Raw genomic sequence first — 56165 nt, forward strand, 5'->3', positions numbered from 1 at the left:
CTCATTTGCAGAAACACATCGAGGGGCTCGATGAGCGTCGCATCAAGCTGGAACGCGATCTGATCGAAACCCAGACCGCGCTCTCACGAGCAGTTGCCGAAGACGAACGTGCGAAGGCTCAGCAAGATATGTTGTTGGAGCGCGCCCGCGTCGTAGGGCGCATCGGCGCCTTCCTCGACAATCTTAAACCTGACGAGGCCGAGGTCGACTTCGGCCCACTGATCGAAACCGCAAAACGCAAGGTCGAAACACTGGAGGCCGCAGTCAACGCGGACGATGTCGCGCAGAAACTCGACACCTATCTTAATATCATCAGCAAGCAGATGTCGCGCTACGCCGAGGATCTCGACCTCGAACACAGCGGCAGCGAGCTGCGCCTCGATCTCAAAAAGCTCACCGTCGTCGCTGACACCGAGGATGGCCCCATTCCGCTAAACCGGATGGGTAGCGGCGAGAACTGGGTCGGCTACCACGTACTTACCTATCTGGCGCTGCACTGGTGGTTCAGAAAGCGGGCCCGCCCGGTGCCCGGCATTCTGATCTTCGATCAACCGTCCCAGGCGCATTATCCAGCCGAACGCGATCAGGAAGGCCGGCTAGACCCGCTGGAAGATAAGGACCGTTATGCGGTTCAGGCCCTCTTTGGTCTCATGCATCGCGCTTGCAGAGAGATCGCTGGAGGCCTTCAGCTCATCGTGCTGGATCACGCGCACCTCACCGACAAATGGTTCGAGGACGCGATTGTAGAGGAGTGGAGACGTGGCCAGTTCCTTGTGCCGCCGAATTGGGATCGGAAGCGCTCTACGAGCTAGCTGATCGTCGCAGTTTACCCGCTCGCAGCGCTGACGCAACGAACTCGCGGCCAATCTGATCGCTAGGCCTGCTAGCGCACGGGCTGATCACCGAAGTTTAGGCGCTCCAGCGCAACGCGAACCTCAGCCGCCCGCGCATAGCCTTCTAGACCGGGGTAAATGCGCGCGTGCGTCAAACCCATGGCATCGAGTTCTGACATGGCGAAGCGGAAATCCCTCACTGGTACGCGGTACTGACGAAGCGTCACTTCACGTTCCCCAAAGGCCGCGACGTGATCCTCCAGTGTGTCGTAGGGAGCCCTCAGATATGTGAAGCGGCCGAACTGGTTGCGGATTCGCGGGTTCCACAATGCGGGAACCTTCACAATGGCGCAGCCGAGTTCCTCGCTCCATACGGCGTTCTCTGCATCCAGCACCCACACCGCCACGTATTTCTCGAGATTGATGCCTTGCCGTACGTGTCCGCTGAAAGCGAAGAACGCAGCAACGAAGGGACTTTCGCTCCAATCGAGCAGTCGTGTCGGAAGACCGTGATGCTGGGCGAGGCCTAACATCGCCAGTCGGTCGCCCCTGAGCTTGTCCGGCATATCTTCAAGCTCAGTCTCGGCCAGGAACTCCGTGAGTAGCCGTTCAGCCGTCTCGTTCTTGTTCGCGCGGTCGCCGCGATACCAGCGGTCAAAGCTCGTTCCGAGGACCCATTCGGCCGAACCTTGCCCGCGAAACAGGTAGCGTCCCTTCCTAAAGAGCCCACCGGGAAATTGGTCGGCGATGATTCTGCCCCTGAACTCTGCCCAGCTTTGGCAGTCGATCTGTTCGACGTTGCGCATCTCGTTCGCCTTGTAAGCTCACCCAAAGCAGCGCTTGGCAACGGGACGGTTCCCCAAAAGGCCAAGGTTGCGCGAGCAGCATATCCGGGTGTGAAACCCGGGCAAGAGCGGGCGGTCGTTGCATTGCGACGGGCAGTGCCAAACCAGTGAAGTAAGCTGGACGTCCATTGCTCTCAGCCGACAGTCCAGCGCGGTGACGAACTTCGCCACGCGTTCCTACCTGTTAGCCGGAAGAATGACCTGGATCAGCTCCCCGACCACACTGCCGAGCCCAGGCTGCGCGATATCGACGAGGCTCGTAATCGAACGCAACGTCGAGTAGGCGCGATCAACTGCCGTCTCTTAAGTCCGCGTGAACAAAGCTGCGCACCTGGGCGAGCGCCGCATGGCGTGACCGGCCTGCAGGGCATCGAAGAGAGGCCATGAGCGATGAAACGCCCTCTCTGACACTTTGAAGTATCGGGACAGCGCCGTTAGGCTCATGTAGCCCGCAACGACGACAGCGCTTCGAGAAAGCATGAGCACGCTAAAATCCACCGACAGTTTGCTGATCGAATCCATTCTGGAAATGGGCGGCGGTTACGTTCTGGACTTCAGCGACCGGACCTTCGGCGATTTCTTCCGGCGCGAGTTAAGGATCAACATCGACGACCCGACCTATTCGGAGCGTGGAGGCTCAAAGGCAAAGCGTCTACGGCTATTTTTCGAGAAGGCCGACGACAAGACTGTCGCTAGGGTCCTGACCGCCCTGTGGGAATACCGCGAGGCCCACCGCGAACATAAGCAAGCCGAGGAAACGGTCGCGAATGCCGCCTCACGCATGTCGGCAGTCATCGTGCGGCTAGGCGGGTCACCTTTGCCATCGGCTACACCGCAACCGCCGCCCCACCAGCAAACGTCGTCAGCGCCAACCGTTGATCCTAGCTATCTTGCCAAGTTCGAGCAGGATCTCTTGGCGCTGTCCAAACTCGCGCCGCATCCACGTGGCTTTGCCTTCGAGACATTCCTCAAAGACCTATTCGACGCCCATGGCCTCAAGGCCCGGCAGCCATTCCGGAATCGCGGGGAGCAGATCGACGGCAGTTTCCAACTTGGCGGGGAAACCTATCTCATCGAGGCCAAATGGGAGAACGCCATGACCGGGACTGGCGACCTCCACACCTTCAATGGCAAGGTTGCCGAGAAGGTCGCTTGGGCAAGAGGCTTGTTCATCAGCTACTGCGGTTTCTCGCCTGATGGTCTGTCCGCCTTCGGACGCGGCAAGCAGATCGTGTGCATGGATGGTCATGACCTGTCCGAGGCATTGCGTCGCCGCATTCCGCTTAGTGACGTGATCGACCGAAAGGTCCGCCGGGCTGTTGAAACAGGCGAATGCTTTGTTCGAGTGGGTGAGCTCTTTCCGTAATGGGGCAAAGTAAACGCTACAAAGCAAAGACCTGCGCGTATTGCGGAGCGCCGGGCAGCTCGACAACCAACGACCATGTCGTCGCGCGAGCATTCTTCTTGAAGGAAGATCAGGGCGACCTTCCGCAGGTCCCCGCCTGCGCATCGTGCAACAACGCGAAATCCAAGCTTGAGCTTTATGTCTCGACTGCCTTGATGATCGGCTCCAACCATGTTGAGGGAAACCGCTATCGGCGGGAACGGGTAAAGCCGAGGCTTGATAAGAACCAGCGTCTTCGGAACGAGCTTGGCATCGACGAGCCCCCTCAATGGGTCCGGGTCAATGGCATTTTGCAGCAGATGCATGTGGTCAAGATCGATCCGTCAAAGACGAAGCGGCTGATCGAGCTGATCGTGGCGGGGCTATACTTCCATCACTATGCCGAGCCACTTCTAAAGGAATGGACACCCGACGCGCAGATGTTCCATCCGGATCATGAGCTTAGGATGTGGGCGGCCATCGAGCCGTATTTCCCGGCGCAAACTGCCCGCGTGGGCGGAAACCTAGGTCGAGGAAGTTTCGTATACGCGGGCGTCCGGAGCCCAGCTCATCCCGGTTTCACCGCTTGGCAGATGTCCTGGCACGGCGGTATCGGCCTTCACGGCGAGAACACACCGGCAAACGGCGTCAGACATTGGTGGGCGGTGACGAGGCCGACCGCCGAGGCTGTCAGCCGAGCTAATCAGGGTGTGGCGGCTGACGTCGCGAACGGCGAAGCAGGAGCTTTATAGTCAGCTAAAACAGCGTCGATACGATCAAGGAGAGGATCGTAGCCTAACCAGCTGATGGTCCCGGCGTTTTTGGCCACCACCTTCCTTGCGAAGTCAGTCTTTTTGATATGCTTCGTGAGGTCGAGCTTCTCCTTGTCCTTGGGAAACACCTTCCCAGCCATCAGCTTCGGGAAATCGGCTCCCAGCAGTGTCTCGATACATGACTGGCCCCCACCAGCCGGCTCAGGCGTCTTAATGACATAGAGGTTGGCCGTCAGGTGATAAAACAGCGCAGTGGTCGTTTGGTCGATGACCTTCCCGAACTTCCCGTTCACCGCTCCCGTGAAGCTGCTCAATCCCGCATCGTTGTCCAGCAGAAGAATGACGGGATGGCTCAACGGCCTGTGGTCGTAGCGTTTGAGACGATCCTCGTAGCCCACCGCCAGATGCTTAAGAGGGTCGGTGCCGCCCATCTTAAGCATGTCCGCGACGTTGTTTTCATAATTGAAGAATCTGACTTTGTATTCGAAGCCGCGCTGCGTCACAGCACCGAGCGTTGGATGCTTGGCGACAAGTTTCCGTATCGCATTCCGCAGATACACCGGGTCTGTGTGCCCCTCGGTGACGATGAGCGGCTGCTCCAACGCCAGAAAGTAATCGTAGTAGTAAAAATCTTCGTGGGTACTCTGTCCGAAGATCGCCGGCACATCGGTCTTGTTGTTGCTTTTGTAGCGGTTCCGCGTCGGGTCTGTCGGCTTAATGTGCGACTTGCTTTTGACGTGGAAGACGTGCCCGAGGGCGCCGCGAATGGGCCGGAGACTCGTAGTAACTGCCTCAGGTCCCGCAGACGGTTTGTAGTAGGCTCCGGTCTTGAAGAGCGAGTGGCACATCGAGCGCACGCCGCGCCAGTAGGCTTGCGAGATATTGACCTTTTGGTTGACCGTCAGGCCGGTAACGAGCTGCCGCGACGGCGACACCTGCATCCGTGTCTTGGTTGGGTTGATCGCGAAATCCGACCCGACGATCTTGTCGATCAATGGCTGGCCAAGAACCCACGGGTCGTCGGGGGAAGTCCCTCCTGCTGCCAAAGCCGTGGGGAACACTTTGGCGTTCGTAGAAAACGTGATGTCGTCCGCATACCGCGAATAGGTTACTCGGTGCTGTTTGGCGAACCGGGCGAGCCGTTGATCGAGGATCCGCGTCACCAGATCGGAGATGATCGGTGAGCATGGACTGCCTTGCGGCAACGCACCTTGGTAGCAGGCGATCTGGGCCAGTATCGTTGCCCCCTCCGGTGTCAACGCGAAGTTCTGATCCTTAATGAAGAAACCGCGCACACGCGGAAACGTCAAAGTCGGGAAGAAATCCTGGAGATCTAGGTTAAGGACGAAGCGGCGGCGTTTATGAACGGACGCGTTCGTAACAATCGATTGCCCCTTGCGGAACGCATGCGACAAGGGTTTTCGCCCAGTCTGAACCTCCTCGTCACAGGCATAGAGGATGTTGGCTAGCGCGCGCTGGTAGATCTTCAGCTTCCCAATCGGCGCGTTGATCATGCGCTCGCCACCTGACTTTTTGGCGATTGGGAAGCTTCGATATTTCGAGGCTTCTGGCGTCCTGTGGAGGATGTTGATGAGCGTTCGGGTTGGGGTCGACAGCAGGGCCGCAAATTCGGTTAGCGTGGTTGCCGCCCTCAAATCCTCCAACTTGGACAAATTCACCGACCTCTCGTTGTGGGGCGGCTTACAGGCACTCCTATCCCCAGCGAGCCTAGCGTTTCGGCCCGAGCATAGCGTCCCATGAGGTATGGAGACGTTGTTTCATATGCCGCAATAAGGCGACAACAAATCTGGCCTGTAAGCCTTACTGCGACCGTAGCATTCCCGTTTCGCGCGTGTCCATCACCACTGCGCGGTCATCCTCTCCGCAGTCAGCGAGCCTAAACAGCCTTGACAGATCGCGTCGCCGGACACCCGATTGGTCTATGCAACTGCCATGGGATGAACACCTCCGCGAGATCGTCATTCCGGCATGGCAGGCCTATCTGAGTGCCGAGCATCGCCTGACCCAAGCGGTGCTCGCCAAGGATGAGGCCGCTACCGAACGTGCCCGTTTTGATGCTCTTCGGGAAGGCGGAGCGGCTTCCTTCTACTTGCATCATTTCGGCGAGGTCGTATTGAGAGCCCGTCCGCATTGGCTGCCGCGAGACGTGACAAAGCCTCCGCATATCATTAGCTGGTTGGCTCCGTTCTGCACGGCGCTCCGCACTGATCGTCAGTTGCCCGATGTCGAATTGCTTAGGGACGTGGCTGACTCTCTCAAGCATGCGATTCTCACGCGCAGGCTGGAGGAGCGACAGGTTGCCGCCAACGAGGCGGTGCTCGTCGCAGACACGGTCTACGGCGCAGGGCGCTTCGGGGAAGGCAAGTGGGGTGGCGTGCTGCAAGTCATCGTGCTGACCGAAACAGGTGGTCGTGCGTTGTCTGCTGTGCTCCAGAACGTGCTTGACGCCTGGAGGCGAGCAGCGGGCCTACAGGTTCCCGAGATAGGCGATGCGTGAAACGCTTCGCGGCGGAGGAAGCGAGCCGCATAGCAGGGCGCGCCCCGTTTGGCATCAGTCGAGAGAGTACGACTTGCGGGAGGCCTTGCGCCTGTAGACGTTGTGTCCGGCCTACGTCACCAAGCACCGCTAAAAGTCAAAGATTGATGTTAACTCGCCTCGTCATTCTGAACGTAGGGCTATAGCGTATGTGTAGTGCTCATTTTCATCGGCGGCGGCCCGCCACCCGTCGATGCTGCGCCATGGCGCGATATACCGCGAGATTAACACTCAACCACCGCCGATTTCTGCACGGACTTCTAACGTGAGTTCGGAAAGAGGTTGGCAACCCAGCAGTAGCAGAAACCGCCCTGATCTCAACGGCTGGAACGCCTTCCGGACGACCGGCGGGTTCCCGCGGTCCTATTTTAGGTGTTGGGTTTCTGGACGATTCCGGGCTGAGCGAAATCATCCGGGTTGAATGGAAATCAGTATAGCTGGCCGCCGAGAAGTCGTCCGGGCTCACCGGATAGGAGATGAAATCATCACCATACGGTCACGGATCGGCGATATCCAATCTTCGGCTATCGCGCAACGGTTGTGGTCGTGCAGCATATGGGCCTGAGTGGGCCTCCGCACCTGTCTGAAATGCGTGATCGAAGGGCGGCCCATGCGTATCGGCATCTGGCTATCTGGACTTCTGGTGAGCTGTGTCTTGGCCACGCCAGGGCAGGCTCGGCAATCGGAGGCGTACGCCTACGACGTCCACGGACGGGTGAATTCAGTCGCTCGCACGACAGGTTCGACGACGACCATTTATGACTTGGACGGCGCGGATAACCGAACCACCAGGGCGACGAGCAGCGGCTCCATGCCGGCTGGCTCCACGATGGAAGCAGACGGAGTGTCCCAGACTGGAGCGCCACCGGAGGTGATGACTGCGGTCGCACCCCCTGCGGTTGAGACGGCGCGCGTTGCGCTGTCATCCGTTTCGACAGAGCCGACGGCGAGTTTGCTTGAGGGCGGCATCATCGTGCCACCCGTCTTCTACAACACCGATGCGCGTGGTGTGGACCTGGTGTCGGGACGCTTCTACCACACCGAGCGTTTTGCCTCCGTCGGCGATCCGGCCCAGGGCGGCCTCGCCTGGGACATGACCTATATCCAACAGCCCGATGATTTCCGCTCTGGATGGCGCGATGGTTTCGTAGGAACCGTGAACCGGGACGGTGATCAGATCACCGTCAGCCTCGGCGCGTCCTCGGAGACCTTCACGGAATCCAGCTTAGGGTACAACTCAGACCAGCGCATCGGTTCCACCTTGTCGACCGACGGCTATTTCTGGACCTACACCCTGCGGGACGGAACCGTTGCCCGGTTCAACCGCGATTTGGCCAGCAGCTACGGCAACTGGGACGGAAATGAAGGCTTCATCCAGTTCCTGACCCGGCCGAACGGCGAGGTTCAGCAATACAGTTACACAAGCACCTATTTCTGCCGCCAAGCGGGCACGGGCTCGTGCCCCGAACCGACGGTGCGGGCCGTGCGGCTCCAGTCCGTGCAGAACAATCGCGGCTATCAGATCAGCCTTGAGTATGTCCGCAACGACGCCGTCAACTATTCCCAATGGGGGCAGTGGATACGGCTCAAGAAGGTCACCGCCTTTAACCGAACCGTTGATGCTTGCGAACCATCAGCGACGTCCTGCTCGTTCAGCCGGACCTGGCCCAGCGCGACATTCGACACGACCAATGTCAGCTTCCAGACGGCCACCAATGCGCTGAATCAGACCACGAGCTATAGCTACTATGCCAGTTTCCTTGGATCTGTGACGCGCGCCGGCGACACTGCGCCGAGCATCGCACTGACCTATTGGAGCCCGGACGGCCGGGTTCACACCCATTCCAACGGCATTGAGACCTATACCTACAATTTCTCGGATTCGAGCGGTACCCGGACCATCACTGTCGTTGATCCAGCCGGTCAGCCGTCTCTGGCGGTTTCAGACATGCCGACTGGAACACTGACATCGCTGACCGACCCGCTAAGTCGTACGCGCCAGTTTACTTACGACAGTTACGGCCGCATGCTGACGGCGATCCAGCCCGAGGGCAACTCGGTCGGCTATACCTACGACCTGCGCGGCAACATCCTCGAAACCCGTGCCCGCGCCAAGCCAGGGTCTGGAATTCCAGACATCGTGGCTTCCGCGACTTATCCTGATCTTTTCTGCACCAACACCGTGATCTGCAATCAGCCGGTCACCACGACGGATGAGAGAGGCAACGTCACCGACTATGCGTATGACGGCACGCATGGCGGCCTGACCGTGCTCACCAAACCAGCGCCTTCGTCGGGCGCGGCTAGGCCGCAGATCCGGGTTTCCTATACCTCGCTTTATGCTTGGTATCGGGGCGCGGGCGGAATTTTTGGCCAGGCGACGACACCGATCACCCTGCCGACCGCCGTGTCGCAATGCATGACGGGCACAAGTTGTGATGGCACGGCCAACGAAGCGCGCACGACCATCACCTACGGTGTGTCCGGCGTCTCAAATAATCTTCAGCCAACCCAATCCAGCCAAGGCTCGGGAGATGGGGCGCTTACGGCGACGACGACCATGGCGTACACGCCAAACGGCGATGTCCGGATGGTCGATGGGCCATTGCCGGGTTCCAGCGAGTCCGACGACGATGTGACGCTCTACTGGTACGACGCGATGCGGCGACTGTACCTTGTTCGAGAGCCGGTCACCTACATAAACGGCAACTCTAACTATCGGGCGCAGCGCTACACGCGCAACGCCAAAGGGGACGTAACCCTCTCCGAAACGGGCACGACGACGGACGAGGGCGAGTCCTTCAGCGCGATCCAGGGAACCACGACGACCTATGATCTCGCCGGACGAGTGACCTCCGGCAGCTTGGTCGCGGGCGGCGTGACCTATGCACTGACGCAGGCTAGCTATGATGTGGTCGGGAGACCGGCTTGCCAGACGGTTCGTATGAACCCCGCCACCTTCGGGACCTCGCCGACTTCGGCCTGTACATTGGCGAGCGCCGGGACGTTCGGTCCGGATCGCATTACCGCGTTCACCTATGACTCCGCCAATCAGTTGACCGTGCAGACCAGCGGCTACGGCACGACGTCGGCCATTTCTACGAGCACGACCTACACCGCCAACGGTCAGCCGCAAACGCAGACCGACGGGGCGAGCAATGTTTCGACGTTGATCTATGACGGCTTCGACCGTCTGCACCAGCTGCGCTATCCCAACGCCACTGGTGGCGGGTCTTCGACGACGGATTACGAAGAGTATGGCTATGATCCGGCCAGCAACGTCATCAGCCATCGCAATCGTGCGGGCGAGACGATCACAAGCGCTTACGACGCCTTGAATCGTCGCACCTCGCTTGGTGGCGCGGCCGTCGCGGATCGGACGTTCGGCTACGACAATCTCGATCGGATGACGGCGGCGGCCTATACAAGCCCTTCCGTATCCTCGTCCTGGGCATGGGATGCGCTGGGCCGCCTAGTGGGCGAAACCCAGTCGCCACCCAACAAGACCCTAACGTACCAGTATGATTTGGCGGGGCGGCGTACCCGGATCACATGGCCGGACAACCTCTATGTCCAGTACGACTGGGACTTCCTCAACAATCTGACCGCCATCCGTGAGAATGGCGCGACCTCCGGCGTCGGTGTTCTGGCGGCATACGGATACGACAGCTTGGGGCGTCGTACCTTCGCGGGGCGCGGGAACGGCGTCGGGAGCAGTTGGGGGTATGATGGCGCTTCGCGCTTGATCAGTCTCAGCCATGACCTCTCTGGCACGGCGAACGATTTGACGCTCGGATATGCCTACAATCCTGCCGGACAGATCGTCACCCGAACTTTGTCGAACCCAGCCTATGCCTATGCGCCTGGGGCCGGAACGGTCAGCTACTCCAACAACGGCAAGAACCAGGTCACCGCAGTGGGTGGTACCGGTGTCGGCTATGACAGCCGCCAGAACATCACATCCGCAACGGCCGGAACTTATGGCTACGACGCGCTAAACCAGCTCACCACGGCCAACAGTGCAGGCTTGGTGTATGATCCTACCGGACGCCTCAACCAGATATCGACCGGCTCCATCGCGACGCGTTTCCTATACGAAGGCCAACAGGTCGTCGGGGAATACGATGCGTCTGGCAGCATGCTGCGCCGCTATGTGCCGGGCTTCGGTGTGGATGACATCGCCACCGCCTATGAGGGAGCTGGAACGGCAGACCGCCGCTGGTTGCTCGCCGATGAACGCCAGTCCGTCGTTTCGATCGCCAATGGTTCTGCGGTGGGTATCGCGACCAATACCTATGACGAATACGGCGTCCCGGGCGCGGCTAACGCCGGGCGCTTCCAGTACACGGGACAAGTCTGGATCCCCGAGGCGCAACTCTATCACTACCGGGCGCGAGCCTACGCGCCCGGATTGGGGCGGTTCATGCAGCCCGATCCTGCGGGCTATGCGGCCGGACCGAACCTCTACGCCTATGTCGGGGCAGATCCGCTTAACCTGAGCGATCCGTCGGGGCTCGGTGCTGGTGACTGCGAATACGGCATCCTCTGTCCGGTAGATCTGGACGACCTCATCGTCATCGGAAGGCGGCTGTGGCGCAGTGACTTCGGAAGTCTGGGCGGTGGGACAGCAGGCTCGGGCGTGACCGTCGCGACTTTAGCTACCATTACGGTGACGGCCCCGCGTGAGAACACATGTACGGCGAACCGTGCGCGCCACGAAGCCGCTTTGGAGGAAGAACTGCAGCGATATCGCGCTGCTGGTTTCCGCGTCACTCGCAACGTCTCTTTTCGTGACCCGCAGCAGGGCAACATCCGAGTCGTCGCCGATGCGGCGGTCGGATTTGCGGGGTTGGCTGGTGCGCCTGGGCTAACGCCCCCCGCACACATTCTCATTGACGTGAAAACGGGTGGTGGTGGATTTACGCCTAACCAACGAGCGGTCTATCCAAGGTTCGGCAGCAACTACCGCCTCGTTCCTGTTGGGTTTAGAGCGGCGCAGGCTGGCTACATACCAGGATTGCCCATAAACGTTGGTCAAATCACTTTTGAAGTTCCGAGGTACGATGCCAATGGAAACCGTTGCAGCTGAAGTGGTCGAACCGCTGATGGCGAATGGATTTTCTCGAACAAAAAGTGGCGTGCTCCTAAGACATACCCAGCAACCCGACCTTGATCACTGGGCGCTCGCTACCAGAGATAACGGTGGGATATCTATGTCGATTGGAGCAATATCACCGAAGATAAACCGGTTTGCCTTCAAGATTTTCAGAGAAGCGGTCGGTCCGACGTTTAAACCTCAGTTTCCTGCCTATGCCGCTCCTCCGATCTTCATTCCGATATCCCACGATCTGAGGGGAGACGATCTTACGCGTGAAATTCAGCCGATCATCGACGATTTCACGGAGCGTTTTGGGGATTGGAAGCTGGACGATTGGTTTCGATTTGCTGTGGAAATAACACCATATGGGCATGCACAAACTATTATTGTACCGGCGTACCTTTATCTCAAAAATGACTGGGTGCAGCTAGAAAGCTATCTAGTTGGCGCGCGCGACATGCCCATTCTTGAGGAATTTCAATCCTATTTTCTTAAGATAGAAGAGCTCATGAATGCCCAATTATCGGATGGTGGGGCGTCCCTTTAGCTCAGTCGCCATGATTCCGATATTATGTTGATGTCAGCTTTTAGCCAATGCCCATGAACACAGAAGCAACATTGTGGATCGTGGACGCAGACCAACCCGATGTCATTGACGCGGCGAATATGGTCCACATTCCCGACATTGGCTTGATTTTTTCAGCGGTTGATCTCGATCAGACCAGGGCAGCAAACTGGTTTGCGGAGAATGGACTTTGCACCGTCGATGAATCTGGTGCGACTATCGTTCCGAAATTCCCGATGATATCCAAGTTGTTTTGGGTGATTGTTGATCCTGCGACGTTCGTCGGCGACGAAGTTGAGGAACTCAGTTTGGAATTGTTGCAAGCTCAGCAGGGTAATATCCTCTCATCAGATAAGGAACTGCTTGATAGAATAAGGCGATTGACTGAGCGGGCTGGCATGCAGTGTCGTTCGCTCACCGTGAGCCACACTTGACTGCGTTTCACATCGACTTTGGACCCGAGCTCCCACGAAGTTTGGCAGGCGAGACGCCACCAATCGAGATCGATTGGCCCAGCCTGTATGTCGTGGCGCGTGAGAAGGGCCTTGGTTCACACTATGTCACCCTCCGGGTCGGATCTTATGAGGCCCCGTCAGAAGACTTAGATGTTGTTGGCTTGTTCGGTGACCTTCTGGCCCTATCGTCCAGTGGTTCTCACGACGGCATCCATAACGTCATGTTTGGTGGATACACGATCATCGTCATCAAGCGCGATGGCCACAGGATTACCTTTCAGGATCGTATCCCGCAGAAGGGTGGTGCCGTTGGGCCAGAGCTTGGCACGGTGTCTGCGTCCGAGTTCGAGAGCGTGCTTTTAGGAGCTATCTCCTCAGTCTGGCATGTGCTGAACGGATAGGGCTATAGCGTAGGTGTAGTGCTCATTTCCATCGGTTGTGGCCCGCCATCGCCCCTGCGCCCCTTTTAGGGAAGGCCGGGACCGCGAAAATCCTCTGATTCACCACGACAAGACGGCCGGCCGCATGCCGCGTCCCGAGCCGACGGTAATCGGGCACGGCCAGAAGGCAAGGCTCCGCTGGCCGAAGACCAGCGGAGCTCCAAACTCTATTGAGCAAGGCCGGCTCGAACCAGCGCCGCCTGAACCTCTGCGCGGGCGGCCTCCATGTCGCGACGGAAGGCCTCCGAACGCTGCTCTGCCCCATAGATGACCATGCCGGACTGGATGCCGGCCTCCACGGCGCTGTAGCTGTGCGAGCCACAGATGTAGCGGCTCTCGGCGAACGCTCGGCCGCGCGCATAGAGGGCGTCGGCGCGTTGAGGCGCCAGTTCGGCCAGGATCATTCCCACATGGACGCCGTGCGCGGAATGGCCCGACGGATAGTCGGGATTGCCGGCCAGATGGTCGCTCTTGGCTTCACAGATCGGCTGGTCCGTGCCGATGTAGGGGCGCTTCGTCCCCCAATGGGTCTTGGCGTCGCCGACCACGGAGCGATCCTGGCCCGCGCGATCCAGCAGGGCGGTCAGGACCGGCGCCGCCTGGGGCGTCAGACGAACCCCCAGGGCCTCGGCGAAGTCGTCATAGACCTCGCCCGAGACATCGGACGTCGCCAGGGCCCACCGGTCCGTGCCCTGCAGGGCGCGTGTCTCCATGAAGACCCCGATGTCGGCCACGGCGCGGGGCGAACCGGGTTCGGGCGGCGGCGCGAGGACCTGGGTGAGATCGGGCCGCTCCTGGGGCGCAAGATATCCGCGCGGACTGGCGCCGTTCGTCAGTTCGACGGCCAGGCCGTCGCAACGCCGCGCGGTCCGCACCGGATTGCAGACGGCGGCGCTCGCGCCGGTCAGACGGACCTCATAGCCCGGAAACCGCGGATCGGCCCACATATAGTCGGTCGAGACATACTGGGCGCCGCTGGCGAAGGCGGCGCTGCGGCGGGTCACGTCGCCCGTGCGGGCTTCGGCCGTATCGGCGTCCGCGCGGGTGCGGACGATGAAGCCGGCGCGGACGGCGGCCTGTATCCGGGCCTGTTCGGCGACGGGGTCATTGATCGTCAGATAGGCGGCGGCGGGCGAAGTCTCGTCGGTGTTGACGAAGAAGACACGACCCTCCAGCGAACGCCGCGCGCCGCGATAGGCCGCGACCTTCTCGGGCCCTTCATCGAGGGCGAAGAAGACCTTGCCCCGCGCCGCGCCCAGCGCCGGCCAGCCGCCCGCCAGGACGGCGTCGCGCAAGGTTGGATGGCGGCCCTGCACCAGATCCGGCGTGATCAGCTGGTCGGCGGCGAAGACCGAGCGGACCTCGGCGTCCAGCGCGTCCCAGGCGGCGGCGTCGAAGTCCAAGGGCGTCACCCCGCCCGGCATGGAAGCGCCGCCCGTCTTGGCGTTCAGCATGATCAGGATGGGCGCATGGTCGGGATGAGCGCGCGACCAGTCCCGGATCTCGCTCAGACAGGCCACGAAGGTCAGACAACTGCTGCGGAAATCGACGTCCGGCATGTGCAGGGTCTTGAAGCCCGGTCTGGCCATGGCCTCGGCGAAGGCGGCGCTGGTCGGAGCGCTCTGGCCTGGTCGGCCCAGGGCCGACAGCGGGCGGGCGTAGCGTCCGCCTTGCGGATCGTTCAGCACGTCGATCTCGATCTGGCGCGCGCCAGCGTCCAGTTGCGCGCTCAAGGGGCGGTGGGAATAGTCCAGGGCCGCTGCGCCCGGTTGGACGGCGATCATCGCCTGAAGCTCGGCGGCGGGGATGGGAAGCTTGTAGCTGTTGTGGGTGCCCACGGCGGTTAGGTCGTTCATGCCCAGCCGACGATCCATCCAGGCGGCGGCGCAGGCGTCGCCGCCCGCCGCGCGAACATCGGCCGCTTCGAGATCACAGGCGGGCTGGGCGGCGGCGAGGGTGGAACTCGCCAGAAGGGCGGCCATCAGGTTGAACATCGGAGACTCCTTGGGTCGTGAAAGCGGGTGAGCGAGGCCTGTTGGGCGTCGCGCGCGTCCGGACAGACGAAGCCGTCCTGGATGTCATCAAAGGGACCAGCGCAGGCTGGCGGTGAAGCTGGGACCGACGCGGCCAAGCTGCAGCAGGCGACGCTGGTCGTATTCGTAGGCCAGGTCGGTCGTATCGGTCAGGTTTGAGGCCGCGACGACCAGTTGCGCGCCAGAACCGATGTCGAGTGAGGCCTGGGCGTCGAGATAGCCGGCGGCGCCGACGGTGAAGTCCGACACCCCTCCCCCCTGCATGTCCGCTTCGGAGCGGAAGGCCGACCGCCAGGACCATGAAAGCCCGGCCGTGAACGGTCCGTGTTCGAAGAAGGGATTTATCGAATAGGCTAGGCGTGAGACCCCGGCCAGGGTGCGGTCGCCCGGCCCCTGGGCGTCCGTAAGGGTTGCGCTGGCCCAGAGGCCGAAGCCCGAGGGAAGACGCCGATGGAGCCCGATCTCCAGCCCCCGGCTGACCGCGCGGCCCAGATTGGCCGGCCGCGACATCAACACTTCGGCCCGCACCAGCGGACCGGCGCGGGTCTCGAACACCAGGGTTTCGAGTGCTTCCACAATGCCGATGAAATCGTCGATCGTCTTATGGAAGGCCGCGACGCTGAGCGCGCCCCTTGTGAAGGTCCATTCAAACGAGGCGTCGAGATTGGTCGACATATAGGGGTCGAGATCGGGGTTTCCTCCGACCCCGGTGAAAAGCGATCCCGGCTGGGGGTCGTCGATCTCCGCCTGTCCTCGGTCATAGATGGCGGAAACCAGGGTGCTGGCGGGGGCCGTCGCCAGGCGCAGGTCCGCCAGCGACGGTCGGGTCATCGTGCGCGAAGCGGCCAGCCGCAGCCTGCGGCCCCGGTCGAGGTCGAAAGCGATGTTCAGACTGGGCAGAAATCGAAGATTGCCGCCGGCGTGGGACACGGGGCGGATCGCCGCGGCGCCGCTCCGATCCAAATTTAGAAACGCCCCGCGCACCGTCGTGCGTGTTGCAACTAGGCGCAGGCCCAGATTGCCGAAGAAGGGCGTCGCGTCAGCCTGACCCTCGAAATCGACGCGGCCGTAGGCGGCGCCCACCCGCTCGTCCACGTGGTAGGAATTCTGCAGGTCGGCGCCGGTGGGTCGCAAGTCCTCGGAGCGAACCCGAAGGCCATCGTATTCTCCGGGGATGAGGAAGGCGTTCTGGAAGGATTCGAAATCCGCGACGGCCCAGCGGCCGGGGTGAGCTTGAATCAGAGCGTCGAAGACACCTTCGTAGACCTGCAGCCCAAGAAAGGCGGGGGTCACCGACATGTCCTGACGCAGAGCGGCTTCCCGATCGCGTCGCTGATAGTCGCGCGACCTGTCGCTGAACTGACCACCAAAACTTGCATCCACCAGGCTGAGCGGCCCGATCCGCAAGTTGGCTGTTCGGCGGACGTCAAGGAGGGCCGTCAGATCCTCATCTACCGACTCGATCGCGCGGACGCCCAGCCGCTTGAAAGTGAAGGCGGAGGGATCGTCGAGATCGAAATCCGTATCGATGTTCGCGGCGGTGCGGCTCGACGCGCCGCCGCTAACATCAAAACCATAGGCGGGCAGGTCGCTTGAGCGGAAGGAAATCCGCTCAAGGGGCGTGTCGAGTCGGGAGCGGGCCTCGGAGAGGCTGACGCGAGGCTTCAGCGTCCATTCGCCCAGAATGATCGTGGCGACGCCTGACGCCACGACGTTCAGATGCGACTGTTCGGAAAATTCGGTGTTGTTGTCTATCGTGCCCGCCCGAACGGAACCCCCGGTGACCACGCCGTCCGTGACCATCGCCGTCGCATCCGTCGCCTCGAGCAATTCGCCCAGCCCATAAACGACCCGGTCCTCGCGGATGGCGTTGTCGAAGGTCGAAACCAGACTGTCGAACCGAAGATGGATCCTGGGGGACGGCCGCCATTCGCCGCCCAGGAAGGCGCTGCGTCGCAGCCGGTCTTCCTGTTCTACGGTGGTGCGGACGTCGCTGGGCGCCACGACCTCTTCACCGCCGATGGTCACCGGCAGATAGCGCTGAATCTGAAACCGGTCATAGACAACGGTGCGCCCCTCCTGCGACACGCCTCCCACCAATCCCCAGGTTCCGTCACCAGAAACGAAACGCCCTGCCACGGACAGATCGACCTCGGGCTCGCGCTTGCGCGCCTCGGTCGCCACCCCGCCGCGAAGGCTGAGGAAGGGGTCGCCGTCCAGGCCGCCGACGGTTTCTATGTCGATATTGGACCCGATCCCGCCCTCGATCAGATCCGGCGTCGCCGACTTGGTCAGCTGCGCGCCCGCCAGAAGATCGGCCGACAGCGCCCGAAAACGAAACTGCCGGCCGCTCTGCGTAGAGTTGCGGATATTCTCATTGAAGGCGACCGGGGCGCCGTTCAGGGTCACCGACTGAAATAACGGCCCCAGGCCTCGGACGCTGACGAACTGGCCTTCGCCCACCTCCCGCTCTATGGCGACCCCAGGCACGCGCTGCAAAGCCTCTGCGAGGTTGGCGGCCGGCAGCTCGCCGATCCGGGTCGAGGAGGCGCTGTCGGAGATGACGTCGGCGATCTGCTTTCGACGCAGCGATTCCTCGATCTGTTGCGACAGCCGGCCAATCACGGTGATCGAGTCCAATTCCGCGGGGACGTCCGGCGGGCTGCGGGTCATCGCGGGAGGCTCCATCCACACTCGAACGCCACGCGCGCCGATGAACCGATGTCTCAGGCCCGTGCCGTCAAGCATCTGAACCACGGCGGTTCGCCAGGACATTCGGCCCCGGACTGGTCGACTGCGCTGAAACTCGCCGACAGACGACAGGAAGGCCAGTTCGCAACCGGCGGAGACACAGAGCTGCACCAGCGCGCGCCGGGCGTCCTGGGCTGGAATGTCGAACGTCTGAAGCGCCGGCTGAGCATGCGCCGCCCCACCCCAACCGCCGATCGCCAGAACGGAGACGACGACCGCCGCGACAGCGCCTCGTCGCGCACCGAACGGCGTCGATGGTGCGAACGGTTTCAAGCGTGCCGTGCCTTGCGACAAGAGGGCGAACAATCGATCCCCGACCCATAGCGCCGCCTCATGACAGCTCTGCGATAGGCCTAGTCCGCGTGGATCAGCGCGCGTCCGTCGTCGGTGTATTCGATGGAGATCGGCAACAGATCGTCCAGGCGGTCGATCAGCGCCGCCTCTCCGGTCAAAGGCAGAACCGCCGTCACGCGCGTCTTCACCAGAGAAGCATCCGCGATGACCAGCGGCATATCCACATAGCGTCCCGCCTCCCCGATCACGACCGAGAGCGGGGCGTCATGGAAGACCAGCCTGCGCTCCCGCCATGCGGTGGCGGATTCGACATCGACCCGGCCTATGCTCACTCGGTCGAGATTCGGACTGAAGACGGCCTGCTGCCCCGGCGCCATGACCACCGCCCGCTGGAGCGCACGCGCCTTGCCGACATCGAGACGGCTGATGGCCACGCGCCCTTCAAGCAACGACACTTCGGCCCGGTCTCGCCTGAGAACCGTAGCGAACCGCGTGCCGGTCACGATCACGCGGCGATCCGCGACGGCGACCTGAAAAGGCCGATCTGGATTGTGCACGACGTCAAAATAGGCCGCGCCCTGCAGCAGTTCCACGCGTCGCGCATCCTGGCCGAACCGGACCTGTATGCTCGACCCCGAATCCAGCGTGACGCGAGATCCGTCTTCCAGCGCCACGTCTGTGATCCGCCCCGGAGCGCTGGCGTAAAGGCGGCCCCCTGCTTCTGTCGGAGAGTGCCGCAAGCCGGGAAGAACCAGGGCGGCGACCGCCAGGGCGGCGACGACAGAGCCGCCCAGCCCCCCGGCGATCAGGATGCGCCGGTGCGGATTTCGGGCCCTGCGTCCACGCAACCGCGCAAGGTCGTCGGCAAAGACGGGTTTCAACGGCTCCAGGCCGGCCAGTCGGACTTTCGCGGCCTCATACTGACGAAGATGGTCTTCGTCCGCCTCCAGCCATTCGAGGAAGGCCGCCTGATCGCGCGCACTGACAGCCGGTCGGCGCAGTCGCGCCAGCCAGGATTCGGCGGTTCGCGGCCGACGATCGAACAGGGATGTCAGGCGCTGAATCATGCGCGAACGAAACGCTCCGGGACGTGGCAGGGGGATAGTGCGCCAACGCTTTCAATACTCACAACGACAGCGGCGCCAGACACCTCAGTCATCTCGCGAAATCTTCAGCTGACGGAGCGCTTCGGCAATGTGTTTCTCGACCATGCTGACCGACACGCCCAACCGCGTCGCGATCTGGCGGTAGGTCATGTCGTCAAACCGGTGAAGCAGGAAGGCTTCTCGCGTGGATCTGGGCAAGGCGCGAATGACTGCAGCCGCAGCCGCCAGGTTCTCCCGCCCGATGACATGCTGGTCGGCGGCAGGCGCATCGCTGGCGACCGCGCGCGGACCGGCGTCCAGCGAATGAATGTCGTCTGTGCCCCGCACGCCCTTCCTGCCAGCGGCCTTCCACCGGTCCATCTGGAGATTGCGGGCGATCACGAACAACAGGGGGCGAGCATCGGCGCCGGACAGGTCGTGCCCGGCGCGATGGAAGCGAACCAAGGCCTCCTGCACCACGTCCTCCGCGTCCTCCGGCGACAAACCCTTGCGCTGGAGATACCCCATGAGGTCGCGGCGGAGTTCGGCGAAAAGACGATCAAGCGCCACGGCCACCTCCTCCCGACGTCCGGCCGGCTTCAAAAGCACGAAACGTCCCCTTCTCGCGAAGGGGACGTTGCGCAGGTCAGTCTCTGGCGGATCAAGAGGCTGACCTGTTAGCGATCAAATGATGTTCAGGTCCGGAAATGGATCAGAACTCCATCCGCAGGCCGAGATTGATGCGGCGACCCGACAACTCGTACATGGTCGGGAAGGACGGATCCATGGTGTAGCCCTTGGTGGCCTCGTCCGTGACGTTGATGCCTTCCAGGTTGATCTGGAGGCTCTCGGTCACATTGTAGCTGGCCGACAGATCAAGCTGGCCATAGCCCTCGCGCCAGATCGGATACATCTCGTAACCGATGGATTCGACGTACTTGTCCTTGTAGTTGTAGGACGCGCGCGCCTGGAACTTGGTGTTCTCGTAGAACAGGGTGACGTTGTAGGTATTGTCGGCCAGACCCGCCGGCGGGGTCGGGATGCCCAGGGTCGAGTTGCCGATCAGCGAGCTGTCCAGCACCGTATAGTTGGCGTTGATCCCGAAGCCTTCCAGCGGGGCGAAGAACTGGCCAAACGGCACCACCGCAACCAGTTCCACGCCGCTGACCTCATAGGAGCCAGGTTCGTTGATCGGCTGATAGACGTCGAACTCGTACACGCCGTCGATCGTGCCGTTGGCGTTGTACTTGGTCACGTTCGGCACCGTGCCCGTCAGGGCCTGGCGCACCACGCCTTCGATTTCCTTCCAGAAGTACGAGACCGCCAGCAGGCCGCCGTCGCCCAGATATTGTTCCAGGCCCACTTCCCACTGCTTGGCGTAGGTCGGCTTCAGGTTCGGGTTGCCGTCGGTGAAGCGGAACGAGTTCCAGCTGGCCGTGCGCTTGTAGGCCAGGTCGGTCAGGGCCGGCCGGATCAGGGTTTCGGACGCCGCAGCGCGGAAGATCAGGCTGTCCGTCAGATCAGCGGTGATGTTCAGGCTGGGCAACACCTTGTCGTAGCCGCCGTCGCTGGACACGGGCTCGGGGGTATAGCCGGTCGAGCCGTTCGGGTTCTGGATCTGGTGATAGCCCGACGAGGTGATGGAGGTGTCGATGTAGCGGGCGCCGCCGTTGATCGCGACCGGCACCGGCCCCAGGTCGAACGCGAGGTCGGCCATGGCGTAAGCGGCCAGAACCTCTTCCGTCACCTCATAGTAGTCGCCGACGTTGAACGGGGTGAAGAAGCCGTCGTAGCGGAAGGTGCGACGGGCGTAGTCGTTCGACACCTGGCTCCAGGTCAGGTCGCGGACGCTGTAATCACCACCGGGGACGAGGTCGCCGATCGGGGTCAACTCGCTGTCCGCCAGGGTGCGGGTGTTCAGCCAGGCGGTGCTGCCGGCCGAAGGCCCCTGGATGTTCAGCGAACCGTACTGACGCTCCTTGGACTTGTCCGTGTAGCGCGCGCCGACCTGCACGCTCTTCAGCGCCGGAAAGAAGCTGAAATCGAGATATTTGGTGAAGTCGACCTGGGCGGCGTACTTGTCGTCGTTGATCGCTTCGTAGGTCGTCTCATACGCCTCGAACAGGTAGCGCGACGGCGAGTTGTACATGTCAAAGCCGGCGGAGCTAGCGCTCGGAATGGTCTCGCCGCCCTCGGCCGTCCAGCGCGTCCGCGACGGCGCATAGGCGACGTGCTTCAGGTTGGAGTTGTCCAGGGTCTTTTCGGCGCCCGAATAGCCGGCGATGGCGTGCAGTTTCCAGCTGTCGCCGCTCCAGTTCAGCTCGGTTCCGAACTGCTGGTAGTCGGTATTGTTGATCCGCTCCTTGCTGAGGAACTCGTGCTGGGTGGCGGTGTAGGAAACGTCGCGCAGCACGACCATGCCGTAGTCGGCCAGGGTGGTGTCGTCGTACTCATGGATGGTTTCCAGGGTCGAACGGCTGGAGGCCGAATAGGCCGCCGCGTCATACTCGTCCTCGGTGGTCTCATAAGCGCCGACCATGGCGTCGAAGGCCAGGCTGAAGTTCGAGGACGGACGATACTGCAGCGCGACCGTGCCGCCCCACTGGTCCTGGGTGTTCAGATAGGCGCGGTCGCCGACCTTGTCCTGGAAGATGATGCGGTTGGTGACATTGGTGTCGGCGCGGTTCGGCACCGAGATGCCGGCGTCGCGCAGCAGAACCGCCGCCGCCTGCGTGCCCCGGGCGCCCGTGGACGTGGCCAGGAAGCGCGACATGGGACGGAAGTTGATGCCCGAGTTCGAGTCGGTGCGGTTGGTGCGGCGGGCCGTCGAGAAGGACACCAGCGCGCCGAAATCGCCCCAGGTGTCGCTGGCCAGGAAGGCGATCTTGGGATCGACCTCTTCTGAGATCGAGTTGTAGGCGCCCTCGACCGAACCGACGACCCGCCGGCCGGCGTAGTCGAACGGACGGGCGGTCGAGATATTGACCGAACCGGCGATGCCGCCCTCTTCGTCTGCAGCGCGCGGCGACTTCTGGACCGTCACCTGCTGGAGGATTTCCGAGGCGAAGATGTCGAATTCGACGTCGCGGCCGCCGCTGCCCGAGGCGGTGGCCAGGCCATTGATGCTGACGAAGGTGAACTCGGTGGGCAGGCCGCGCACATTGACGCGCTGGCCCAGGCCCTTGTTGCGTTCGATCGTCACGCCGGGGATGCGCTGCAGCGCCTCGGCCAGGTTCTGCTCGGGGAAGTTGGCGACGTCGGTGGCGACGATGGAGTCCGAGAAGCCAACCGTCTTGCGCTTGATGTCCACCGCCTCTTCGAGGCTGCGACGATAAGAGCCGGTGACGACGATCTCGTCCAGCGTGGCTTCGGCCTGGCTCGCCGCGGTAACGGCGGCCGGTTCGGCGGCCTGCGCCAAGGCGACGAACGGCGTTGCGGCGACCACGGCGAACGCCGTCGTGCCAAGGATTCGGTTTTTCATTTGAGTAGCCCCCAGTGAGTTCTAGGCGCTTCAACGACGGGCTCTCAGCCCCCCTCAATGTGTGACAGGGCTTTTCATTCAAACTTCACGGCGCTGTCTTGTTCGGCCGATTTCGGCACGAAAAACGGCCCGCAGGCGCATCCTGCGGGCCGTCGATCATGCGCCTCGGTTCGCCGGCTCAGCCGCCGTAGCTACGCCCGCCGCCGCCGAAACCGCCGCGCGATACGACCGTCGTGCGGCTCTGCACCCGGCTGGGCGCCTGGCGCGCCACGTCGCCATGCTCACGGGCGTTGGTGATGGTGCGGCCAGTGCGATAGTCGCGGTAGGTGTAGCCGCCGCCATAGCCGTTGGAATAGCGATTCTCGCGATCGCGATATAACGGCCCCCCGCCGCGATAGCCGCCGCCGTTCAACAGCTGGCCGACGACGAAACCGGCCAGCAGCGGCGTGAAGAAGGAGCCGTTGCCGCCCTGATTGTTCGGCTGGCACTGCGACGGCCCCCACTGGCCTTCGCACTCCTCGCGCGTGGCGTAGCGGGGCGCGGTCTTGGCCGCCTCTTCCTGGGCCTTGGCCAGGGCGGCGTCGCACTGGTCGTCGGGGATGTCGTTGGCGGTGCGGCATTCCTCCAGAGAGGCATAGGCCAAGGCAGGCACGGGCTCGGCCTGGGGCGCCGGAACGTCCGGGGCGCCGCAGGCGGCCAGCGAGAAGCTGGCGGTGGCCATCAGGCTGCTGACGTGCAGCACGCGTGACCGCTTCAGCCGCCGCATGGTGGTGGTTTGGGGCAGGTTCCCCGGGTCCTTCTGGAGATCGGTCATGGCGGTCACGACGTCATACAGGCGGCGTTGAGCAGGCCCACGCAGATGGAGATGGAGGCCAGATAGACGGCCGCCGCGATCTCGCCCGCCTCGATGCGAGCCACCAGATTGCGGAACGCCATACGGCTGATGGCCACGAAAACGACGATCTGGATGATGCCGGCCAGCAGGGCCCAGGCCGCGAACTCCATCAGGCTCACCGTATGCGACAGGGCGGAGGCCAGGGGCAGGACATAGCCGATCAAGGCCCCGCCCAGGGCGATGGCGGCGGCCGTATTGCCTTCACGGATCAGCGTATGCTCGTGGTACGGCGTGACCCACTGGTAGACCAGCTTGAACGCCACGGTGAAGGCGCCGGCCGCCGCGAAGGCGATGATGAAGGCGATCGCCCCCTGCTGAAATATGAACCAGTCGAACATTCTGTCTGCCTTTGATGTGCGCCTCAGGCGCGGAACTCGGCCATTTCCAGTGGAATGCCGATCATGATTTCGTGCGTCGTCTCGCCGCCCTCGGGCTGTTGCTCCAGGGCGATCATCAGTTCGCGCCCGTCCGCCAGCTCCCGCGCATACAGCATGCAGGTCTGGAAGATCTTGGCATAGGGCGTCGTCGCGGCCCGGTCGTCCCAGATGGTCTCCCACAGGGTGACCGGCGGCTGGATCGCATCGCTCTCGGCGAACCAGAAACGCGGATAGTCGGGCAGTTCCTCAGCCGCCCCATGAAACACCGGCGCCGACAGCCGGTCGCGCCAGATCCGCCGCTCCCGCTCGCCCGGCGGATAGGCCGAGGTCCAGGGGATGAACAGGCTGAAGTCATAGGACTCTATCCCCGCCTCGTCGTCGCTCATCGCCTGAAGCATGACGTGGTCGTCGGTATAGAAGCGATGGACGAACTGCCCGCCGTCCAGGCTGACCAGACCCTGGGCCGAAATATCCAGCACGTCGCGATCCAGGGCGAAATGCGTCTCGTCCCCCAACCGGCGCCAGGCCAGTGGATCCAGCGACACGGTGCGGCCCACGGTGATGTTGCGCACCGTCGCCAGTTTGGAGGCGGGTTCTGAGTTGTCCGACGATCCGAAGAGCTTCTTGAACATCGTTACGCGTTTCCGGCCAGGCGGGCCTGATCCAGCCGGGCCGAAGAAACATAGAACAAGCGGTCGCCGGCCTCCACGGCCGTTTCCGCCGAGGGGTTGAAACGCGGCGCATCGACGCCCTGCGGCTGGTGCGCGAGCAGCGTCGCGCGATGCTGAAGCAGCCCCTGGGTCAGCGTGCCGACCGATTGCGCCGCCCCCCGCCACTTCAGGCTGAACAGGGTGGCGCTTTCATCCAGTTGGCTGGTCAGGGCGCTGATGACCTGACTGGAGCCCGGATCACGCGCCGAACGCGCCAGCATCTCCGGACCGGACGACAAGACGATCTCCACCTGCGGGCAGTGCTGAGCCAGAAGCCGCGCGCTGTCGGCGTCTTCAAAGAAACAGACGATATGCGTCGTTTTCGGCGCCACGGCGGACGCCGCCAGGGTCGCGGTCAGAGTGTCGGAATCAGTGTCGGCGTACACGAGGATCCGGCTGGCCGTCGCCGCTCCGGCGCGGGCCAAGCCTTCGGACGACGTCAGGCTCTCGCTCTGGACGTACCGGACCCGCGGATCCAGATCGGCGATGACCTGCCGCGTCATCAGGACCAGGGTCTGGGTCGTGTTCAACTCAGCGCACAACTCCCCGATCATCTTGGCCGTTCGGGTCGGGTGATAGCCGATGAGAATGATCGTGTCGGTCATCTTGGAATAGTCTCCCTTTCCGGCTCGTCGCGCACGCCAGATGTCGCCGATGGCGCCCAGCACCTTGGCCACCACAGTGGTGAAGGCCGCAATGGCGCCGGGAAAGATCCAGATGGCGGTGACCAGACGCCCGGCGACGCCTTGCGGGCTGAGATCGCCATAACCTACGGTATAGGCCGTTGTCGCGTACCAGTAGATAAAGGTCACAGGCGGATGAAGCTCGGTCTCTCCCGCCAAGGCCAGCAGGAGCCAGGACGAAACCGCATGAAACAGGATCAGCCCGGTCAGCATCCGCCAGTGCATATCGGCCATGGCGTGAAACGCCCGGTCGAAGATCAGCGCCAGTTTCATCCTCGGCAGCAGCATGCCATCCCCTTCTTCGTCGCCACCTGACCGCAGACCCCTAGGCGAAGTCAAGCGTTCATGTTACGCGTTTCATGAAACATGCCCTCAGCCGCCCCGCCCTCCTCCGCCGCCAATGATCGCATTCGTGCGTGGCGACAGGCGCGTCGGGCGGCCGGCATGGTGAAGCTGGAGCTCTGGGTGCCCGAATCCGCTCGCGATGATGTGAAGGCCGCCGTGCGCGCCATCGTCACGGATTCCACCCGCGGCCCCCGGCTTGCCGCTCAGAACCTTGCCGGCCGCACGCGGCGCCCCACTTCTGACCCAATCACCCCTGGAGACGACCACCCTATGGACGCCGTGATCGAAACACCCTGGACCGTGCCCGCCATCAAGGCGGCGATGGACGGCTCGCCCCTGCTGCGCGAGGGGGAAATGACCCTGCGCGTGCTTGAGGGCGCGGACGCCGTACTCCTGGCCACCATGCACGAATACGGCGACCTGCCGGTCTATCTCAGCGTCGGCGGCGCCCAGATCGTCTGCTCGGTCCTGCTGTGGCCCGTGTCGGAACAGACCGACCGTCACGCCTTCAACGAGTTCCTGCTGAAGGCCCAGCGCGTGGTGCCCCTGTCCAACTTCGCCATCACCAACGTCGGCGGCGAAGACGTGTATGAGCTGATGGGCGAACTGTCGTGCAAGACGACGCTGCAGACCATACTCATCGAACTGCGCACCCTGGCCGAGAACGCGATCGACGCCACCGAACTGCGTGAAACCTTCGGCGCCGAAGCCGCCTGACCCGGAGACCCGACCATGTCCATGCTCAGAAAACTCTCCGCCCTGTTCCGCGGCTCGGCCCATGACGCCGCCCAGGGCGTCGTCGACGCCAACGCCCTGAAGATCCTCGATCAGGAAATCCGCGACGCCGACAACGCCCAGGGCAAGGCGCGCGACGACCTTGCCGGCCTGGTGGCCCGTCGCCGCATGGCCGAGAACGAAATGGCCAGCTTCCGCGACCAGATCGCCAAATACGAAAGCTCGGCCCGTTCGGCCCTGGGCCAGGGCAAGACCGACCTGGCCCGCGAGGTCGCCGGCCGTATCGCCGAGCTGGAGGTCGAGATCACCAGCCGCGGCCCGCTGATCGAGGACATGAAGACGGCCGAGACCCGCCTGCGCACGGCCATCGCCTCGACCGACCAGAAGATCGAGACGCTCCGTCGCGAGATCGACATCGTCAAGGTCAACGACTCCGTCCAGCGCGCCCAGACCTCGGTCGCCCTGAACTCGGCCGGCGCCCAGTCGCGCATCGGCTCGGCCGCCGACAGCCTGCAACGCATCAAGCAGCGCCAGGCCATCCAGGAGGAAAAACTGAACGCCAGCCAGGCCCTGGAAGACCGCCGCACCGGCGCCGACCTGGACGCCAAGCTGCGCGACGCCGGCATCCTGCCCGGTCATTCTTCGGCCGACGACGTTCTGGCCCGCCTCAGCCAGCCGGACGTGACCGTGGTCACGCCGCGCATCGGCCAATCTACTCCAGGCGTGGCGACCCCCGACAAGGACCCGGCCTGAACCATGGAGCGTCTGCGCTTCGATCCCCGCACCGACTGGGACGCCAAGGCCGAGGAACTCGGCTTCACCTGGCGCCATACCGACGGCAAACCCTATTGGGACGAGACGGCGGCCTACGCCTTCTCGCTGCCCGAGATCGAGAACGGGATCGAAGCGCCGACCGAAGAACTGCACGGCCTGTGTCTGGAACTGGTCAATGAGGCCGTTCAGTCCGAGCGGCTGATGGAGCAGCTCGATATTCCCGAGACCATGCGGGACTACGTCGCCGCCAGCTGGAAACGGGGCGACCCGTCCCTCTATGGCCGGTTCGACTTCGCCTATGCTGGCTCGGGGGACGGCAAGGGTCCTGCCAAGCTCTACGAGTACAACGCCGACACTCCGACCAGCATCTATGAGACGGCGGTGTTCCAGTGGCTGTGGCTGGAGGACCAGATCGCGGCCGGCGCCCTGCCCGCCGACGCCGACCAGTTCAACAGCCTGCACGAGAAGCTGGTCGACCGCTTCCGCGCCATCTTCCCCAACGGCGGCTTCGTCCACTTCGCCTCGGACGCCGAGTTCGTCGAGGACCGCCAGACGGTGCGTTTCCTCGAAGACCTGGCGCGTCAGGCCGGGCTGGAGCCTCAGTTCGTCGCCATCGACCAGATTGGCCTGAACGCCGACGGCCGGTTCGTGGACCATGAGAACTGGATCATCCAGGCGATGTTCAAGCTCTATCCGTGGGAGCAGATGCTGCGCGACGAATACGCCGCCCCCCTGCCCACTGCCGACGTGACGGTGCTGGAGCCGGCGTGGAAGAGCATCCTGTCCAACAAGGCCATCCTACCCCTGTTGTGGGAGCGGCATGCAGGCCACCCCAACCTGCTGGAATCCTATTTCGAAGGCGATCCGGCCGAGGCGGCGCTGGGGTCATCCTATGTCCGCAAGCCCCTGTTCTCGCGCGAAGGCGACAATGTCGAACTGATCGACCAGGGCCTCAGCGCGGCCGAGGTCGTGGACGGCGGCTATGGCGATGGGCGCTACATTCGTCAGGCCCTTTGCAATCCGCCCCTGTTCGACGGCAACCACGTCATCGTCGGCTCATGGGTCGTGGGGACCGAGCCCGCCGGCATCAGCCTGCGTGAGGACACGGGCCGCATCACTCGCAACACCTCGCGCTTCGTGCCGCATTTCATCCGCCCGTGACGCCCGACCCACTTGCGATTTGTTCGCAACTAGGTTAGCTCCAGCCTCAGTAACCCGAGGCGTTTAATGACCGAAGTCGATACGAGCCGCGCCAGGCGTCTGAAGGCCGCCACCCACGGCGTTCACGATGGGCTGGACCAGGCGATCATGAAGGCCGAACCCTTCGCCAGCCGGGACGCCTATGCGGATTTCCTCCGGGTGCAGCAGTTGTTCCACCGCGACATCGCCGCCCTCTACGACGCGCCCGAGCTGGCGAACAAGATCCCCGATCTGGCTGACCGCCGCCGTTACCAGCAGGTCTGCGCGGACTTGGCTGATCTCGAGGCCGCGCCTGCGCTGGAAGACGAACGCCCCCGCTTTGAACCCGGCGAGCCGGTGGACGCGTCCACAGCCCTGGGCTGGCTCTATGTGGCCGAGGGATCGAACCTGGGCGCCGCCTTTCTGCTGAAGGCTGCCGCAGGCCTGGGCCTGTCGGCCGAGTTCGGCGCCCGCCATCTGGCCGCCTCGCCCGAGGGTCGGGCCAACCATTGGCGCAGCTTCACCGCCGCCCTCGACGCCCCCGATCTGACGGCCGATGAAGAGGCACGGGTCATGGCCGGCGCCTCCGCCGCCTTCAGCCGCGTGCGTTGCTTGGTCGACCGGACCTTCTGGCGCGGGACCGCCGCCGCCTGATCAGAACCAGGCGTCCTGCATCGCCAGCGTCGTGTCGTCCTTGCTGACCAGCAGGTCCAGCATCGGCCCGATCTTGGGCAGTTCCCAGCGGAAGAAGTAGCGCGCGGCCTGACGCTTGCCGTCGTAGAAGTCCCCGGTCTTGCCCGCCGCCGCCAGCGCCTGTTCCAGCCAGATCCAGGCCATCACGGCATGGCCCACGGCCTCCAGATAGGTGGAGGCGTTGGCCAGGGCCCGCTCCGCTTCCCCGTCGCGCCACACCGTCGCCGTGGCCTCGCCGATACGGACCATGGCCTTGGCCAGGGCCTCGCCATAGGGCTCCAACTCGGGGTCGCCCGACACCCGCGCCACCGTCGCCAGAACAGTCTCGCCCAGCAGCTTCAGCCCTGAGCCGCCGTCCATAATCGCCTTGCGGCCCAGCAGGTCCAGCCCCTGGATCCCGTGCGTCCCCTCGTGGATCGGGTTCAGCCGGTTGTCGCGATAGAACTGTTCGACCGGATAGTCGCGGGTATAGCCGTATCCGCCCATCACCTGGATCGCCAGGCTGTTGCCCTCCAGGCACCATTGCGACGGCCAGCTCTTGGCGATCGGCGTCAGCATGTCCAGCAGCCGCCCGGCCCGCTCCCGCTCGGCCGCGTCCTCCGCCGTCGTCTGATCATCAGTCAGCCGCGCGCAATACAGGTTCAGCCCCAGCGCCCCCTCGGCATAGGATTTCTGCGCCAGCAGCATGCGGCGCACATCGGCGTGCTGGATGATCGGCACGGGCGGACTGGCGGGATCCTTGGCCGACAGGGGCCGTCCCTGCGGCCGGCCGCGCGCATAGTCCAGAGCGTGCAGATAGCCGGTATAGCCCAGGGCCGCCGCGCCCGCGCCGACCCCGATCCGCGCCTCGTTCATCATGTGGAACATGGCGGCCAGCCCCTGATGCGGCGCCCCGACCAGCCAGCCGACCGCGCCCCCCTGCCCGCCCGGCGTATGCCGCCCCTCGCCGAAGTTCAGCAGAGTGTTGGTCGTGCCGCGATAGCCCATCTTGTGGTTCAGCCCGGCCAGGACGACGTCGTTGCGCTCGCCCGGCGCGCCGCTCTCGTCCAGCAGGTGTTTGGGAACCACGAACAGCGAGATCCCCTTCACCCCCGCCGGCGCCCCCTCCATCCGCGCCAGCACCATATGGACGATGGTCTCCGACAGGTCGTGATCCCCGCCCGAGATCCACATCTTCGATCCGAACAGCCGATAGCTGCCGTCGGTTTGCGGAACCGCGCGGGTGCGGATGTCGCCCAGCGACGAACCCGCCTGCGGCTCGGACAGGCACATGGTGCCGAAAAACCGCCCCTCCAGCATCGGCCGCACATAGGCGTCGATCTGCGCGGCCGTGCCGTGCGTCTTCAGCAGATTGGCCGCGCCGATGGTCAGGAAGGGATAGGCGGCCGTGCCGACATTGGCCGCCTGGAACCAGGCGAAGCCGGCGCGCTCGATCACATTGGGCAGTTGCAGTCCGCCCAACTCATAGTCCTGCGCCGCCGAGAACAGACCCGCCTCGCGGAACGCCGCCAGGGCCTGGGCCACCTCGGGGATCATCGTCACCCGCTCGCCGTCGAAGGTCGGCTCGTTCTGGTCGGCCTTGCGATTGTGCGGCGCGAACATATCCGCCGCAAGCTGGGCGCAGGTGTCCAGCACCCCGTCGAACGATACCCGGTCATGATCCGCAAACCGCGCCCGCTGCGTCATCCGCTCGACCTCCAGCCATTCATACAGAATGAAATCCAGATCGCGCCGGGACAGGATCAGCGAGGCGTCAGACATTCAAGGGCTCCGGACACACCCGCCTTTATCAATGCGGTGAGGAAGCCTAGGTCGCCCCGCGTCCCATCGCAAGTTCGACCGGGCCCGGTCCGGCCGGCTGGGAGGGTTGGCGCATCGACTTGAAAAGGCTGGCGGAGACGGAGCCCCCGGAACGAGCATCCGCCCTTGTCTGCACCCCTCCAATTCACGTTTACATACAGCCGTTTATCGCAAAGTCCGCCTAGGGCTGTCCACCGCCGGCTCCAGCAATCCAACTGCTTGTTTTAGGATCACGCTTAGGGCCGCGTCGGCTTCATGAACACAACAAATCGCCTTACCGCACTCGCCGCCAAGTCCCTTGGCATTGGTTTCCACAATGATGGAGCAGGTCTCTATCTGCGCATCTCTGAACGTCGAAAAAGCTGGGTCTATGTGTACCAGTGGATGGGACGCCGCAGAGAAATGGGGCTGGGTGAGCTAGTTGAGATGTGCCTTGGTCAGAAGGTCGGTAGCGTTGTTGAGCGAGCCATGGGAAGGCGCGATGTCTCGCGGGAGTCAGCCTGACAGGGGCTTCAGGTCGTGGAGGGGACCGTCAGGCCCAAAAATGCCGCCGGGGCCGTATGGAGACCCTGGCCCAGGCGTGATTGAGGACATCTTCAGGGTCGCCGTGACCGTATCACCATCTTTCAGACCCAAGGCCGTCAGCGTCTGAGTGTTAGGGCCGAGCAGCGCTCCGCTCGGGCTGGTCACGTCATATGAGTGGAGATACGTCGGATTCGCGAAGAGGTCATCAAGCGCACCCTTGAGCAGATCGAGCGTCCAATAAGTGCCAACCTGTAACGTCTTTGACTGCGCACTCCCATTAGCGTCGGTGAAGCTGACACGGAGGGACATGTCGAGAGGTTGGTGATTGTTGGGCCCACCGGCCGAGTACCAGCCAATGAAAGTCGCGCTGTACTGGCCCATTGCACGCCGCTGAAGCCAGGTCAGAATGTTGGTCCACGTCCCAGCGTTATAGAGGTTCCCATACGCTTCGATGCCTGCGAGCAATGCTGGTTGGGTTCCAACGGTGTCCATTTCCGCACCCATGACCGAGCCCAGAAATGCATGGGCACCTTCGAGGTACTCTGGATTGTAGTGAGCTATCCCGCGTGCCTGATACATATCGATCTCGGCAAGGCTGGCCGTGAACTGATTTACGTACTCGAGCTTTGCCGCGTCGTAGGGCGAGAAGGCAGTAAAGTTGAAGTCGGGCGGAAGCGCCAAACCGAGCTCAGGGCCTGCAGCGATGGCGGCCAAGTTGCCTTCTACTACCGTTAAAAAGGCCGTGGCCGCCGCCTCGTACGGCACTTGGTTGGTCGGCATAGATGCTCCTTTGTATCTCTGATTCGAACGTCGTTACGCCACAGTGGAATAAAACCACAAGTTACGCTAGCGAATGCTCCACTCAGAGAGCCCGCTGCGTTTCGGGGCTACGGCTTCGATTGGCGGTCAGGATTTGACCAGTGCAGTCCTTCCAATGGCTTTCTGCGATCAAGTCCAATTGATCAGCGGAGAAGCCACGGGAGAGCCTCAGGTATATCAGGAGCAGCCGACAAACCGGTTTTCGTGTCAGGCTGCCTATGTCAACGACGGCGACACCCTCCGGTGCGAAGATGGCACGAGAGTCCGTCTCCACGCCGTAGCTGCGCGGTAGAGCAACGAGACGTGCTCTGAGGGGCATCCATGCCCTACAGCATCGGCAACCGCCGTTCTTCGCCCCCTTGCGCCTGGCCAGACGCTTTCCTGCGAGAAGATTGGCAGCAGCTACAATAGCGTCACCGCCATCTGTTGGACGCCAACTAATCGGGAGGTGAACTGCGCAATGATTCGCAGCGGGACCACCGTAGTTTGGGCCCGGTTCAACAGACACCGGCCCATCTGCGCATCTTAGGTGGCTTATGCACAGAAAATGGCCCCTTAGGGCGGGCTTTAGGGCCTGCCGAAACAGCGCTTTAAGCCCGCTGTTTTGAAAGCGCTTTTTTCAAGAAGGTGGCGGAGACGGAGGGATTCGAACCCTCGGTACCCCTTACAGGGTACGACGATTTAGCAAACCGTTGCCTTCAGCCACTCGGCCACGTCTCCAGCGAAGGGCTCGATAGCCGAGCCGGCCGCATCGTGCAATCGGTTCGGTGCAAAGACCTGTTGTTAACGCCGCATACAGTTGCAGCGTGCAGGATGACGACCACCGCAAATCCTGGACCGTCATGCCTGACTGTGCTTCCCCCCTCGCCACCACCGGCGTCGCGACGCCGGTCGAGCACGCGGCGCCCGGCGTCGCGCGGGGACCATTCCGGCCCGAGGCGTGGCTGAACGCACGCGAGCGATCGGCCATGCGCCTAGCCGCCTATGGATTCCGCGCAACCGACATCGTGGTTGTGGCGGGTCTGACGGTGTTGGCTCTGGGGTCGCGGGGTCCGATCGACCTTCAAACCCTGACGGTCGCGGCGGTTCTGCCGCTTGCGACAGGCGCAGCGACAGTCCTGACGCTGCTGAGAAGCCTAAATCTCTATCGATTCGGTCGGGACGGGGCCGCCATGGTCCATCTGGTTCGCGTGGTCGCGGCCGTGCTGCTGGCGACAGGCGCGGCGGCCCTGGTCGCGCTGACGCTTGAAGGATCCGCCCGGGGCGCGCTCGCGCCCTGGGCACTGGCTACCGTGGTGACGCTGACAGGGCTGCACGCCGTATGGCTGGGGTTGACGGCACGCTGGCAGCGGCGGGGGATTCTGTCGCCCAACATCGTCATCGTCGGGGCCGGACGCAGCGCCGAGGCCCTGATCGAGCGGGCGCTCGAGCGACGCGACCTGAATGTGCTGGGCGTGTTCGACGACCGCCTGTCGCGCACGCCCGACCGTCTGGTTGGGGTGCCCGTGCTGGGCCGCGCCGCCGCCCTGCCGAACCACCGAATCCTGCCCTATGTCGACCGCATCGTGCTCGCCATCGACGCCGAGGCCGGACCCCGCGTAAGGGAATTGACGCGCCGACTGGAGACCCTGCCCAATCCCCTGACCGTCCTGGCCGAGGGCGATCGCGACGCTGTTCTGGACCGTCTGGCCCAGGCGCCCTTGGCGACGATCGGCGACGGAGGCGCGGCGGACCGCCGCGCTGTCGCCAAACGGATTCAGGACCTGGCGATCGGCGGCCTGGCCCTGATCCTCGCCGCCCCGGTCATGGCGATCATCGCCGCAGCCATCCGTCTGGACAGCCCCGGTCCGATCTTCTTCCGTCAGCGCCGCCATGGCTTCAACCAGGAAGCCATAGTGGTCTGGAAATTCCGGTCGATGCGCCATGCGGACGCGGACCCCGCCGCCAGCCGCCAGACCACTGTCGACGATGATCGTGTCACCCGCGTCGGCCGGTTCATCCGCGCCACCAGCCTGGATGAACTGCCTCAGCTGTTCAACGTCCTGAAGGGCGAGATGTCCCTGGTCGGCCCGCGTCCCCACGCCATCGGCATGAAGACCGGCGAGACCGAATCCGCGCGACTGGTCGCCGAATATGCTCACCGCCACAGGCTCAAGCCCGGCATGACCGGCTGGGCCGCCGTTAAGGGATCGCGCGGCCCCATCGCCACCGAGGCCGAGGTGGGCCGCCGGGTCGCGCTCGACATCGACTATATTCAGCGCCAGTCCTTCTGGCTGGACCTGTGGATCATGCTGATCACCCTTCCCATCCTGTTCGGCGACCGGGCCGCCGTCAGGTGAGCGAGAAACGCATGTTCTGGCGCGGCGTCTGGGGCTATCTGCCGGCCCAGATCGTCCAGGGCGTGGTCGGTTTCCTGACCATCGTCGTCTTCACCCGCCTGCTCAGCCCACAGGATTTCGGCCACTACGCCCTGGCCTTCTCTGTCACCAGCCTGGCCCATACGGTCAGTTTCAGCTGGCTGGAGGCCTCTATGGCCCGCTTCTGGGCGGCCGAGCGCACGCCGGGCGGCCTGGCGACCCATTTCGCCAGCCTGTACCGGACCTCTTTCGCCGTCATCGCCATCTTCGTGCCGGTCGCGGCGCTCGTGGTCTGGCTCCTGCCCCTGACCCCGGCCTTCAAGCTGGCGGTCGGCTTGGGCCTGGCCGGAGCCCCGATCCGCAACCTGGCCAAGCTGGCGCAGGAGCGGTATCGCGCCGCCGGGGAGGTGTCCAAGGCCGCCACGGTGGACATGGGCGTCGCCGTGCTGGGCTTTCTGGTCGGGGCCGGCTTCGCCCTGGCCGGCGCCGGCGCATCCTCGCCCATGCTGGGGCTGATGATCGCCCCCCTGTTCGCCCTGCCCTTCATCCTGCCGGGCGAACTGCGCCAGTCGGCCGGTGGAACCGTGGATCGCGCGCGGCTGAAGGCCTACGCCGCCTACGGCTACCCGATCGCCGCCTCCCTGACCCTGGCCCTGGTCCTGGCCTCGACCGACCGTTTTCTGCTGGCGGCCTTCATGGACGCGGCGGCGGTCGGCGCCTATCACGCCAGCTACAGCCTGGCGAACCGCACCCTGGACGTGATGTTCATCTGGCTGGGCGCGGCCGGGGCCCCGGCCATGGTCATGGCGCTGGAGCGCGGGGGCCGAGAGGCGCTGCGTCACACGGCCCTGGAGCAGGGTTCGACCCTGATCCTGATCGGCCTGCCCGCCGCCGTCGGCCTGTCCCTGGTCGCCCGGCCACTGGCCGAGCTGATGATCGGCCCCGAGCTGCGCGTCGCCGCCGCCCTGGTCACGCCCTGGATCGCGGCCTCGGCCTTCATGTCCGGCCTGATCGCCTATTATTTCGGTTTCGGCTTCACCCTGGGCAAGAAGACCGGCCTGCTGCTGGTGACCATGGCCATTCCGGCCCTGGCCAACATCCTGCTGAACCTGATCCTGATCCCCCGGCTGGGCGTGCTGGGCGCCGCCGTCGCCACGGCCCTCAGCTTCGCCATAGGCCTAGTCGCCTGTCTGTTGATCAGCCGCCGCGCGATCGCCCTGCCCATTCCGTGGGAGGCGCTGATCCGGTGCGGCGTCGCCTCGACCGGCATGGCCCTGGTGGTCTGGCGCCTTCCGCCGTTGGGCGGTTTTGTCGAACTGATGCTGCACGCGAGCCTCGGCGGACTGGTCTATGCGGCCCTGGCGCTGACGCTTAACGCCGCCGGAGTGCGCGACGTGCTAAACCGACTGATCCAGGCCCGACGAGGGGCGACGGCATGAGCGGCTCCCGCGCCGATATCCACGATAACTCCGGCTGGGCAGCCGCCCGGCCCGCCCTGTCGGTCCTGATCCCCTTCCTGGGCGACGATCCCGAGCCCCTGCTGCGCCGGCTGGATACCGAAGGCCCCGCCCTGGCCGGCCGGGTCGAGCTGATCCTGCTGGACGACGGCACGGGCGACGCCGCCCTGACCGCCCGGCTGAAGGCCGCGCTGGACGCCCTGGCCCTGCCTGCCCGGCTCGTCACCCTGTCCGCCAACGAAGGTCGGGCGCGCGGTCGCAACCGGCTGACCATCGCCGCCCGCGCCGGCTCCTGGCTGTTCCTCGACAGCGACATGAAGCCCGACAGCCCGCACTTCCTCCAGACCTGGGTCGATCTGATCGCGCGCGACGATCCGGCCGTGGCCTTCGGCGGTTTCTCGCTGAAACAGGCGCCGCGCGACCGCCGCTTCGCCGTCCACCGCGCCCTGTCCGGCGCCAGCGAATGCGTCCGCGCCGCCCAGCGCGCCAGGACGCCCGAGAAATACGTCTACACCTCCAACCTGCTGGTCCGGCGCGATGTCTTCGCCGTCGAATCCTTCGACCCCGGCTTCACCGGCTGGGGGTGGGAGGATGTCGAATGGGCCATGCGGGTCGCCCGCCGGTTCCAGGTGGTCCACATCGACAATCCCGCCACCCACATGGGCCTGGACACGGTGCCGGACCTGGCGCGCAAGTTCGACCAGGGCGCCGCCAACTTCGCCCGCGTGGTCGCCCTGCACCCGGCCATCGTCCAGACCTACCCCAGCTACAAGGCCGCCCGCGCCCTGAAACGCCTGCCGTCCCTGCCGCTGATCCGTCGCATGGCCCGGGGCGCGGCCCTGTCGCCCCTGCTGCCGACCCGCACCCGCGCCTTCGCCCTGCGCCTGTACCGCGCGGCCGTCTATGCGGACGCGATTTGATGCGGGACGTCGCCGTCGTCATCCCCACTCTGCGTCGCCCCGCCATGCTGGAGCGGGCCCTGCGTTCGGTCTTCGCCCAGGTCGGGTCGCTGGACCGGATCGCCGCCGTGGTCATCGCCGACAACGACCCGGACGGTTCGGCCGCCGCCCTGATCGACCGCCTGCGGGCCGAGGCGCCGGTTCCCCTGACCTACGCCCACGCCCCCGTCCCCGGCGTCGCCACGGCGCGAAACATCGGACTGGCCGCTGCCGACGCCCCCCTGATCGCCTTCCTCGACGACGACGAGGCCGCCTCCCCCGGCTGGTTGGCCGCCCTGTTGCAGGCCCAGTCTCAGACCGGCGCCGACGTCCTGTTCGGCCCGATCCGGGGCCGGGTGCCCGACGGCACAGGCTGGACCACCGCCTATCTGGAGCGTTTCTTCGGCCGCGACGGCCCGACCCAGACCGGCCTGACAGACCAGATCCACGGCTGTGGCAACAGTCTGATGGTCCGCGCCACGGCCCTGCCCGGCCTCTCGCCGTTCGACGCCGCCATGGATCAGACGGGCGGCGAGGACGACCGCCTGTTCACCGCCCTGCAAGCGCGCGGCGGCCGGTTCGGCTGGGCCGCCGACGCCTGGGTGGACGAGTTCGCGCCCCCCGACCGCGCCACCCTGAACTACGCCCTGCTGCGCGCCTTCGCCTATGGCCAGAGCCCCAGCCAGATGGCCGCCGCCCGCCGCGACTGGCCCGGCGTCGCCCGCTGGATGCTGATCGGTGCCGCCCAGACCGCCGTCTGGGGCCTCGCCTCCCTCGCCCTGACCCTGCTCCGCCGCCCCGCCCGCGCCGAAACCCTGGACCGCACCGCGCGCGGCTTCGGCAAGATCTTCTGGACCAAAGGGTTCGAGCCGAAACTCTACGGCGCGGCGATGCTGCGAAAACCGCTTAGCCCGCCAGTCGGCTGAGGAACTTGGGCGGCTTGTAGGTCGAGCGGTTCATGACCACTCCGGCGATACGCCCGCCGACGGCTTCGATCTCGTCGCGCAGGATCACGGGTCCGCTCGCGGTCGCGCCGCCGGCCGCCACCACCAGCACCGTCATATCGACGAAGGGCGCCAGGATGATCGCCATGTCGTTGCGGTCCGCCGCCGGGCTGTCGATGACGATGGTGTCGGCGTGCGGCCTCAGGGCGTCCCAGTAGCGGGGCTCCCCCACCGCCTCGACTCGGTGGCCCGAGCGCAGGGATTCCATATGGAACCGGGTCGTCCACAACCGCCCGCCCAGACAGGGGCGCGCCGTCAGCAGGCGCGCGGGCGGCACCGGCTTGCCGTCCCGACCGGTCGGGGCCGGCGTGACGGCGAAGAAGCTGGATCCGTCGGGCGACGCCTGGGCCGGCTTGCCCAGTTGGCCGAACCGATCCGGTTCGGCGGAGATGGCGTCCAGCTGCCCCTGCTGCGCCAGGTCGCCGTCCACCAGCCATACCGGCTTGCGCGCCCGCACGGCGGCCAGGCGCGCGAACTCGCGCGCCACGGTCGAGACGCCTTCTCCGGTCGTGGCGGCGGCGAACTGGATCACGCGGGCGCGATGCGCGGGGGCAGGCCCCAGCGCCGCCCACAGGCCGGCCATTTCGGACGTCAGATCGACCATCGAATCGCTATGCGCGCTCCACCAGCCCGCAGATTACCACGGCCACGCTCCTAGTGCGCCTTGGCCGGAGCCACCGCCAGGACGGGCATGTCCAGGGTCCGCCGCACCGAGTCGGGCGTCGAGAAGCCCCGCCGCGTAAAAATCCGCAGCAGGCCCAGGCACAGGGCCGTGAACCCGGCGAACAGGAAGACGGCGGCCAGGGCCGGAACCTTCAGGCTCTTGCCGGTCGACGGCGGCTGGGCCCGCTCGATCACGGTGACATTGTCGGCGCCGGCGGCCACCAGGGCGTTATCCGCCCGGCTCTGGCTCTCGCGCTGCTGGAACTCGCGGATGTTGGCGGTCAGGACCTCGCGGTTGCCCGCCAGGGTCGCATTCTCGGACTCCAGGGCCGTCAGCCGCGCCTGCCGCGACCGAATGTCCGTCAACTGACGATCCAGCGCCGAGAGCCTCGCCGCCAGGGCGTCGCGGTCGGCCTGGGTGTTGATCCGGTTGGTCTCCAGCTCGGTCCAGACCGGGTTCGGCCCGGTGCGGACCTCCTTGGGCCCCACTGCCGTCCCCGTACCCACATAGGCCTGCAACTGGGCGATCCGCGCCTCGATGTCCCTCACCGGCTGGGCGTCGGGCTGGTAGCGGGACAGCAGTTGTTCCCGCTCGGTGCGCAGTTGCAGCACCTGGTCCTGGGCCGAGATGTTCAGGTCCTGCTGAAGGGCCACCTCCGCCGGCGTCGCCGCCTGCTGCGCCACCAGGGTGTTCAGCCTCTGGCTGGTCTGGTTCAGTTGGCTCTGGGTCGACATCCGGTCGGTGAAGACGGTCTGATAGACGGCCGCCAGGGTCGTCTTGGCGGCGGTGAAGTCGCCGATGTCATTGCTGGTCAGGAACTGCTCATAGGCCTGATCCGCCGCGCTCAGATCGCCTTCGAACGCCCGCCTCTGGGTGGCGATGGCCGGAGTCTTGTCCTGGAACACCTCGCGGCGATAGGCGAGGTATTGCTCGATCACAGTGTTCAGCACCCGCGCCGCCCGTTCGGGATCGTCGGCCTCGTAGCTCAGGCGGATGACCGCGCTGCCCGGCGCCGTGCCGACGCCCAGGCTGCCGCCGACCAGCTTGCGCGCCGCCGCCTCGGCCCGATCTTTTGATCCTGTCGGCGTCTTGCCCAGGATGGCCGCCGGCCCCAGCGCCTCGACCACCCGCTGGCGCACCTGCCCCGAACTCAGGATCGCCGCCTCGGAACTGGCGACCTCGTCCCCCTGCGGCGCCTGCCCCCGCTCCGCCGTGCCGACCCGCGGCTGATAGACATACTCCTGGCCCACGCCCGCAAACACCGCGCCCTGGGCCGTATAGGTCTTTTTCAGCGTCAACACCGCCGCCGCCCCCAGGGCGAAGATGACCAGAAAGACGACGATCATCAGCAGCAGTTCGCGGAACAGCAGGCCGACGACATCCAGCACGCCGTAACGCGGTCGGGTCGTGACATAGGCCGTCGAACGCATGGGCGGGCGAATCCAGGAAACTCTTGGTCCGTTTCACCTTTCGCCCACCGGCGTTAACCATCGGTTACCCATAAGGCGCGAGGCTGCAATCAACCTGTTTTCGTCGGACCAAACCGATTCCATGACGCCAGATCGCCGACTGTTCCTGCTGGCCCTCGGATCGGCCGCCGCGACCCTGGCCGCTTGCGGCGGGGGCAACGCCGCCCGCATGCCGCGCCCCATCGCTCGCACGGACAGGGTGCAGACATCGAGCCGTGAGGACTTCCCGGCGATCCCGTTCGCCGACTGGACCGACGAGGAGCCGGAGTATCTCCTCTATCCGGGCGACGAGATCGAGGTGGCCATGCCCACCGCCGCCGAACTGACCCGCACGCTGAAGGTCGGTCCCGACGGCCGCGTGGCCCTGCCGCTGATCGGCCAGATCATGGCGGCGGACCGCACCCTGCCCGAGTTGGAACGGGAGGCGTCCTCCGCCTACGCCTCGCAACTGGTGCGTCCGGTCGTTGAAGTGACCTTGAGACAGGCCGGGCCGATCCGTGTCTGGATCGACGGCGAGGTTCGAACCCCCGGCGTCATCGAGATGACCGGCGACCTGGACGCCTATCAGGCTGTCGTACAGGCGGGCGGTTTCCTGCCCTCGGGCAAGCCGGATCGTGTGGCGCTGATCCGGCGCGGCCCCGGAGGCTCGCGCATGATGCGGGTGGTCGATCTGCGCCCGCGTCGCGGCGAGGTCGTGGCCTTGCGTCGTGGCGACATCATCTACGTGCCGCGTTCGACGCTCGGCGAACTCGCCGCCTTCTTCACCCAGGTGCGCGCCGCCATGCCGATCGGCTTCAGCTATTCGATCAACGGATCGAACGGCAACGGCTACGCCACCTTCTAGGGATCAGGCGGCCAGCCGCACCACGCCCATGTCGATGTACCGGCGCGCCGCCTTCTGCGCCTCGGCGATCTCTTCGCGTTCCATTTCCAGGCTCATCTCGCGGCGATAGACGCGCGCTTCGATCGAGCCCTTCATGGCGGCCAGGTTGAAGATCATGTGGGCCGAGACCCGGTCCATCGGGCAACCGCCCGATCCGGCCGAATACATCATGCCCAGCTTGAACAGGTCGTCGCCCGACATGTCGGTCGTCGGCAGAGGCAGGCCTTCGGTGTCCGAAGCGGCCTGCGGGTCGTGCGCCATTTCTTGCGCGTTCATCACCGTATCTCCTGAACGGGCGCCGTTCTGGGCCCGTCTCTGATACCGCATCAAATACCGCCGGTTTGAAGTTAAAGTTAACAGCGAACGCTGCCGCCAAACTTTTCAGTAAAGCAGAAATGAATACTCCGGCGACGATTCAGCAATCTGCAATCTGTTGGAAATGTCTTGTTTACGGCTTGTGCGCCCGCTGGCCGAACAAAACTGCTCGCGCCGCCTCCGCATCCTTGCCGGAAGCGCCAGCATTCCCCCGTCGTTCTTCCAGCAAGGCGCGCCCGATCTTGACCGCCGGCCGCACGCCCACCCGCTCGATCCATGCTGCAAGGTTCGGGAAGTCATCCAGCGTCTGCCCTTGCAAAGTTGGCAGGATCCAGGGCCATGCCGCCATGTCGGCGATGGAATAGTCTCCGGCCAGGTATTCCCGGTCCCGCAGGCGGCGATCCATGACGCCATACAGCCGATGGGTCTCATTCGTATAGCGTCGCACCCCGTAGGCGATCTGGCGCTGATCCCGGATCATGGCCGGCGCATACTGGCGGAAGTGATGCGTCTGCCCCGCCATCGGCCCCAACCCGCCGATCTGCCAGAACAGCCACTGATCGACCTCGACCCGGGCGCGCACCTCGGTCGGATAGAACCTTCCCGACTTGTTCCCCAGATACTGAAGGATCGCGCCGGACTCGAAGATCGAGATCGGCTCGCCGTCGGGTCCGTCAGGATCCACGATGGCCGGCATGCGACCATTGGGACTGATGGCCTGGAAGGCCGGCTCGAACTGCTCCCCAACGCCGATGTTCACAGGCTTGACCTCATAGGGCAGCCCCATCTCCTCCAGGGCGATGGAGACCTTCCATCCGTTCGGCGTCGGCCAGTACCAGAGCTCAATCGGTGCGGTCATTTCATAGGCCTCCTCGAGATGCAGGTGACATTTGGGGCTGTGCACGCGCTACCGCAACGCAGGTTTCAATCCTGACACGGTCGTTCAGGAGGCGTTCAGACGAGAAATCCGAGCTTGAACGCCATTAACGGGCCAGTTCGTCGTTTCCGTCGGCGGCCCAGAATGGAGCAAGCAGATGAACCGCCTCACCAAGGCCGCCGTCGTCGCCATCGCCCTGTCCACCACGGCCGTCCCCATGCTGGCCGAGGCGCAGAACCGCGACCGCGGGGAATACCGCCAGGATCGCCGCGACGACCGGCGTGACTATCGCAACGAACGTCGGGACGACCGTCGCGACTGGCGTCAGGGCGACTACAACAATCGCCAGGACTATCGGCAGGACCGCCGTGACGATCGCCGCGACTATCGCGACGAGCGCCGGGATGACCGGCGAGACTATCGCAACGACCGTTGGGATCGGAACAATCGCGACTGGTGGCGCGGGCGGTCGGACTTCCGGGGCTACAACGGTCCGCGCTCGGGCTACTGGTACGCGCCCAGCTACGGCTACTACCGGGTCGAACCGCGCTACTCCGCCTATCGCTGGAGAACGGGCGGGTATCTGCCGGCCCAGTACCGCAGCTATTATGTGCGAGACCCCTATTTCTACAATCTGCGTCCGGCCCCGCGCGGCTATCGCTACGTCCACGCGGGCAGCGACATCGTGCTGATCGCGGTCGCCACCGGCCTGATCGCCAGCGTCCTGTCCAACGTCTATTGAGGACGCTGGGTCGCTGAACCGGAGAGCCCCGCGACATCCGATCGTGGGGCTTTCCAAAGGCGGGTTTCGATACGAGACCTTGTTCAGTTCGGGTTCATCGACACGGCGCGATCATCCTCTCAAGCCGCCGGAGAACCGGCGTGCAGGAACAAAAGACCATGAAACGCCTTCTGGTGGCTTTCACCGCCGTCGCCGCCGTCGCGGGGCCGCTCGCCGCCCCAATCCAGGCACTGGCCCAGGATGGTCAGCCCCGTCGCGAACAGCGCGACGCCGACCGCCCCCAACGCCCGCAGATCTCGCGCGGAGAACGCCCGGCTCCGAACCGACCGAACGCGTCCAGACCGGAAACCTCACCGCCCGAGCGTCCGCAGAACAGCGCCCCACGACCCGAGCGGCCAAGGACGGAAGACCGCCCCTCACGGCCAGATCGGCCCAGCACCGGCGGCCGTCCCGCCCGTCCGCCCAACAGCGGGGAAGGCAGGCCTGATCGTCCCGCTGGCGGCGACCGTCCGTCCCGTCCCGACCGTCCTGAAGGCGGTTGGAACCGACCTGACAGGCCCGGAAACGGCGCCGGCCGCCCGGACAGGCCAGACCGTCCCTCGAACGGCGGCCGACCGGGCGACAATGGCGGCCGCCCCGACCGGCCCGATAGGCCCGGGAATGGCGGCAGGCCCGACAGACCGGGCGGTGATGCGGGCCGACCTGATCGGCCCGGCGGCGGCTGGAACCGTCCGGATCGGCCGGACGACAACTGGAACCGCCCAGGTCGCCCAGATCGTCCCGGCTCGGGCTGGAACCAGAACCGAGACCGGCATGAAGACTTCCGACGCCGCTTCAACAGTGAGCAATGGCGGCGGGACTTCTATCGCAATCACCGCTCCGACTGGTGGCGGAACGACCGGCGCTTCCACGGCTACAGCGGCGTGCGGGTCGGCTTCTATTTCGCGCCGGGCTGGGGCTACTACAGCGTGCCGCGCTCATACTGGGGCCGCTACTGGTCGGTCGGCAACTATCTGCCGGACGTCTTCTGGCGCTACCGGCTGGACGACTGGCGCACCTATGGCCTGGGCTATCCGCCCGAGGGCACGCGGTGGGTGTTGGTCGACAACACCATCTATCTGATCGACGAATACGACGGCTACATCATCGACGTCATCCGCGACGCCTGGCGCTGGTAGTCTCGACGAAGAAGGCCCGGAGAGCGATCTTCGGGCCTTCTCTCTTCTCAGTCGCTCACAGTCCCAGCTTGGTCTTCAGGATGTCGTTGACCGCCGCCGGATTGGCCTTGCCGCCAGTGGCCTTCATGACCTGGCCGACGAACCAGCCCAAGGCCTGGGGCTTCTCGGCGACGGCGGCCGCCTTGTCCGGGTTGGCGGCGATGATGTCGTCGATGGCCTTCTCGATGGCGCCGGTGTCGGTGACCTGTTTCAGGCCGTGCTTCTCCACCACCTCGGCCGGCGCGCCCTCGCCGTTCCAGACGTGATCGAAGACCTCCTTGGCGATCTTGGACGAGATGACGTTCGTCTCGATCAGCTCGACCAGCTGGGCCACATGAGCGGCCGGCAGCGGGTTTTCGCTGAAGTCCTTGCCGTCGGCGGCCAGACGCGCCGAGACCTCGTTGGTGACCCAGTTGGACACCAGCTTGGCGTCGCGCCCCTTCGCGGCGGCCTCGAAATAATCGGCCTTGGCCTGTTCCGAGATCAGGACGATGGCGTCGTACTGGGACAGGCCGTACTCGCTCATCAGCCGCTTGCGCTTCTCGTCCGGCAGCTCAGGCAGGGACGCCTTGATTTCGGCGATCCAGGCCTCTTCCAGGTCCAGCGGCAGCAGGTCGGGATCGGGGAAGTAGCGATAGTCCTGCGCCTCTTCTTTCGACCGCATCGAACGCGTCTCGCCCTTGGTCGGGTCGAACAGGCGCGTCTCCTGAGTGATCGAACCGCCGTCCTCGAGGATCTCGATCTGGCGGCGCGCCTCGTACTGGATGGCCTGGGAGATGAAGCGGAACGAGTTGACGTTCTTGATCTCGCAGCGCGTGCCCAGGAAGCTGAAATCGCCGCTGGCCTTGAACTTCTCGTAGTTCCCGGCGCGGCAGACCGAGACGTTCACGTCGGCGCGCAGATTGCCCTTCTCCATGTCGCCGTCGCAGGTGCCCAGATAGATCAGGATGGTCCGGATCTTCTTGACGTAGGCCACCGCTTCTTCCGGCGTGCGCAGATCAGGGCGCGAGACGATCTCCATCAGGGCCGTGCCGGCCCGGTTCAGGTCGACATAGCTTTCGGTCGGCGACAGGTCGTGAATCAGCTTGCCCGCATCCTGTTCCAGGTGCAGCCGCTCGATGCCGACGTTGAAGAAGCTGCCGTCCTCGGCCTCCACCTCGACCACGCCTTCCCCCACGATGGGGTAATAGAGCTGGCTGATCTGATAGCCGGTCGGCAGGTCGGGGTAGAAGTAGTTCTTGCGGTCGAACTGGCTGCGCTTGTTGATCTGCGCGCGCAGGCCCAGGCCGGTCTTCACCGCCTGTTCGACGCAATGCTTGTTCAGGGTCGGCAGCATGCCGGGGAAGCCGGCGTCCACCAGCGAGACCTGTTCGTTCGGCCCCGCGCCGAAGCCGACGGCGGCGCCGGAGAAGAGCTTGGCTTTCGAGGCCACCTGGGCGTGGATCTCCAGCCCCATGACGATTTCCCAATCGCCGGTGCGGCCCTTGATCGTTTTCGAGTTCGGAACAGTGTCGGTCATGGGTTCGTCCTAGCGCCGTCGGCGGCGGCGAGAAAGAGGGTGTCTTGAGGGTGTCGCGAAATCGCGCTCAACATCGGTCGCCTCAATGGAGAATCCCATGTCCAAGACCCTGTTCGCCGCTGCTGCGGCCTCCCTGTTTCTGGTCGGCGCCGCCTCGGCCCAGACCGCCCCGGCTCCGGCCCAAGATCACGCCCATGACGAGCACCACGCCCGTCCGACCATCGAAAGCCCGATCGAGGCCCTCGTGAGCGATCCGGCGACCAAGGCGGTGCTGGAGAAGCACCTGCCCGGCATGGACAAGCATCCCGCCTATGGCCAGTTCAAGGGCATGACCCTTCGGCAGGTCGCGCCCTACTCCCAAGGGGCCATCACCGACGAGAAGATCGCGGCCATCGACGCGGATCTGAAGGCGCTTCCGGCGGCTTGATGAAGAAGAAGGGCCGGCGATCTCGCCGGCCCTTTTAATTCACCACCACTGGCCCGGCTTGGCTGTGAAGCCTGCCGCCCGTTCCAAGGCGGCGCCGACCTGGAACACCGTCGCTTCGTCCAGGGCCTTGCCGATGACCTGGAGACCCAGCGGGAGGCCGCCGGAATCGACGCCGGCAGGGACCGAGATGCCCGGCAGGCCGGCCAGGTTGGTCGTGACCGTGAAGACGTCGTTCAGATACATGGTCAGCGGGTCGATCTGCTTGTCGCCGATGGCGAAGGCGGCCGACGGGGTCGAGGGGGTCAGGATGGCGTCCACCTGGCCCCAGACATTGTCGAAGTCCTCGGCGATACGGCGACGAACCTTTAGGGCGCGGACGTAATAGGCGTCGTAGAAACCGGCCGACAGCACATAGGCGCCGATGGTCAGACGACGCTGGACCTCCTTGCCGAAGCCCTCGGCGCGCGAGGTGGCGTAGAGGTCGTCCAGCGAGCTGAACTGATCCGCCCGGTGCCCGAACCGCATGCCGTCGTAACGGGCCAGGTTGGACGAAGCCTCAGCCGGCGCGACGATATAATAGGTCGGCAGGGCGTATTTGGTGTGCGGCAGGCTGATCTCGACGATCTCGCAGCCGGCGTCCTTCAGCCAGGCCACGCCCTGGTCCCACAGGGCCTGAATCTCGGCGGGCATCCCGTCCACGACATATTCGCGCGGCACGCCGATGCGCAGCCCCTTGACCGACTTGCCGACGGACTGGGTCCAGTCGGGCGTCGGGACGTCGAGGCTGGTGGAATCCTTGGCGTCGAACGAGCACATGGATTGCAGCAGCAGGGCCGCGTCCTCGACCGTCTTGGTGATCGGTCCCGCCTGATCCAGCGACGACGCGAAGGCCACCATGCCGAAGCGGCTGGCGCGGCCATAGGTGGGCTTGATCCCGACCGTGCCGGTGAAGGCGGCGGGCTGGCGGATCGAGCCGCCGGTGTCGGAGGCGGTGGCGGCCAGGCACAGGTCGGCGGCGACGGCCGAGGCCGACCCGCCCGAGGATCCGCCCGGGGTCAGATCGGCGTTGGAACCGGTCGACTTCCACGGGTTCTTGACCGGACCGAAGGCCGAGGTCTCGTTCGACGAGCCCATGGCGAACTCGTCCATGTTCAGCTTGCCCAGCATCACCGCCCCGTCGCGCCACAGATTGGCGGTGACGGTCGATTCATACGGCGGCACGAAGCCACGCAGCATGTTGGAGCCGGCCGTGGTCTGGACGCCCTCGGTGCAGAACAGGTCCTTGATGCCCAGCGGCGCGCCTTCCAGCACCCCGGCCTCGCCCGAGGCGATGCGGGCGTCGGAGGCGCGGGCCATGTCCATGGCCTTGTCCGCCGTCACCTCGACATAGGCGTTCAGCGTCGGATTGGCGGCCTCGATCTTGGTCAGGAAGGCCTGGGTGATCTCGGCCGAGGAAAAGTCCTTGGCTTTCAGGCCGTCAACGGCGGCCTTCAGGGTCAGTTTGGTCAGGTCGCTCATGATTATTCGACCACCTTGGGCACGACGAAGAAGCCGTCGGCCGACTTCGGGGCGTTGGACAGGACGGCGTCGATCTTGCCGCCGTCGGTGACCACGTCTTCGCGCAGGCGCAGGGGCTGGGCGACGTTCGAGGTCATGGGCTCGACGCCGTCGACATCGACCTCGTTCAACTGTTCGATCCACTGCAGGATGCCGTTCAGCTCCTGGGCCAGCGGCTCCAGCCGATCCTCGGGGGTCTTGATGCGGGCGAGATGCGCAACCTTGCGCACCGTCGCAGCGTCGATGGCCATGCGGCCCTCCAATGCACGTCGATAAAGGGGTCTAGGGGGTCGGATTAGCGGCACGGGCGGGGATTCACAAGAACATCGCCCCGCTGGCGACCCGGAGGCTGAACGATGCCCGGGAGGGGTGTCGTAAAAACAGGGTGACAAACCGCCAAACCGCCAAAAATCCACTGCATCGCGACCCTCCGGCATTTCGGAGGGCATTATAATCTTGGACGAGACGCCGATGGTTCGAGGGGGTGAAACGGGCCGCAAACCCTTGCGTCGCCGCAGAAGGGTGTGGTGCACAAATAAATCTCGACCGCCTTGTGGCGCGCTTCCCATACGGAGGGGCCAGTCGAGCGGGATGTCGCATTCACGTGCATCAACCGCCAATCTTGCGGTCCAATTGAAGCCGCAATCACAATCTTTGCTTTAGCTCCCACACGCCAGGATGACGTCATGCTGCTCGCCGCCATCGCCGCCGCCTTGTTGCAGTCCGCGCCGACGCCCGATCCCTGCGCCTACGACAGGGAGGCCATGCTGGCCCTATCACCGGAAGCGTTCGATCAGGACATGGATGGGGGCTGGCGACCGCTGGCGGCGCTCAAGGAATGTCGCGAGACGGCGGCTGATCTGTTGGCGGCTTATCGCGAAGCACACTGGGGTGACCTGACCCAGAGCGAGCTTCACACCAACTATTGGCACGAGGGACAGGTGCGGGCCTCGCTTGGCCAGACTCGGCCTGCGGTGCGCCTGCTGATGGCCGGTGTGAATCCGGCGTTTCAGACGGACGGATTTCATGACTATGCGCTGGGAACCGTCGCTTTTCTGAACCGTGATCGCGCCGGCTTGGAGGCCGCGCGAGCCCGTTTGGCCGCCACGCCGCCGCCGCCCGACTTCGAAGTATCGGCTCGCGCGTTCGGAGAGAAGTACGGTCTGACGTTGAAATGGCCCATGAATCTGGACGTCCTGGATGGCCTGATCGCCTGTTTCGACAAGCCTTACGACGAAGCCTACAGCCGCGACTGTCGGCCCTGACACTGTTTACCTAAGCCTCCGCCTTTGACTTCCCCGCCCGCCGGTCCTAACCGCAGGCCGTGCCCGTTCTCGACCTCCTCGACCTGCCCGCCGCCTGCCCGCCCGACACGCCGTGGATGGGGCTGGATCTGGGCGAGAAGACCATCGGCGTCGCCGTGTCGGACGCCACGCGCCTGATCGCCTCGCCGCTGGAGCTGATCCGCAAGTCCAAGTTCACGCTGGAGGCCGAACAGCTGTTCAAGCTGATGGCCCATCGCAAGGTCTCGGCCCTGGTGATCGGCCTGCCCGCCAATATGGACGGAACCGAGGGGCCGCGCGCCCAGTCCTGCCGCGCCTTCGCCCGTAATCTGGAGCGGCTGTGCCCGATCAACGTCGCCTTCTGGGACGAGCGGCTGTCCACCAGTGCGGTCGAGCGGTTCCTGATCGAGGACCTAGACCTGAACCGCAAGCGCCGGGCGCAGGTCGTGGACCGCACCGCCGCCGCCTGGATCCTGCAGGGGGCGCTGGATCGGGTGCGGGATCAGGCGACCTGGGTTTGACAGGGCTTATCGCCGGCGTCCTGCCGGTCTTTCTGATGATCGCCCTGGGTTATGGGCTGCGAAAATCCGGCTTCCTGCCCGACGAGGCCTGGCGGCCGATCGAGAAGCTGTCGATCAACATCTTCTATCCGAGCTTCCTGATCCCCGCGATCTGGCATGCCGATCTGTCTGGCGGCGGCGCGACGGTGGCGGGGGCTGCGGCGGTGGGGGCGACCCTGATCGTGGCGGCGGCGACATTCGCGGCACGGCCGCTGATCCCGCTGGACGGCCCGGCCTATACCAGCGTGTTCCAGGGGGTGATCCGCTGGAACAGTTTCGTCTTCGTGCCGGTGATCCAGTCCGTCTATGGTTCGGAGGGTACGGCTATGGCGGCGGTGGCCATCGCCTTCATCATTCCGGTGACCAATATCGCCTGTGTGGCGGTTCTGGCCAAATGGGGGGCGTTGCGGCGCGAGCCGTCGGCCCTGGGGCTGGCGAAATCGATGATCGCCAATCCGATCCTGCTAGCCTGTCTGATCGGTCTGGCGCTGAACCTGCTGCGCGCGCCCCTGATCCCCGGCCTGTCGGACGCGATGGACCTTCTGGGCGCGGCCGCCCTGCCGCTGGGGCTGATCGTCGCCGGAGCGGGGCTTTCGTTCGCCGAGGTCAAGCGCCGCCAGGGAACCATCGCCGCCGTTACCCTGGTCAAGCTGGGGGTCATGCCGCCGCTGATGTGGTTCATCGCCTGGGCGTTGGGCGGCGACAGTCTGGCCCAGGGGATCGCCCTGATCTGCGGGGCGGCGCCGGGATCGGCGGCCTCCTACATCCTGGCGCGCCAGATGGGCGGGGACGCGCCCCTGATCGCGGGGGTCATCGCCCTGACCACCGTGGGCAGCGCCGTGGTCATTCCAATCCTTCTGATTCTGTTCCACTTCACCTGACGGGCGCCCGACACTGGCGTTTGCACCGACTCCCGCCTATAGGCGCGTCTCGATGACCCAGCCCCACGACGTCACCGACCAGACCATTCGCGAGCGGCTGGTTCCGTTCCCCAAGGCCCATTTCCTGGCCGCCTCGGATCTGAACCCCTTCGTCACGCCGCAGTTGCTGGACCTCGGCGACGCCTTCGTGGATTTCAATCGCCAGTCGTCCAAGGCCCTGGACCTGCTGCACGGGCGCACGGTCGTGAACCTGTTCTTCGAGAACTCGACCCGCACCAGTTCCTCGTTCGAGATCGCCGCCAAGCGGCTGGGCGCCGATGTGGTGACCATGCCGGTCGGCTCGTCCTCGTTGAAGAAGGGCGAGACCCTGATCGATACGGCGGTGACGCTGAATGCGATGAAGCCGGACATTCTGGTTATCCGCCACTCGGCCTCGGGCGCGGCGGAGCTGCTGAGCCAGAAGGTCGGGTGCGCCGTCGTCAATGCCGGGGACGGCCGGCATGAGCATCCGACCCAAGCCCTGCTGGACCTGCTGTCGATGCGTCGCGCCTTCGGCGACGTGACCAGCCTGACCGTCGCCATCTGCGGCGACATCACCCACAGCCGGGTGGCGCGGTCGAACGTGGCGATGTTGCAGATGATGGGGGCGCGGGTGCGCCTGATCGGGCCGCCGACCCTGGTGCCCGGCGACGCCGACCGCTGGGGCTGCGAGGTGTTCCACGACATGCGCGAGGGGTTGGCCGGCTGCGACGTGGTGATGATGCTGCGGCTTCAGCTGGAGCGGATGGCCGGTGCCCTGGTCCCCTCGACCCGCGAATATTTCCGCTTCTGGGGTCTGGACCGCGAGAAGCTGGCCTGGGCCAAGCCGGGCGCCCGGGTCATGCACCCCGGGCCGATGAACCGGGGGGTCGAGATCGATTCCGACGTGGCCGACGACCTGGACGTCTCGCTGATCCAGGATCAGGTCGAGATGGGCGTCGCCGCGCGCATGGCCGTGCTGGCCTCCCTCTCCGCCCGTTGGGGGGACAAGTGATGACCACCGTCGCCATCCTCAACGCTCGCCTGCTGGATCCCGTCACCGACTATGACGGCCCCGGCGGCGTCCTGATCGAGAACGGCCGCATAGTTCGCGTCGTTCACGGTGCGGTTCAGATCGACGCCGATCAGGTGATCGACGCCGACGGCCTGTGCCTCGCGCCCGGCCTGATCGACATCCGGGTCAAGACCGGCGAACCGGGCGCCGAGCCCAAGGAGACGCTGAAGTCCGCCAGCCTGGCCGCCGCGGCCGGGGGCGTGACCACCATCGTGGTCCAGCCCGACACCGACCCCGCCGTCGACGACCCGGCGATGATCGACTTCATCCAGCGGCGCGGCGCGGCCCTGAACCTGGTCAATGTCCGGGCGGCCGGCGCCGCGACCAAGGCCCTGGACGGCCAGCGGATGGCCGAGATCGGCCTGATGGACGAGGCCGGCGCCCTGTATTTCACCGACGGCGACAAGGTGATCGTCAACAGCCGCACCCTGCAGAGGGTGATGAGCTACGCCGCCGCCTTCAACGCCCTGATCGCCTGCCGTCCATCCGATCCCTGGCTGACCGAAGGCGCCGTCGCCGCCTCGGGCGAACTGGCCACGCGGCTGGGCCTGTCCGGCAGCCCGGCCATAGCCGAACGGATCGGGCTGGAGCGCGACCTGGCCCTGGTCGAACAGACGGGCGCCCGGTTCCTGGTCGACCAGATCTCGACCGAAGGCGCGCTGGAGACCCTGGCGCGGGCCCGAGCCAAGGGGTTGGAGGTCGCGGTCAGCGTCTCGATCAACCACCTGTGCTTCAACGAGGTGGACATCGGCGACTATCGCACCTTCTACCGGCTGGACCCGCCGCTGCGGTCGGAAGCCGACCGGCAGGCCCTGATCGAGGCGGTGCGCGAAGGCCTGATCGACGTCATCACCTCGGCCCACGCCCCCGCCCCCGCCGAGGACAAGCGCCGCCCCTTCGCCGAGGCCGCGCCCGGCGCCGTGGGCCTGGAGACCCTGCTGCCCGCCGCCCTGACCCTGCATCACGAGGACGGTCTGGACCTGCTGGACGTGCTGCGTCCCCTGACCCAGGGACCGGCGGCGCTGCTGGGCCTCGACGCCGGGGTGCTGGCCGAAGGCGCGCCGGCCGACCTGGTGCTGTTCGATCCCGGCGCGCCGATCATCGTCGATGCGGACAAGCTGCGGTCGAAGTCGAAGAACTCGCCGTTCGACGGGCGACGGCTGCAGGGCAAGGTGATCGGGACCTGGGTGGCGGGGCGGAAGGTTTTCTGACTCCTCCGGCTTTCCGCCACATTCAGCCCTAGGCTCGACGAAAGTGAAGCTTGGGGAAACGCACATGACGATATGGAAACGCACCGCCGGTCTGGGGCTGGTCCTGTTGGCAGGCGCCGTCATGGGCTGTTCGGAACGAGCCGACGCGCAGTCATCCCCAGCGCCTGATGCGCCGACCGAAGGCGCCCCCTATGTGCTGAAGGGCACCCAGGTCTGGACTGTGCCGGACCCCGTCTCAGGCCGGGACTACGAGGTCTTCGTCAGCCTGCCGCCCAGCTATGAGACCAGCCCGCAGCGCCGCTATCCGGTTCTGTACGTCACCGACGCCGACTACGCCTTCCCCATCATCCGGCAGATCGCGCGCCGAATGAACCTGGACGGGCCGGTGATCGAGGAATTCATCCTGGTGGGTCTGTCCTATTCACGGGGTGACAGCGGCACGGTGAGCCGAAACCGCGACTATACCCCCACCCCGAACGGCCCACGACGCGCCAGTTCCATGATCCACGGTCAAGGGCCGGCCTATCAGACCTATCTGAAAACCGAGGCCCTGCCCTTCATCGAAAGTCGGTTCCGCGCCGATCCCGCCCGCCGCATCCTGCTGGGTCACTCCTATGGCGGTCTGCTCGGCGCCCAGATCCTGTTCACCGATCCGGCCCTGTTCTCCGGCTACGCCTTAGGCAGTCCATCCTTCTGGTTCGACGACCACCGCATCATGAAGATGGAGGCGGAATACGCTCGGTCTCACCGCGACCTGCCGGCCGACGTCTTCATGTATATCGGCGGCTGGGAAGTGCCTGGACCGGATCGCCGCAACACCAGCGAAAACGACATGGTCGCCGACGTGCGGACCATGGAGCGTATCCTGAAGTCCCACGCCTATCCGAACCTGACGGTTCGGTCGGTGGTGCTGGAAGACGAGGACCATCTGAGCGTCGCGCCGGTCGGCTTCACCCGCGCCCTGGAAGCCCTGCTGCCCGCGAAGAAGTAGAACTCACGCCGTCAGCATCCGCTTCACCACCCGTTTGAACGGCGCCGTCGCCTGACCGGCGCGCAGGGCGGCGCCGCGCGCCAGACGGGCCGGGGGCGTCTCCTGGGTGAACAGGCGGACCAGGGCGTTGGTGCCCTGGTAGAGGGGCCAGCTGGCGAGGCGGTGATCGCGTTCATAGCGGGCCAGCAGGCGTTCCGAGCCTATGTCCCCGCCGCGCGCCGACTTCAACACCTTGGCCAAGGCGTCCTGTCCGCGCAGACCCAGGTTGAAGCCGTGGGCCGTGACCGGGTGCATGCCGACGGCGGCGTCGCCGATCAGGGCGAAACCCTCGCCCGCGAACCGGCGGCTCCAGGTGGTGGCCAGGGGGTAGGCGTGGCGGGTTCCGACCAGTTCGAGGCCGGTCAGCCGTCCCTTCAGCCGCCGCTCCATCTCGACCGCGAAGGCGTCTGGCGACAGGCGCATCAGGTCGGCGATGGCGGGGGCGGCCAGGGTCAGGACGACGGAGGAGACCCGCTCATCAACGTCCGCGACCGGCAGCAGGGCGACGGTCTGGCGGTGGTCGAACCATTCGGTGGCGACATGGCCGTGCGCCTGATCGTGGCGCATCCGGCAGACCATCATCGACCGGCCCAGTCGGTTCATCTCGACGCCAACGCCCAGTTGGTCGCGCACGCCGGAGAAGCGGGAATCCGCCGCCACGATCAGCTTGGCCCGGATCGTCGCGCCGTCGTCCAGCACGACCCGGCCGCGCGGGGCGGCGCCCTGGACGGCGCAGCTGGCCACTCGTCGCCCGGCCATCAGGGTCACGCCCGGTTGGCCTTCCACGACTTCGAACAGGGCGCGGCGGATCAGGTGGTTGGGGATCAGGACGCCCAGCCGGTCGGCACCGCCGGCGTCGAAGGTCAGGGCGAAGGGCGAGCCGCCGTCCAGCACCCGCGCCTCGCGCAGGTCCGATATGTCTTCGGCCGGGATCCGGTCCCAGGCCCCCAGGCTCTTCAGCAGGCGGATGGAGTTGTGGGTCAGGGCGATTTCGCGGCCGTCGAAGGCGGGATCGCGCAGGGCGGCCTCGTCCTGGCCCTCGATCACGGCCACCGTCAGCCCGGCCCCGGCCAGCGACCGGGTGAAGGCCAGGCCCGCCGGTCCGGCCCCGACCACGGCCACGTCGAACATCAGATCATCGCGCATGCTGAACTCCTGATCCTCCTCCTGCCCTAGCCGGCTCGTCCGCTCTTTGATCGAGCGCAAATCGTCGCGTCAGCGCGGGCGGCGGCAGGTCGCGGCCTTGGCGACCTCGGCGCCCAGCACCGACTGGACCGCCAGGGGCGTGTCGGTGGCGATCACGGTCACGCCCTGGCGGAACAGGTCGCGATATTCGGAGACGTCGCCGTCGGCGGCGTAGCGGTCGTCGCGGCGGCGGCCCTCGGCGCCCAGGGTGCCGAACTGGACCTCGACGCCGGCCTGACGTAGGGCCGACCACAGGACGGGCCGCTCCTCGCGCGTGCCGGTCCAGGCCAGTATCTGCGACGCGTTCAGCCCGTCCAGATCCTCCACCCCGTCCAGACCGGCCGAGATCATCATCTCCGGCGCCAGGGCCGCCACGGCGCGGGCGTCGGCGTCATTATAGGTGATCAGGATGACCCGGTTCTGCGCGCCGGCACGCCGCACCTCGGCAATGATCGCGCGTGCCAGATCGACCGTGGTGGCGCCGTCGGCCGGTTTCAGATCCAGGCTGGCGATGGCGCCGACGCGCCCAGCGGCGTCCAGAGCCTCGGCCAGGGTCGGGGGCGCGGCGTCGGTCAGGGCGCCGTTCGAGGCCTTGAGGCGGGCGGCCTTGACCTGGGCCAGGGTCAGGTCGGCGACGCGGCCCCGCCCGGTCGTGTTCCGGTCCATCGTCTCATCGTGCATCAGGACCAGATGGCCGTTCCTGGTCAGGACCGCGTCCAGTTCGAGGATGGCGCCCGGAATGGCGCGGCCTGTCGCCATGATGGCGGCGATGGAATTCTCGGGCTGGTCCATGGCCGAGACCGCCCGGTGCGCCGAAATGGCCACGCCGCCGTCGCGGACACAGTCGAAATAGGCGGCCATGGCCGGTGCCCCCGTCGGGGTCGGGCTCGCCGGCGCGGCGCCCACGCAAGCCGAGGTGGAAATCAACAAAATCAGGGCGGCGGCGGTGGGGATTCGGGTCATCAGACTCTCCGGCAGGGCGGGCGGACCTGACCCTGCGGCAATCATTGGGTCAAGAGGTCGGATCGCCCTTGCTCCGAAACGCTCGCCGACGCATTTTGCCGCAGCATTTCCCGGGGAGAGAATCAACGTGCAGGATCTGGCAGGCCCCGCGATCGGGACCTTGGCGCTGGTCGCGCTGGGCGGCTATCTGCTCGGCTCGATTCCGTTCGGCGTGGTGATCACCCGCGCCGCCGGCGCCGGCGACGTGCGCAATATCGGCTCCGGCAATATCGGCGCGACCAATGTGCTGCGGACGGGCCGCAAGGATCTGGCCCTGGCCACCCTGCTGCTGGACGCCGGCAAGGGGGCGGTCGCCCTGTTGATCGCGCGGGCGCTGTTCGACAGCGAGGTCGCGGGCGCTATCG

The 56165-nt window shown here is 65.1% G+C and carries 50 protein-coding genes and 1 tRNA gene (2 of these 51 cut by a window edge); 28 read left to right on the forward strand and 23 right to left on the reverse strand.

Annotation, left to right across the window (positions count from 1 at the left end; all coding sequences use genetic code 11):
• Positions 1–812 carry the end of a DUF3732 domain-containing protein gene (locus ACVPT3_RS09865; protein WP_492040732.1) on the forward strand. 1135 nt of this gene lie to the left of the window's left edge, so only the last 812 of its 1947 coding nucleotides appear in the window; its start codon lies beyond the left edge, outside the window; it ends in the stop codon at positions 810–812.
• 71 nt (positions 813–883) lie between these two features.
• On the opposite strand, the gene ACVPT3_RS09870 is transcribed toward ACVPT3_RS09865, so the two are convergent.
• The gene (locus tag ACVPT3_RS09870) at positions 884–1639 is read right to left on the reverse strand and encodes an FRG domain-containing protein (protein ID WP_492040733.1); all 756 of its coding nucleotides are present in this window, start codon (positions 1637–1639) and stop codon (positions 884–886) included.
• A gap of 517 nt (positions 1640–2156) precedes the next feature.
• Between ACVPT3_RS09870 and ACVPT3_RS09875 the strand changes: the two genes are divergently transcribed.
• Both ACVPT3_RS09875 and ACVPT3_RS09880 read left to right on the forward strand, forming a co-directional pair.
• Positions 2157–3044 carry a restriction endonuclease gene (locus tag ACVPT3_RS09875; RefSeq protein ID WP_492040734.1) on the forward strand — a complete coding sequence of 296 codons (888 nt, stop codon included), beginning with the start codon at positions 2157–2159 and terminating at the stop codon, positions 3042–3044.
• Positions 3044–3814, forward strand: a complete 771-nt coding sequence (locus ACVPT3_RS09880; RefSeq protein ID WP_492040735.1) for an HNH endonuclease — start codon at positions 3044–3046, stop codon at positions 3812–3814. The genes ACVPT3_RS09875 and ACVPT3_RS09880 overlap by 1 nt, the downstream gene beginning before the upstream one ends.
• On the opposite strand, the gene ACVPT3_RS09885 is transcribed toward ACVPT3_RS09880, so the two are convergent.
• Positions 3766–5514 (reverse strand): retron Ec67 family RNA-directed DNA polymerase/endonuclease, encoded by a 1749-nt coding sequence (locus ACVPT3_RS09885; protein ID WP_492040736.1) that lies wholly within the window; start codon positions 5512–5514, stop codon positions 3766–3768. The genes ACVPT3_RS09880 and ACVPT3_RS09885 overlap by 49 nt on opposite strands.
• Before the next feature lie 263 nt (positions 5515–5777).
• Here ACVPT3_RS09885 and ACVPT3_RS09890 point away from each other — a divergent pair, with 263 nt between their 5' ends.
• The 5 genes from ACVPT3_RS09890 to ACVPT3_RS09910 all read left to right on the forward strand — a co-directional run bounded on the left by ACVPT3_RS09890 (position 5778) and on the right by ACVPT3_RS09910 (position 12911).
• A complete protein-coding gene (locus tag ACVPT3_RS09890; protein ID WP_492040737.1) occupies positions 5778–6353 on the forward strand; it encodes a hypothetical protein in 576 nt (191 codons plus the stop codon).
• Positions 6354–7002: 649 nt separating this feature from the next.
• Entirely contained in the window at positions 7003–11481 is a 4479-nt protein-coding gene (locus tag ACVPT3_RS09895) for an RHS repeat domain-containing protein (RefSeq protein WP_492040738.1), read from the forward strand.
• Complete coding sequence (locus ACVPT3_RS09900) at positions 11456–12037, forward strand: hypothetical protein (protein WP_492040739.1); 582 nt, start codon at positions 11456–11458, stop codon at positions 12035–12037. The genes ACVPT3_RS09895 and ACVPT3_RS09900 overlap by 26 nt, the downstream gene beginning before the upstream one ends.
• A 53-nt stretch (positions 12038–12090) precedes the next feature.
• On the forward strand, positions 12091–12489 hold the full coding sequence (locus ACVPT3_RS09905; RefSeq protein ID WP_492040740.1) for a hypothetical protein: 399 nt from the start codon (positions 12091–12093) through the stop codon (positions 12487–12489).
• Entirely contained in the window at positions 12486–12911 is a 426-nt protein-coding gene (locus ACVPT3_RS09910) for a hypothetical protein (protein WP_492040741.1), read from the forward strand. The genes ACVPT3_RS09905 and ACVPT3_RS09910 overlap by 4 nt, the downstream gene beginning before the upstream one ends.
• A 206-nt stretch (positions 12912–13117) precedes the next feature.
• On the opposite strand, the gene ACVPT3_RS09915 is transcribed toward ACVPT3_RS09910, so the two are convergent.
• From ACVPT3_RS09915 to ACVPT3_RS09955, 9 genes are all read right to left on the reverse strand, one after another.
• Positions 13118–14944 (reverse strand): Ca2+-dependent phosphoinositide-specific phospholipase C, encoded by a 1827-nt coding sequence (locus tag ACVPT3_RS09915; protein WP_492040742.1) that lies wholly within the window; start codon positions 14942–14944, stop codon positions 13118–13120.
• Positions 14945–15031: 87 nt separating this feature from the next.
• Entirely contained in the window at positions 15032–18007 is a 2976-nt protein-coding gene (locus tag ACVPT3_RS09920; protein WP_492040743.1) for a TonB-dependent receptor, read from the reverse strand.
• A gap of 80 nt (positions 18008–18087) precedes the next feature.
• Entirely contained in the window at positions 18088–19095 is a 1008-nt protein-coding gene (locus ACVPT3_RS09925) for a FecR family protein (RefSeq protein WP_492040744.1), read from the reverse strand.
• Between the two features lie 84 nt (positions 19096–19179).
• The gene (locus tag ACVPT3_RS09930; RefSeq protein WP_492040745.1) at positions 19180–19683 is read right to left on the reverse strand and encodes an RNA polymerase sigma factor; all 504 of its coding nucleotides are present in this window, start codon (positions 19681–19683) and stop codon (positions 19180–19182) included.
• A gap of 142 nt (positions 19684–19825) precedes the next feature.
• On the reverse strand, positions 19826–22594 hold the full coding sequence (locus tag ACVPT3_RS09935) for a TonB-dependent receptor (RefSeq protein ID WP_492040746.1): 2769 nt from the start codon (positions 22592–22594) through the stop codon (positions 19826–19828).
• Between the two features lie 178 nt (positions 22595–22772).
• Positions 22773–23408: a DUF1190 domain-containing protein gene (locus ACVPT3_RS09940; RefSeq protein WP_492040747.1), complete on the reverse strand. Its 636-nt coding sequence runs from the start codon at positions 23406–23408 to the stop codon at positions 22773–22775.
• Positions 23409–23413: 5 nt separating this feature from the next.
• The gene (locus ACVPT3_RS09945; RefSeq protein ID WP_492040748.1) at positions 23414–23827 is read right to left on the reverse strand and encodes a DUF350 domain-containing protein; all 414 of its coding nucleotides are present in this window, start codon (positions 23825–23827) and stop codon (positions 23414–23416) included.
• A 23-nt stretch (positions 23828–23850) separates the two neighbouring features.
• Positions 23851–24498, reverse strand: coding sequence for a YjfK family protein (locus tag ACVPT3_RS09950; protein ID WP_492040749.1), 648 nt, complete (start codon positions 24496–24498; stop codon positions 23851–23853).
• Between the two features lie 2 nt (positions 24499–24500).
• Positions 24501–25547 carry an ion channel gene (locus ACVPT3_RS09955; protein WP_492040750.1) on the reverse strand — a complete coding sequence of 349 codons (1047 nt, stop codon included), beginning with the start codon at positions 25545–25547 and terminating at the stop codon, positions 24501–24503.
• A 78-nt stretch (positions 25548–25625) separates the two neighbouring features.
• Between ACVPT3_RS09955 and ACVPT3_RS09960 the strand changes: the two genes are divergently transcribed.
• The 4 genes from ACVPT3_RS09960 (at position 25626) to ACVPT3_RS09975 (ending at position 28946) form a co-directional block, all read left to right on the forward strand.
• On the forward strand, positions 25626–26321 hold the full coding sequence (locus tag ACVPT3_RS09960; protein ID WP_492040751.1) for a YjfI family protein: 696 nt from the start codon (positions 25626–25628) through the stop codon (positions 26319–26321).
• Positions 26322–26336: 15 nt separating this feature from the next.
• Positions 26337–27092 carry a PspA/IM30 family protein gene (locus ACVPT3_RS09965; RefSeq protein ID WP_492040752.1) on the forward strand — a complete coding sequence of 252 codons (756 nt, stop codon included), beginning with the start codon at positions 26337–26339 and terminating at the stop codon, positions 27090–27092.
• Between the two features lie 3 nt (positions 27093–27095).
• Positions 27096–28274: a glutathionylspermidine synthase family protein gene (locus ACVPT3_RS09970; RefSeq protein ID WP_492040753.1), complete on the forward strand. Its 1179-nt coding sequence runs from the start codon at positions 27096–27098 to the stop codon at positions 28272–28274.
• A gap of 66 nt (positions 28275–28340) precedes the next feature.
• Positions 28341–28946, forward strand: a complete 606-nt coding sequence (locus tag ACVPT3_RS09975) for a biliverdin-producing heme oxygenase (RefSeq protein WP_492040754.1) — start codon at positions 28341–28343, stop codon at positions 28944–28946.
• On the opposite strand, the gene ACVPT3_RS09980 is transcribed toward ACVPT3_RS09975, so the two are convergent.
• Positions 28947–30746: an acyl-CoA dehydrogenase gene (locus ACVPT3_RS09980; protein WP_492040755.1), complete on the reverse strand. Its 1800-nt coding sequence runs from the start codon at positions 30744–30746 to the stop codon at positions 28947–28949.
• Between the two features lie 294 nt (positions 30747–31040).
• Between ACVPT3_RS09980 and ACVPT3_RS09985 the strand changes: the two genes are divergently transcribed.
• A complete protein-coding gene (locus tag ACVPT3_RS09985; protein ID WP_492040756.1) occupies positions 31041–31289 on the forward strand; it encodes an Arm DNA-binding domain-containing protein in 249 nt (82 codons plus the stop codon).
• Here the strand turns inward: ACVPT3_RS09985 and ACVPT3_RS09990 are convergent.
• Positions 31281–32090 carry a hypothetical protein gene (locus ACVPT3_RS09990; RefSeq protein WP_492040757.1) on the reverse strand — a complete coding sequence of 270 codons (810 nt, stop codon included), beginning with the start codon at positions 32088–32090 and terminating at the stop codon, positions 31281–31283. The genes ACVPT3_RS09985 and ACVPT3_RS09990 overlap by 9 nt on opposite strands.
• Before the next feature lie 667 nt (positions 32091–32757).
• Positions 32758–32849, reverse strand: a tRNA-Ser gene (locus ACVPT3_RS09995).
• Positions 32850–32971: 122 nt separating this feature from the next.
• Here ACVPT3_RS09995 and ACVPT3_RS10000 point away from each other — a divergent pair.
• Genes ACVPT3_RS10000 through ACVPT3_RS10015 form a run of 4 tightly spaced genes read left to right on the forward strand, consistent with a single transcriptional unit; the run spans position 32972 to position 37807 of the window.
• Positions 32972–34468, forward strand: coding sequence for an exopolysaccharide biosynthesis polyprenyl glycosylphosphotransferase (locus ACVPT3_RS10000; RefSeq protein ID WP_492043808.1), 1497 nt, complete (start codon positions 32972–32974; stop codon positions 34466–34468).
• 11 nt (positions 34469–34479) lie between these two features.
• On the forward strand, positions 34480–35925 hold the full coding sequence (locus tag ACVPT3_RS10005) for a lipopolysaccharide biosynthesis protein (protein WP_492043809.1): 1446 nt from the start codon (positions 34480–34482) through the stop codon (positions 35923–35925).
• Complete coding sequence (locus ACVPT3_RS10010) at positions 35922–36863, forward strand: glycosyltransferase (protein ID WP_492040758.1); 942 nt, start codon at positions 35922–35924, stop codon at positions 36861–36863. The genes ACVPT3_RS10005 and ACVPT3_RS10010 overlap by 4 nt, the downstream gene beginning before the upstream one ends.
• Entirely contained in the window at positions 36863–37807 is a 945-nt protein-coding gene (locus tag ACVPT3_RS10015; protein ID WP_492040759.1) for a glycosyltransferase family 2 protein, read from the forward strand. Before ACVPT3_RS10010 ends, ACVPT3_RS10015 begins: the two co-directional genes overlap by 1 nt.
• Here ACVPT3_RS10015 and ACVPT3_RS10020 read toward each other — a convergent pair.
• Positions 37788–38489, reverse strand: coding sequence for a P-loop NTPase family protein (locus tag ACVPT3_RS10020; protein WP_492040760.1), 702 nt, complete (start codon positions 38487–38489; stop codon positions 37788–37790). The two genes, ACVPT3_RS10015 and ACVPT3_RS10020, sit on opposite strands and share 20 nt — an antisense overlap.
• 50 nt (positions 38490–38539) lie before the next feature.
• Positions 38540–39979, reverse strand: a complete 1440-nt coding sequence (locus ACVPT3_RS10025) for a GumC family protein (protein WP_492040761.1) — start codon at positions 39977–39979, stop codon at positions 38540–38542.
• Between the two features lie 121 nt (positions 39980–40100).
• Here ACVPT3_RS10025 and ACVPT3_RS10030 point away from each other — a divergent pair, with 121 nt between their 5' ends.
• Positions 40101–40862 (forward strand): polysaccharide biosynthesis/export family protein, encoded by a 762-nt coding sequence (locus ACVPT3_RS10030; protein ID WP_492040762.1) that lies wholly within the window; start codon positions 40101–40103, stop codon positions 40860–40862.
• Between the two features lie 3 nt (positions 40863–40865).
• On the opposite strand, the gene ACVPT3_RS10035 is transcribed toward ACVPT3_RS10030, so the two are convergent.
• Both ACVPT3_RS10035 and ACVPT3_RS10040 read right to left on the reverse strand, forming a co-directional pair.
• On the reverse strand, positions 40866–41177 hold the full coding sequence (locus ACVPT3_RS10035; RefSeq protein ID WP_492027961.1) for a sel1 repeat family protein: 312 nt from the start codon (positions 41175–41177) through the stop codon (positions 40866–40868).
• A 172-nt stretch (positions 41178–41349) separates the two neighbouring features.
• Complete coding sequence (locus ACVPT3_RS10040) at positions 41350–42075, reverse strand: glutathione S-transferase N-terminal domain-containing protein (protein ID WP_492040763.1); 726 nt, start codon at positions 42073–42075, stop codon at positions 41350–41352.
• A 175-nt stretch (positions 42076–42250) separates the two neighbouring features.
• On the opposite strand from ACVPT3_RS10040, the gene ACVPT3_RS10045 reads away from it, so the two are divergent.
• Both ACVPT3_RS10045 and ACVPT3_RS10050 read left to right on the forward strand, forming a co-directional pair.
• Positions 42251–42835 (forward strand): RcnB family protein, encoded by a 585-nt coding sequence (locus ACVPT3_RS10045; protein WP_492040764.1) that lies wholly within the window; start codon positions 42251–42253, stop codon positions 42833–42835.
• A gap of 158 nt (positions 42836–42993) precedes the next feature.
• The gene (locus ACVPT3_RS10050; RefSeq protein ID WP_492040765.1) at positions 42994–44013 is read left to right on the forward strand and encodes an RcnB family protein; all 1020 of its coding nucleotides are present in this window, start codon (positions 42994–42996) and stop codon (positions 44011–44013) included.
• A 55-nt stretch (positions 44014–44068) separates the two neighbouring features.
• Here the strand turns inward: ACVPT3_RS10050 and gatB are convergent, their stop codons facing one another.
• Entirely contained in the window at positions 44069–45571 is a 1503-nt protein-coding gene (gene gatB, locus ACVPT3_RS10055; protein ID WP_492040766.1) for an Asp-tRNA(Asn)/Glu-tRNA(Gln) amidotransferase subunit GatB, read from the reverse strand.
• A gap of 97 nt (positions 45572–45668) precedes the next feature.
• Between gatB and ACVPT3_RS10060 the strand changes: the two genes are divergently transcribed.
• Complete coding sequence (locus ACVPT3_RS10060) at positions 45669–45998, forward strand: hypothetical protein (protein WP_492040767.1); 330 nt, start codon at positions 45669–45671, stop codon at positions 45996–45998.
• Positions 45999–46037: 39 nt separating this feature from the next.
• Here the strand turns inward: ACVPT3_RS10060 and gatA are convergent, their stop codons facing one another.
• Together gatA and gatC are read right to left on the reverse strand one after the other, a co-directional pair.
• A complete protein-coding gene (gatA, locus tag ACVPT3_RS10065) occupies positions 46038–47516 on the reverse strand; it encodes an Asp-tRNA(Asn)/Glu-tRNA(Gln) amidotransferase subunit GatA (RefSeq protein ID WP_492040768.1) in 1479 nt (492 codons plus the stop codon).
• Positions 47517–47518: 2 nt separating this feature from the next.
• Positions 47519–47806, reverse strand: coding sequence for an Asp-tRNA(Asn)/Glu-tRNA(Gln) amidotransferase subunit GatC (gene gatC / locus ACVPT3_RS10070; protein ID WP_008261275.1), 288 nt, complete (start codon positions 47804–47806; stop codon positions 47519–47521).
• Between the two features lie 435 nt (positions 47807–48241).
• Between gatC and ACVPT3_RS10075 the strand changes: the two genes are divergently transcribed.
• From ACVPT3_RS10075 to ACVPT3_RS10100, 6 genes are all read left to right on the forward strand, one after another.
• A complete protein-coding gene (locus ACVPT3_RS10075; RefSeq protein ID WP_492040769.1) occupies positions 48242–48820 on the forward strand; it encodes a hypothetical protein in 579 nt (192 codons plus the stop codon).
• Positions 48821–48879: 59 nt separating this feature from the next.
• A complete protein-coding gene (ruvX, locus tag ACVPT3_RS10080; RefSeq protein WP_492040770.1) occupies positions 48880–49359 on the forward strand; it encodes a Holliday junction resolvase RuvX in 480 nt (159 codons plus the stop codon).
• Positions 49356–50279: an AEC family transporter gene (locus tag ACVPT3_RS10085; protein ID WP_492040771.1), complete on the forward strand. Its 924-nt coding sequence runs from the start codon at positions 49356–49358 to the stop codon at positions 50277–50279. Before ruvX ends, ACVPT3_RS10085 begins: the two co-directional genes overlap by 4 nt.
• A 52-nt stretch (positions 50280–50331) precedes the next feature.
• Entirely contained in the window at positions 50332–51312 is a 981-nt protein-coding gene (locus tag ACVPT3_RS10090) for an aspartate carbamoyltransferase catalytic subunit (RefSeq protein WP_492040772.1), read from the forward strand.
• On the forward strand, positions 51312–52583 hold the full coding sequence (pyrC, locus tag ACVPT3_RS10095; RefSeq protein WP_492040773.1) for a dihydroorotase: 1272 nt from the start codon (positions 51312–51314) through the stop codon (positions 52581–52583). Before ACVPT3_RS10090 ends, pyrC begins: the two co-directional genes overlap by 1 nt.
• A gap of 64 nt (positions 52584–52647) precedes the next feature.
• Positions 52648–53574 (forward strand): DUF3693 domain-containing protein, encoded by a 927-nt coding sequence (locus tag ACVPT3_RS10100; RefSeq protein ID WP_492040774.1) that lies wholly within the window; start codon positions 52648–52650, stop codon positions 53572–53574.
• A 3-nt stretch (positions 53575–53577) separates the two neighbouring features.
• Here the strand turns inward: ACVPT3_RS10100 and ubiM are convergent, their stop codons facing one another.
• Both ubiM and ACVPT3_RS10110 read right to left on the reverse strand, forming a co-directional pair.
• A complete protein-coding gene (gene ubiM / locus ACVPT3_RS10105) occupies positions 53578–54759 on the reverse strand; it encodes a 5-demethoxyubiquinol-8 5-hydroxylase UbiM (RefSeq protein ID WP_492040775.1) in 1182 nt (393 codons plus the stop codon).
• 69 nt (positions 54760–54828) lie between these two features.
• Positions 54829–55761, reverse strand: coding sequence for a glycerophosphodiester phosphodiesterase family protein (locus tag ACVPT3_RS10110; RefSeq protein WP_492040776.1), 933 nt, complete (start codon positions 55759–55761; stop codon positions 54829–54831).
• A 127-nt stretch (positions 55762–55888) separates the two neighbouring features.
• Between ACVPT3_RS10110 and plsY the strand changes: the two genes are divergently transcribed.
• A protein-coding gene (gene plsY / locus ACVPT3_RS10115; RefSeq protein ID WP_492040777.1) for a glycerol-3-phosphate 1-O-acyltransferase PlsY crosses the window boundary here: on the forward strand, positions 55889–56165 show its beginning. It continues 362 nt past the right edge of the window; only the first 277 of its 639 coding nucleotides appear in the window; its start codon is at positions 55889–55891; its stop codon lies off the right edge, out of view.

This window comes from Brevundimonas sp. FV1ps31S (assembly GCF_058681265.1).

Excerpts from the sequence above, each read along its gene's own strand:
- ACVPT3_RS09870 (WP_492040733.1), bottom strand. The coding sequence starts at position 1,639 with ATGCGCAACGTCGAACAGATCGACTGCCAAAGCTGGGCAGAGTTCAGG.
- ACVPT3_RS09875 (WP_492040734.1), top strand. The coding sequence starts at position 2,157 with ATGAGCACGCTAAAATCCACCGACAGTTTGCTGATCGAATCCATTCTG.
- ACVPT3_RS09880 (WP_492040735.1), top strand. The coding sequence starts at position 3,044 with ATGGGGCAAAGTAAACGCTACAAAGCAAAGACCTGCGCGTATTGCGGA.
- ACVPT3_RS09890 (WP_492040737.1), top strand. The coding sequence starts at position 5,778 with ATGCAACTGCCATGGGATGAACACCTCCGCGAGATCGTCATTCCGGCA.
- ACVPT3_RS09895 (WP_492040738.1), top strand. The coding sequence starts at position 7,003 with ATGCGTATCGGCATCTGGCTATCTGGACTTCTGGTGAGCTGTGTCTTG.
- ACVPT3_RS09900 (WP_492040739.1), top strand. The coding sequence starts at position 11,456 with ATGCCAATGGAAACCGTTGCAGCTGAAGTGGTCGAACCGCTGATGGCG.
- ACVPT3_RS09905 (WP_492040740.1), top strand. The coding sequence starts at position 12,091 with ATGAACACAGAAGCAACATTGTGGATCGTGGACGCAGACCAACCCGAT.
- ACVPT3_RS09915 (WP_492040742.1), bottom strand. The coding sequence starts at position 14,944 with ATGTTCAACCTGATGGCCGCCCTTCTGGCGAGTTCCACCCTCGCCGCC.
- ACVPT3_RS09925 (WP_492040744.1), bottom strand. The coding sequence starts at position 19,095 with ATGATTCAGCGCCTGACATCCCTGTTCGATCGTCGGCCGCGAACCGCC.
- ACVPT3_RS09935 (WP_492040746.1), bottom strand. The coding sequence starts at position 22,594 with ATGAAAAACCGAATCCTTGGCACGACGGCGTTCGCCGTGGTCGCCGCA.
- ACVPT3_RS09940 (WP_492040747.1), bottom strand. The coding sequence starts at position 23,408 with ATGACCGATCTCCAGAAGGACCCGGGGAACCTGCCCCAAACCACCACC.
- ACVPT3_RS09945 (WP_492040748.1), bottom strand. The coding sequence starts at position 23,827 with ATGTTCGACTGGTTCATATTTCAGCAGGGGGCGATCGCCTTCATCATC.
- ACVPT3_RS09950 (WP_492040749.1), bottom strand. The coding sequence starts at position 24,498 with ATGTTCAAGAAGCTCTTCGGATCGTCGGACAACTCAGAACCCGCCTCC.
- ACVPT3_RS09955 (WP_492040750.1), bottom strand. The coding sequence starts at position 25,547 with ATGCTGCTGCCGAGGATGAAACTGGCGCTGATCTTCGACCGGGCGTTT.
- ACVPT3_RS09960 (WP_492040751.1), top strand. The coding sequence starts at position 25,626 with ATGCCCTCAGCCGCCCCGCCCTCCTCCGCCGCCAATGATCGCATTCGT.
- ACVPT3_RS09965 (WP_492040752.1), top strand. The coding sequence starts at position 26,337 with ATGTCCATGCTCAGAAAACTCTCCGCCCTGTTCCGCGGCTCGGCCCAT.
- ACVPT3_RS09970 (WP_492040753.1), top strand. The coding sequence starts at position 27,096 with ATGGAGCGTCTGCGCTTCGATCCCCGCACCGACTGGGACGCCAAGGCC.
- ACVPT3_RS09975 (WP_492040754.1), top strand. The coding sequence starts at position 28,341 with ATGACCGAAGTCGATACGAGCCGCGCCAGGCGTCTGAAGGCCGCCACC.
- ACVPT3_RS09980 (WP_492040755.1), bottom strand. The coding sequence starts at position 30,746 with ATGTCTGACGCCTCGCTGATCCTGTCCCGGCGCGATCTGGATTTCATT.
- ACVPT3_RS09985 (WP_492040756.1), top strand. The coding sequence starts at position 31,041 with ATGAACACAACAAATCGCCTTACCGCACTCGCCGCCAAGTCCCTTGGC.
- ACVPT3_RS09990 (WP_492040757.1), bottom strand. The coding sequence starts at position 32,090 with ATGCCGACCAACCAAGTGCCGTACGAGGCGGCGGCCACGGCCTTTTTA.
- ACVPT3_RS10000 (WP_492043808.1), top strand. The coding sequence starts at position 32,972 with ATGCCTGACTGTGCTTCCCCCCTCGCCACCACCGGCGTCGCGACGCCG.
- ACVPT3_RS10005 (WP_492043809.1), top strand. The coding sequence starts at position 34,480 with ATGTTCTGGCGCGGCGTCTGGGGCTATCTGCCGGCCCAGATCGTCCAG.
- ACVPT3_RS10010 (WP_492040758.1), top strand. The coding sequence starts at position 35,922 with ATGAGCGGCTCCCGCGCCGATATCCACGATAACTCCGGCTGGGCAGCC.
- ACVPT3_RS10015 (WP_492040759.1), top strand. The coding sequence starts at position 36,863 with ATGCGGGACGTCGCCGTCGTCATCCCCACTCTGCGTCGCCCCGCCATG.
- ACVPT3_RS10020 (WP_492040760.1), bottom strand. The coding sequence starts at position 38,489 with ATGGTCGATCTGACGTCCGAAATGGCCGGCCTGTGGGCGGCGCTGGGG.
- ACVPT3_RS10025 (WP_492040761.1), bottom strand. The coding sequence starts at position 39,979 with ATGCGTTCGACGGCCTATGTCACGACCCGACCGCGTTACGGCGTGCTG.
- ACVPT3_RS10030 (WP_492040762.1), top strand. The coding sequence starts at position 40,101 with ATGACGCCAGATCGCCGACTGTTCCTGCTGGCCCTCGGATCGGCCGCC.
- ACVPT3_RS10035 (WP_492027961.1), bottom strand. The coding sequence starts at position 41,177 with ATGAACGCGCAAGAAATGGCGCACGACCCGCAGGCCGCTTCGGACACC.
- ACVPT3_RS10040 (WP_492040763.1), bottom strand. The coding sequence starts at position 42,075 with ATGACCGCACCGATTGAGCTCTGGTACTGGCCGACGCCGAACGGATGG.
- ACVPT3_RS10045 (WP_492040764.1), top strand. The coding sequence starts at position 42,251 with ATGAACCGCCTCACCAAGGCCGCCGTCGTCGCCATCGCCCTGTCCACC.
- ACVPT3_RS10050 (WP_492040765.1), top strand. The coding sequence starts at position 42,994 with ATGAAACGCCTTCTGGTGGCTTTCACCGCCGTCGCCGCCGTCGCGGGG.
- gatB (WP_492040766.1), bottom strand. The coding sequence starts at position 45,571 with ATGACCGACACTGTTCCGAACTCGAAAACGATCAAGGGCCGCACCGGC.
- ACVPT3_RS10060 (WP_492040767.1), top strand. The coding sequence starts at position 45,669 with ATGTCCAAGACCCTGTTCGCCGCTGCTGCGGCCTCCCTGTTTCTGGTC.
- gatA (WP_492040768.1), bottom strand. The coding sequence starts at position 47,516 with ATGAGCGACCTGACCAAACTGACCCTGAAGGCCGCCGTTGACGGCCTG.
- gatC (WP_008261275.1), bottom strand. The coding sequence starts at position 47,806 with ATGGCCATCGACGCTGCGACGGTGCGCAAGGTTGCGCATCTCGCCCGC.
- ACVPT3_RS10075 (WP_492040769.1), top strand. The coding sequence starts at position 48,242 with ATGCTGCTCGCCGCCATCGCCGCCGCCTTGTTGCAGTCCGCGCCGACG.
- ACVPT3_RS10090 (WP_492040772.1), top strand. The coding sequence starts at position 50,332 with ATGACCCAGCCCCACGACGTCACCGACCAGACCATTCGCGAGCGGCTG.
- pyrC (WP_492040773.1), top strand. The coding sequence starts at position 51,312 with ATGACCACCGTCGCCATCCTCAACGCTCGCCTGCTGGATCCCGTCACC.
- ACVPT3_RS10100 (WP_492040774.1), top strand. The coding sequence starts at position 52,648 with ATGACGATATGGAAACGCACCGCCGGTCTGGGGCTGGTCCTGTTGGCA.
- ubiM (WP_492040775.1), bottom strand. The coding sequence starts at position 54,759 with ATGCGCGATGATCTGATGTTCGACGTGGCCGTGGTCGGGGCCGGACCG.
- ACVPT3_RS10110 (WP_492040776.1), bottom strand. The coding sequence starts at position 55,761 with ATGACCCGAATCCCCACCGCCGCCGCCCTGATTTTGTTGATTTCCACC.